This is a genomic window from Bacillus cereus (assembly GCF_002564555.1).
Lineage (GTDB): Bacteria > Bacillota > Bacilli > Bacillales > Bacillaceae_G > Bacillus_A > Bacillus_A cereus_K.
The window spans coordinates 228,707-285,707 of the sequence record NZ_NUVD01000020.1; the positions used below are offsets into that span (position 1 = coordinate 228,707).

Genomic DNA, 57,001 nt, shown 5'->3' on the forward strand with positions numbered 1-57,001 from the left:
GTAGAACAGATTGGAAAATATAAGCGAATTATCGACCAATATGAATTTCGTAAAGAAACGATTTTAGAAGTTCTACATTCTCACGGTATTAACATTTCAAAATTAAATGCTGTTTGTGGACGTGGTGGATTACTTCGTCCAATCGAAGGCGGTACGTATACAGTAAACGCTGCGATGTTAGAAGATTTAAAAAATGGGTTTAGTGGTCATCACGCTTCAAACCTCGGAGGCATTTTAGCCTATGAAATTGCTTCTGGATTAAATATTCCTGCATTCATTGTGGATCCTGTCGTTGTAGATGAGATGGAGCCAATTGCTCGTATAAGTGGCATTGCTGGTATGGAACGAAAAAGTATTTTCCATGCATTAAATCAAAAAGCAGTTGCTCGTAAAGTAGCTGATCAATTAAATCATAAATACGAGGATTTAAATTTATTAGTTACACATATGGGCGGCGGTATTACAGTTGGTGCTCATAAAAAAGGAAAAGTTATTGATGTTAATAATGGCTTAAACGGAGAAGGACCATTTAGTCCAGAACGTGCTGGTACAGTACCAGTAGGACAACTAGTTGAAATGTGTTTCTCTGGTGAGTATTACCGAGACGAAATGGTTAAAAAACTTGTCGGACAAGGTGGACTTGTAAGTCTTATCGGTACAAATGATGCAATTAAAGTAGAACAAATGGTTGAAAAAGGTGATCCGGAAGCAACGCTTATTTATAAAGCAATGGCATATCAAGTTGCAAAAGAGATTGGCGGAGCTAGTGCTGTACTTCACGGGAAAATCGATGCAATCGTATTAACTGGTGGACTTGCGTACAGTAAAATTCTTGTTGATGAAATAAAAGAACGAGTGGACTGGATTGCAGATGTTATCGTACATCCAGGGGAAGATGAGTTAGAAGCGCTAGCAGAAGGAGCACTTCGTGTATTACGTGAAGAAGAAGCGGCGAAAGAGTATGTTGTAAGAGAAAAACAAACAGTAGCTAGGGGTTGAGATAATGGCAAGAGAATATGATTTAGTCATCGTTGGCGGCGGTACTGGTGGATATGTTGCTGCTATTCGAGCATCACAACTAGGTTTAAAAACTGCACTTGTTGAAAAAGAAAATCTTGGTGGTACTTGTTTACACAAAGGATGTATTCCTAGTAAAGCTCTTTTACGTAGTGCGGAAGTATACGCGACTGCTAAAAAAAGTGAAGAGTTCGGAGTTATTGCAAGTAATGTAGAACTAAACTTTGCGAAAGTACAAGAGCGTAAAGAGAAGATTGTAACGCAACTTCATAAAGGCGTTCAACATTTAATGAAACAAGGTAAAATTGATGTGTTTGAAGGTATTGGCCGTATTCTTGGCCCATCTATTTTCTCTCCGATGCCAGGGACAATTTCAGTTGAACTTGCAAGTGGAGAAGAGAATGAAATGTTAATTCCAAAAAATGTACTTGTTGCAACAGGTTCTCGTCCGAATTCATTACCAGGTTTAGAATTAGACGGAGAGTACGTAATGTCTTCAGATCATGCTCTGAAAATGGAAACGCTTCCTAGTTCGATTATCATCGTTGGTGGCGGTGTAATCGGTATTGAGTGGGCATCTATGCTTGCTGACTTCGGTGTAGAAGTTACAGTGTTAGAGTATGCGAAAACTATATTACCACTAGAAGATCAGGACGTTTCAAAAGAAATGCAACGTCTATTCAAGAAAAAAGGTATAAAAGTGGTAACTGGTGCAAAAGTATTACCAGAAACATTGGTAAAAGATAATGGAGTAACAATTCAAGCTGAACATAACGGTGAGAATAAAGAATTTAAAGCAGAAAAAATGCTTGTATCTGTAGGAAGACAAGCCAATACGCAAAATATTGGTTTAGAGAATACGGATATCGTTGTGGAAAAAGGATACATTCAAACAAATGAGTTTTATCAAACGAAAGAATCTCATATTTACGCAATTGGAGATGTAATCGGTGGCTTACAACTTGCTCACGTTGCTTCTCATGAAGGAATTGTTGCAGTAGAACATATTGCAGGGAAAGAAGTTACACCAATTGATTACTCTATGGTATCAAAATGCGTATATAGCAGTCCAGAAGTTGCTTCTGTCGGTTTAACAGAACAAGAAGCGAAAGAAAAAGGCTATAAGTTAAAAGTAGGTAAGTTCTCATTCCGTGCAATCGGAAAAGCACTTGTATACGGAGAATCTGATGGTTTTGTAAAACTTGTAGTTGATGAAGAAACAAATGACATTCTTGGTGTTCATATGATTGGACCACATGTAACAGATATGATTTCTGAAGCAGGTCTTGCGAGAGTACTTGATGCAACACCTTGGGAAGTAGCACATACAATTCATCCGCATCCATCATTATCAGAGGCGATTGGTGAAGCAGCACTAGCTGTAGATGGAAAAGCGTTACACGCATAAAAATGTGGATTTAGGAGGTTATGAAAAATGGCAGAAGTAAAAGAAAAGCGCCATGAAGAGCTTGGCTTAAGTGATGAGCAAGTATTAGAAATGTTCCGTACGATGTTACTTGCACGTAAAATTGACGAACGTATGTGGTTATTAAACCGTGCAGGTAAAATTCCATTCGTAATTTCTTGTCAAGGACAAGAGGCTGCGCAAGTTGGAGCGGCGTTCGCTCTTGATAGAGAGAAAGATTATGCATTACCATATTACCGTGATATGGGTGTTGTACTAGCGTTTGGTATGACAGCTAAAGAGCTTATGTTGTCTGCTTTCGCGAAAGCTGGAGATCCAAACTCTGGTGGTCGTCAAATGCCTGGTCACTTCGGTCAAAAGAAAAATCGTATTGTTACAGGTTCATCTCCAGTAACAACACAAGTACCACATGCAGTTGGTATTGCACTAGCTGGAAAAATGGAGAAGAAAGATTTAGTAACGTTCGTTACATTTGGAGAAGGTTCTTCAAACCAAGGTGACTTCCATGAAGGCGCAAACTTTGCTGGTGTACACAAACTACCTGTTATTTTCATGTGTGAAAATAATAAATACGCAATCTCTATTCCGGTTGAAAAACAATTAGCATGTAAAAACGTATCAGATCGTGCAATTGGTTACGGTATGCCTGGATATACAATAGACGGAAACGATCCGCTTGCAGTATATAAAGCGGTAAAAGAAGCAGCAGACCGCGGCCGTCGTGGTGAAGGCCCGACTTTAATTGAAACAGTATCATATCGTTTAACAGCACATTCTAGTGACGACGATGATCGTGTTTATCGTGATAAAGAAGAAGTAGAAGAAGCGAAGAAAAAAGATTCAATTATAACATTTGCAGCTTATTTAAAAGAAGCTGGCGTGTTAACTGAGGAATTCGAAAAACAAATGTTAGACGAAATTATGCATATCGTAAATGAAGCAACAGAATATGCAGAAAATGCTCCGTATGCAGCACCTGAAGATGCATTGAAGCACGTATACGCAGAATAGGGGGGAACGTTTCATGGCTGTAATGTCTTATATTGATGCTATTACATTAGCAATGCGCGAAGAAATGGAACGCGATGAGAAAGTATTCGTTTTAGGAGAAGATGTTGGTAAAAAAGGTGGCGTATTTAAAGCGACACACGGATTGTATGATCAATTTGGTGAAGATCGTGCGCTTGATGCACCGCTTGCAGAATCTGCAATTGCTGGGGTAGCAATTGGTGCGGCAATGTATGGTATGCGCCCAATCGCTGAAATGCAGTTTGCTGATTTCATTATGCCAGCAGTAAACCAAATTGTTTCTGAGGCAGCAAAAATTCGTTATCGTTCTAACAACGATTGGACTTGTCCAGTTACAATTCGTGCGCCATTTGGCGGGGGTGTTCACGGTGCATTGTATCATTCACAATCTGTAGAAGCGATGTTTGCAAACCAACCAGGTTTAAAAATTGTTATCCCTTCTACACCATATGATGCAAAAGGCTTATTAAAAGCAGCAATTCGTGATGAAGATCCAGTATTATTCTTCGAACATAAACGTGCATATCGCTTAATTAAAGGTGAAGTGCCAGAAGACGACTACGTATTACCAATCGGAAAAGCAGATGTAAAACGTGAAGGTGATGATATTACTGTTATCACGTACGGATTATGTGTTCACTTTGCTCTTCAAGCAGCTGAGAAGTTAGCGCAAGATGGCATCTCTGCACACATTCTTGATTTACGTACTGTATATCCATTAGATAAAGAAGCAATCATTGAAGCTGCTTCAAAAACTGGTAAAGTTCTTCTTGTAACAGAAGACAATAAAGAAGGAAGTATTATGAGTGAAGTGGCAGCTATTATCGCTGAAAATTGCCTGTTTGATTTAGATGCACCAATCGCACGTCTTGCAGGTCCAGACGTTCCAGCAATGCCATATGCACCAACAATGGAAAAATTCTTTATGGTAAATCCAGATAAAGTTGAAAAAGCAATGCGTGAACTTGCGGAATTTTAATCGGGGGGACTATACATGGCTGTAGAAAATATTACAATGCCTCAGCTCGGGGAGAGCGTTACAGAGGGAACAATTAGTAAATGGCTCGTTAATGTTGGCGATCACGTAAATAAATATGATCCGCTTGCAGAAGTAATGACTGATAAAGTAAATGCAGAAGTACCATCTTCTTTCACTGGTATTGTGAAAGAGTTAATCGCTGGTGAAGGTGATACGTTAGCTGTAGGTGAGGTTGTTTGTGTTATTCAAGTAGAAGGCGCAGATGAAGTAGCTGCAACAGCTGTAGAGGAAAAAACGAAAGAAGAACCAAAGGCAGAAGTAACTACTGCTGAGAAAGCTCCAAAAGCAAAACAACCAACTGATGGGAAACCACGTTTCTCACCAGCAGTTTTAAAACTTGCAGGCGAGCATAACGTTGATTTAGATCTAGTAGAAGGTACAGGGTCAAATGGTCGTATTACTCGTAAAGATATTTTAAAACTTGTGGAATCTGGAAATATCCCGCAAGCAGGTGCGAAAAAAGAAGCAGCGGTAGAAGCAGTAGTAGAAGCGCGTCCAGAAGCACCAAAAGCAGCACCAGTAGCACAAAAAGTAGAAGCTGCAAAACCAGTTTCTGTACCAACAATGCCTGGAGATATCGAAATTCCAGTAACAGGTGTGCGTAAAGCAATTGCAGCGAACATGCTACGTAGTAAGCACGAGGCGCCTCACGCTTGGATGATGATTGAAGTAGATGTGACAAACCTTGTGTCATACCGTAATTCAATTAAGGGTGATTTTAAAAAGCGTGAAGGCTTTAACTTAACATTCTTTGCTTTCTTCGTAAAAGCAGTAGCACAAGCGTTAAAAGAGTATCCTCAAATTAACTCAATGTGGGCTGGCGATAAAATCGTTCAGAAGAAAGATATTAATCTTTCTATCGCTGTTGCAACAGAGGATGAACTATTTGTACCAGTAATTAAGCAAGCAGACGAGAAAACGATTAAAGGTATCGCTCGTGAAATTACAGAACTTGCAGGAAAAGTACGCACGAAATCGTTAAAAGCAGACGAAATGCAAGGCGGAACATTTACAATTAATAACACAGGATCATTTGGTTCTGTTCAATCTATGGGCATTATTAATTACCCACAAGCGGCTATTTTACAAGTTGAATCAATTGTAAAACGACCAGTAATTATGGATAATGGTATGTTCGGTGCTCGTGACATGGTTAACTTATGTTTATCACTTGATCACCGTGTACTTGATGGTTTAATTTGTGGTAAGTTCTTAGGACGTGTAAAAGAAATTTTAGAAAATACGTCAGAAAATAATACATCTGTATATTAATAAAAAGCTCGCTTAGGCGAGCTTTTTATTATCTTATTTCTTCTTCTGCTCCTACTATATGTACAACACTTTTCCCAGTAATCTTACAATGGACGATTATGTATTAGGAATTTACGAAAATACATTGCTGATATATGGTATATGCATATAAAATAAAAAAAGAATAATTTTTTGGCAAATCTTACTGACGAAACTGTAGTATAATATATTGTATTGTATGAAAAAGAGAGTTATTCTATATAAGTGTTTTATAGATAATGTGTAATCAGTCGTCAAAACATGAAGAGTATTGACTCCTGGTTTTTTATTTTGCCGTAACAATGTTTCAGGAGGATGTCATGAAAAGAAGTACCGAGTTTTTAAAAAGTTTAGATGTAAAATTAATTTTAATTTTGTGTGCATTTTGTGTTATAAGTATAACTGCTATATATAGCAGTCAGCAAACCGGGCAATATGGAGAAGCGAATTTTGCTATGAAGCAAGGTTTGAACTACATAATTGGAGCTGTATTGCTATTGCTTGTTGCCAGCATCGACTTAGATCAATTACAAAAATTGTCTTGGCCACTTTATATCGTTGGATTTGGCTCACTTATTCTTTTGAAAATATTACCGGTTTCCAGTTTCACACCTGAAAAATTAGGTGCAAAAAGATGGTTCGTTTTCCCGGTATTTGGACAAATCCAGCCGTCGGAGTTTTTCAAAATTTCATTGCTGCTTGTGGTAGCAAGTATAGCAGTGAAACATAATGCACAGTATATGGCAAGGACATTCCAAACAGATTTAAAACTAGTAGGTAAAATTATGCTAGTATCCCTTCCTCCTATGGCGGTTGTATATAGCCAGCCAGATACAGGTATGGTGTTCTTATATGCTGCTGCAATTGCATGTATTTTATTTATGTCAGGTATTCAGAAGAAATTGATAGCATTATGTACAGTTATTCCGGTCACCATATTATCTGCGTTAATATTTATTTACGTAAGGTATGAGGATTTCTTCTTTAATAATTTAGTTACTTTACTAAAGCCTCACCAACAATCGCGTATATTAGGTTGGTTAGATCCGTTTGAACATACAGATCAAGGGTATCAAACACAGCAATCGATTTTAGCTGTAGGTAGTGGAGGCATGGAAGGGAAAGGGTTTGGCGAAGGAAACGTCTATATCCCAGAGAAGCATACTGACTTTATTTTCGCTACAATTGCCGAAGAAGGTGGATTTATAGTAGCAGCGTTAGTGGTGTTCTTGTTCCTATTACTACTATATCGAACAATTATTATCGGTTATTCTGCGGATAATTTATTCGGTACACTATTATGTGCCGGATCTATTGGTATATTAACGGTTCAAATATTCCAAAATATTGGTATGATTGTTGGATTAATGCCTGTAAAAGGTATTGCATTACCATTCTTATCATATGGAGGAAGTTCCTTATTCTCGAATATGATTATGATGGGGCTCATATTGTCCGTCCGGAAAACGTATAAAAAATATATGTTTTCAGTTAAGTAAAAAAGCTAGTTCGTGTAAAAACGAACTAGCTTTTTTACATATATGCTCTTAAACGTTGCAAACTAAAACATAGATGTAGTTTGAGATGGATAAGGAGTGCAAAGCGATGCATATGCATATTTTTGAGGGGGCAAGGCATCTTTCTAATGTTGAATGGATTATTCGAGCTATTATAGCTTATATATTTTTAATCCTAGTTGCGAAAGCGATGGGACAACGATCTATTGCGCAACTAAGATTTTTAGATGTTGTACTAGTATTATTATTAGGGGGGAATATCTCTAACGCATTATCTGATGAAAAAGTTGGATTACTCGGTTCGATGATTACAACGTTTATACTCGTTATACTTCACATTATAAGCTCTGTTTTAATGTTGAAATGGGATAGATGGAGACGTTTTTTAGAGCCAGCACCTATCATTCTTATACATAATGGTTCCATTGATTTTAGTAATTTAAAAAAAGCGAGAATTACGGTGGAATATTTATTTTCGGAACTTCGCATGCGAAATGTGAGCGATATTAAAACGATTAAATTAGCATTATGGGAAGCAAGTGGTGTTGTTTCTATATTTCAGTATCCAGAATATGAAGCAGTTACTCGGCTTGATCTTAAAGTGGAGGGAAAAGAATCTCCAGTTGCTTTTATTTTAGTGAAGGATGGTAGAATTCAAAAAGATGTACTTGCTTTATTAGGAAAAACTGAAGGATGGGCGAAAGAATATTTAGAGAAGGATGCAGAAATTGAGTCCATTATGTTAGCTACAATAGATGAAGCATATAAAATAAACATTTTGTTAAAAAAATGAAAAATATACGCATTTTGTCTTTTCGTACATATGATACAATAGTGTGGACAACAAAAAAAGGAGGCGATACGATGGGATATGTAGAAGAATTACGAAAAATAGTTGGTCATCGCCCTTTAATTTTAGTTGGCGCTGTTGTACTCGTTATAAATGAAAGTGGATATGTATTATTGCAGCAAAGAACAGAGCCGTACGGAAAATGGGGGCTGCCTGGCGGGCTCATGGAGCTAGGTGAATCACCGGAAGAAACAGCTTACCGCGAAGTATATGAAGAGACAGGAATAGAAGTAAAGAATCTAAGATTAATCAATGTATTTTCTGGAGCGAACTACTTTACAAAATTAGCAAATGGTGATGAATTTCAATCTGTAACGACAGCCTATTATACGGATGAATACGATGGGGATTTTGTTATGAATAAAGAAGAAGCGGTTCAGCTTAAATTCTTCCCAGTAACAGAGCTACCTGACTATATTGTAGGATCGCATAAAAAAATGATTGCTGAATATATGAAGATTATGGAAAAAAAGATATAATAATAGTGAAAGAAATACAAAAACACAGCACTGGTTGGTAGTCCAGACGCATGATTTCATGTCAGTAACCTTCCCCTCCGGGATGTCCCGTATTTCTAATTTTTTTAAGGAGGGGCTGTCAATGGAGTTGACAGTATATCACGATGGTCAATTTTTTGTAGGAATTATTACATGTAAAGAAAAAGGGAAATTGTATGGAGCGAGGTATATTTTTGGAACGGAACCGTCTGACGAAGAGGTCCTTATATTTGTGAATGGTTCACTACTAGCCTATTTTCAGGACTTTGCAAGATGCGGTGTGGAAGTTAAAGAAAAGAAGCGTCCAAAAAATATAAAGCGTATCATACGACAAGCAGCAAAAGAAATAAATGTAAAACGTTTTACAAAGGCGCAAGAGGCAATTAGTTTATCTTATGAACTGCATAAACAAGAGAAGAAAGTGCAATCTAAAGAGAAACGAGAAGCTGAAAAACAAAGAAGACGTTTAATCAAAATACAAAAAGCAAAGCAAAAGCATCGTGGTCATTAAGAAAAGGTGTTAGAGCAAGGGCTCTAACACCTTTTCTATACCCAAATACAAGTAAACTTACTTGTATTTCATAAACATTAACTGGTAAGATACAAATAGGTAGTTTTAGAGGAGGGAAAAGATTGATTAATTTTAACTTTTTTATGAATGATGTTGTCCGCCAAGCGCGTGAAGAGATTGTCTCTGCTGGATATACAGAATTGACGACGCCAGAAGCAGTAGATGAAGCGTTTAAAAGAAATGGAACAACACTTGTAATGGTAAACTCTGTATGCGGTTGTGCAGGTGGTATTGCTCGTCCTGCTGCTGCGCATTCCGTACATTATGATAAACGTCCTAACCATCTTGTAACGGTGTTTGCAGGTCAAGATAAAGAAGCAACAGAAAGAGCACGTGAATATTTTGAAGGATATCCACCTTCATCTCCATCATTTGCTTTATTGAAAGATGGAAAAATTGTAACGATGGTAGAACGTCATGAAATTGAAGGTCATGAACCAATGCAAGTCATTGCGAAACTACAATCCTATTTCGAAGATAATTGTGAAGAACTATAAATAAGTGAAAAGGCGGTACATCCACGGTTACGTGGATGTACCGCCTTTTTTTATTTAGTATTTAAAACGATGGGACATGCATATGGATACAGTTTTATGCGTTATTTTATGCATAATGAATAGGGTATTAAAGGTGATTTTATTTATTTTTATTTTATATATTGCATAAAAATTAAACTACTGATACAATACAAACATCGAATAAATATTCTATTTAACTTTTAAATATACATTATTAGGGGGAAGAAAGATGAAGAAATTATTATCACTATCATTTGCACTTATTTTAATTGTAAGCATGTTTAGTGCATGTAGTAATGGGGAAGAAAAAGCGAGTGACAAAAATAAAAAAGTACTTGTTATGGGTACTTCAGCGGACTATAAACCTTATGAATACGTGGAAGCATCAAAGAGCGATGAAATTATCGGCTTTGATATTGATATTGCAAAATATATTGGAAAAGAACTTGGCTATGAAGTGAAAGTGAAAGATATGGATTTTGGCGGTTTATTAGCATCTCTTAGTTCAGGAAAAGTTGATTTCGTTATGGCAGGTATGACGCCAACTGCAGAGCGTAAAAATAATGTTGATTTCACAGATATATATTTTGTTGCTAATAACATGATTGTTTCTAAAAAGGATTCTAACATTAAATCAATAGAAGATTTAAAAGGGAAAAAGGTAGGGGTACAAACAGGATCTATTCAAGAAGAAAAGGCAGCTGAATTTAAAAAACAAGTTGATTTCAAAGTTGAGGGACGTGACCGTATACCAGAAATCGTACAGGAAATTAAAGCAGGTCGTTTTGATGCAGCGATTTTAGAAGATACAGTAGCGAAAAATTATTTAGAGAAAATGAAAGAATTACAAGGAATTGAAATTAAAGAAGCACCAGAAGAAGTAGGAGCAGCAATTGCCCTTCCGAAAAACAGTGATAAAACAGAAGAATTTAATAAGGTAATTAAGAAAATGCAAGAAAATGGAGAAATGGATAAATTAGTGAAGAAGTGGTTTGGCAGCGAAAAATAAGCTGCCTTTCACTTTTCCGTGAGGGGAATGACAAGGATGAATCTAGATTTTTCAGCAATTACGCCTTCTATACCATATATATTAAAGGGCTTAGAGGTTACATTGAAAATTGTAGCTGCATCAGCTTTGGCAGGATTTATTTTAGGGATGTTATTAGCACTTTGTAAAATTGCTAGAATACGAGCATTAAATATAGCGGCAGATATTTATACATCAATATTTCGTGGTACACCACTTGTATTGCAATTAATGATTATTTATTTCGGTGTTCCGCAAATGATTGGGTATGAGATACCGGCCTTTTTAGCAGCTGTACTTGCATTTAGTTTAAATTCAGGTGCATATATGTCAGAAGTAATTCGTGCTGGCATTCAAGCAGTTGATAAAGGACAAACAGAAGCGGCTATGGCTTTAGGGGTTCCTTACGGAAAAATGATGCGGAATATTATTTTTCCTCAAGCTTTAAAAAATATATTACCAGCGCTTGTAAATGAGTTTGCGACACTTACGAAAGAATCGGCTGTAGTAACGGTAATAGGCGCGACTGATTTAATGCGCCGTGCTTACATTGTAGGCGGTGAAACGTTTAAATATCTTGAGCCATTACTTTTTGTTGGACTGATTTATTATATGCTAGTCATTATTCTTACATTAGTCGGGAAGGCAATTGAAGGGAGAATGAAGAAAAGTGATTAAAATTGAAAACCTTCATAAATCATTTGGAAAAAACGAAGTATTAAAAGGCATTACAACAACAATTGAAAAAGGAGAAGTCGTTGCAATTATCGGACCGTCTGGATCGGGGAAATCAACATTTTTACGCTGTATGAATGTGTTAGAAGCACCGACAAATGGTCACATTTGGATTGGAACGGAAGAAGTAACGAATCCGAAAACGAATATAATGCACGTTCGTGAAAATGTCGGAATGGTATTTCAGCATTTTCACCTATTTCCTCATATGACGGTATTAGAAAATATTACGTATGCTCCTATTCATGTAAAAGGAGTAACGAAGCAAGAAGCGGAAAAGAAAGCAGAGAAACTTTTAGAAAAAGTAGGATTATTAGAGAAAAAAGATACGTATCCGAATCGTCTTTCAGGAGGACAAAAGCAACGTGTAGCAATTGCAAGAGCGTTAGCAATGGAACCGGAAGTTATGCTGTTTGATGAACCAACATCAGCACTGGATCCAGAGATGGTGAAAGAAGTGCTAGAAGTTATGAAATCATTAGTAACGACAGGAATGACAATGGCGATCGTTACACATGAAATGGGATTTGCAAAAGAGGTAGCAGATCGTGTTCTTTTCTTAGATGGAGGAAAACTTGTAGAAGACAGTCCACCAGCAGAATTTTTTGCAGCACCAAAAAGTGAACGTGCGCAACAATTTTTACAAAAGATATTGTAATTTGAAAAGGTTATGTGAATAATAAGCGGAAAAGGATGACATTGTGTCATCCTTTTTTTATACTAACTGTAAATACATTTATACATATAGGGGCAATGATATGTTTAAAATTGGATATCGTACAGTAAAAACAGCAATAGGGACAGGCGCGGCAGTTTTTATTGCTCAGTTATTAGGCTTAGAATTTTATAGTTCAGCAGGTATTTTAGTTATATTATGTGTACAAAATACGAAGCGTAAATCGCTTCAAGTATCGTTACATCGTTTTTTAGCTTGTGTATTATCAATGGTATTCGCGTTTTGTATTTTTGAAACAATTGGTTATACACCACTTGCAATTAGTGTATTACTACTTACATTTATCCCGACTGCAGTTATGTTTAAAATTCAAGAAGGGATTGTCACGAGCTCAGTTATTGTTATGCATCTATATTCATTGCAACACATTACATGGCTTATAGTTGGAAATGAAATTGCTATATTAACGATAGGGATTAGCATGGCATTATTAATGAATATGTATATGCCAAGTAGTGAAAATAAGCTAAGGGAGTATCAGGATACAATAGAAGGTAATTTTAAAACAATTTTGTTTGAAATGGTTGTTTATTTGCGAAATAGAGAAAGTAGTTGGAGTGGAGCAGAACTAATCGAAACCGAGAGCATGCTAAATGAAGCGAGAGATTTATCGTTTAAGAAACTTGAGAATGCATTTATGCGAGAAGATGACTATTACTATCGTTATTTTAATATGCGTATGCAACAATTTGAAATTTTGGAGCGGATGATACCATTAGCTGCGTCACTATCTTGGACGTATGAACAAGCTGATATGATTGCAGACGTAATTGAAAATATAGGGAATTCTATTCGTCCTGAAAGTACAGGCGTTATTTCGTTAAGGCAACTTCAAGAAATGCGAGAAGTATTTAGAGAAATGCCGCTACCGGTCACACGTGAAGAATTTGAAATACGTGCAAAACTTGTACAACTTGTGTATGAAATGGAGCAATATTTACTCATTAAAAGCCGCTTTAAGGGAAAGGATAATATAAAAGAACTTATATAGAAGGTAGGAATTATCTATGCCGTATCTTCTCTCTTTCATATTATGTCTTTCTTTATCACCGATTTGGCCTCTTGGTGATAATCCACGTGCCGGTGATCCTTTTATAATTGTAAATAAAGCAACGAATAAATTAGCTTATATTGATGATGGTAAGATTCAAAAGATTTTTCCAGTTGCTACGGGAAAAACGAATGAATTAACACCAGAAGGAACTTTCGATATTGTAATGAAAGCAAAGGATCCCTATTATATTGCAAAGGACATTCCAGGTGGATCGCCAAAAAACCCACTGGGATCAAGGTGGATGGGATTTGATGCAAGAGGAACTGATGGAAGTAAGTATGGAATACATGGAACAAACCAACCTAGTTCAATTGGAAAGTATATTTCACAAGGGTGTATAAGAATGAAGAAAAATGATGTGGAATATTTATTTGATCGTATTCCACTTGGAACGAAAGTATCGATTGTGAAATCGAAAAAATCTTTTCAGCAATTGGCTAAAGAAAAAGGGGCCATTGCATATGAAAAAGCCAACGGAAAAGTTGGCTTTTTCTTTTGAAATAAGTTGTCTTGACATGTGTACATAAGCATGCGTTAATGAAGATATAGAGAGATAAAAAAGAAAAAAGGGGTTGCTCATATGTACTTGAATCCAAAAGTTTCGTATATGCAGTTTTTTGTTGGTTTTCTATTTGTGATTACATTCATATTGGCAACTTTTAATATATGTTCTTACGTTGTAGCAATAGTATTGATGGCATTACTCAACCTTACATTTGTTATTGGGGCATTTCAGCAGAAACAGTACACAAGTTTTGTCATAGCACTTGTAATGGCATTTTCCTTTAGTATTGTAGCAATAGTGATTTATATAAAATAAACCATCTCGATTTCGAGATGGTTTATTTTATCATATGTAAAAAGTAAAAAAAGGACGAATACATCGTCCTTTTTACCAAAACATACTTGCGCCAGCAAGTAATGTTGTTACAAGCATAGAAATTAGCATTAAGTAAACCATAATTTTTTGAGTTTTTTTATGCATCGTTAAACCTCCTTGCAAATCAGTACCATTTCATTGTAACGAGAAATGAAATTATGGACAAGGGAGAGAAAGGACAAAATTCGGGAAGTGGTTGCAAAATATAACAGGAAATTTTGGTATGCGTAGAGAATATGTTAAAAGATAGATTATTAATTTTTGTTATGCAAGCTGAAGAATGGAGATACGATGATGAAAATATACGAAACAGATCGTTTACATTTAAGGGAAATTGATGAGTCGTATGCGGAAAAAGTTCTTCAATATTACGACAGAAATCGTGAATTTTTAAAGGCTTGGGAAGAGTATAGACCGGAGGATTTTTTTACATTAGATTATCAAAAAAGAAGGTTACAAAAGGATAGAAAAGAGTTCGCAGAAGGTAAGATTATTAGGCTATGGATTTTTAAAAAGGATGATGATACGAAAATAATTGGTTGTATTTCATTTAATTTAATCGTTCGTGGTATTTATCAATCTTGTGTACTCAGTTATAAATTAGATATAGAGGAGTTAAATAAAGGTTATACGACAGAAGCGCTTAGAAAAGCAATTCAAGTTGCTTTTGAGGAATTTCATCTACATCGTATAGAAGCGCCGATTATGCCACGTAATTTAGCATCTATACAAGTAGTGACGAAGATAGGTTTCCAATATGAGGGTGTATCTAGGAAGATGTTAATGGTTAATGGAGTGTGGGAAGATCATATGCGCTGGGTATTATTAAATGAGTAATAGAAAGCAGATGGGTATTTAGACATATAAACCATCTGTTTTTTGTCTTGTATTTCGAAACTTTTGCGAAATTCTGTTATAATTAGTAGTGTTACATACATAATGGTAGTGCAGGAGGCGCAGTCTTATGATTAATCAAGAACGTTTAGTAAATGAATTTATGGAATTAGTACAAGTAGATTCTGAAACGAAATTTGAAGCAGAAATTTGCAAAGTATTAACAAAGAAATTTACAGCTTTAGGTGTAGAAGTATTTGAAGATGACACAATGGCTGTAACTGGTCATGGTGCAGGTAACTTAATTTGTACTTTACCAGCAACAAAAGATGGTGTTGATACAATTTACTTTACGTCTCATATGGATACAGTAGTTCCTGGTAATGGAATTAAGCCTTCTATTAAAGATGGATATATCGTATCAGATGGTACTACAATTTTAGGTGCGGATGATAAAGCAGGATTAGCATCAATGTTTGAAGCAATTCGTGTGTTAAAAGAGAAAAACATCCCTCATGGAAAAATTGAATTTATTATTACAGTTGGAGAAGAATCTGGACTTGTTGGTGCAAAAGCATTAGACCGTGAGCGCATTACGGCAAAATATGGTTACGCATTAGATAGCGATGGAAAAGTTGGTGAAATCGTTGTTGCAGCTCCAACACAAGCGAAAGTGAACGCAATTATTCGCGGGAAAACAGCTCATGCTGGTGTAGCGCCAGAAAAAGGTGTATCTGCAATTACTATTGCAGCAAAAGCAATTGCGAAAATGCCACTTGGTCGCATTGATTCTGAAACGACTGCAAATATTGGACGTTTTGAAGGTGGCACACAAACGAATATCGTTTGCGATCATGTACAAATTTTTGCAGAAGCTCGTTCTTTAATCAATGAGAAAATGGAAGCACAAGTTGCAAAAATGAAAGAAGCATTTGAAACAACTGCAAAAGATATGGGTGGTCAAGCAGACGTTGAAGTAAACGTTATGTACCCAGGATTTAAATTTGCTGATGGCGATCACGTTGTAGAAGTTGCAAAACGTGCAGCTGAAAAAATTGGTCGTACACCTTCTCTTCACCAAAGTGGTGGCGGAAGTGATGCAAACGTAATCGCAGGACATGGTATCCCAACAGTTAACTTAGCAGTTGGTTATGAAGAAATTCATACAACAAACGAGAAGATTCCTGTTGAAGAGTTAGCAAAAACAGCAGAATTAGTTGTTGCGATTATTGAAGAAGTAGCGAAATAATAAACAAAAAAAGCGTGTAAATCAATTGTGATTTACACGCTTTTTATTTTGATTCAATTGCTTTTACAAGACGGATAAGCCAGTATAAGAAAATCCATGGCAGTATATAAGTTGTTACGATACCTAGTAAACGAGGAAAGAGTCCGGCTGTATTAATATTAAAAATCGGGAGTAGTAAGTAATTAATTAAGATGATTAATATAATAATGAGAAAAGTATAGTTGAGCTTACTATTTGATTTCATAATAAGTCACTCCTTTTACAATAATATCCATAACTTGTATTAAGTATAGCAAAAATAGGATAAAAAGAATAAGTAATTATTATATTGTACATGAATTTGATATAATAAAGGAACGAATGTTCTTTGGTGGGGGTGAATACTATGCGAGAAATGTATCCGAAAAATGGTCGTGTTATTTTGCATGTAGATATGAATTGTTTTTTCGCATCTGTTGAAATTGCTCATGATCCGTCATTACAGGGAAAGCCATTAGCGGTTGCTGGAAATGAAAAAGAGAGAAAAGGAATTATCATAACATGTAGTTATGAGGCGAGAGAATACGGAATACGTACGACGATGCCTCTTTGGGAAGCGAAACGGTTATGCCCCCAATTAGTTGTAAGGCGTCCTAATTTTACATTATATCGCGAAGCTTCCTTTCAAATGTTTCAAATACTTTCTCGTTTTACAGAAAAAATACAACCAGTCTCTATAGATGAAGGGTATTTAGATATTACAGATTGCTACGCACTTGGTTCGCCTCTTGAAATAGCACAGATGATTCAACAAGCACTATTAACAGAGTTACAGCTTCCATGCAGTATTGGAATCGCTCCAAACCTTTTCCTAGCAAAAACAGCTTCTGATATGAAAAAACCTCTTGGTATTACGGTACTTCGAAAACGTGATATTCCAGAAATGATTTGGCCACTTCCAGTTGGAGCAATGCATGGGATTGGAGAAAAAACAGCTGAAAAATTAAATGAAATTCATATACAGACAATTGAACAGTTGGCAAAGGGAGACGAGCATATCATTCGTGCTAAAATTGGTAAGCACGGTGTTGATTTACAAAGGCGTGCAAAAGGTATGGATGATAGGGAAGTTGACCCAAGTCAAATGGGACAACATAAAAGTGTCGGCAATTCGACGACTTTTTCAAAGGATATGGATGAAGAGAAAGAATTACTTGATATGTTAGAACGTTTATCAAAATCAGTGAGTAAAAGATTACAAAAGCGAACCCTTGTCAGCTATAATATTCAAATTACGATTAAATACCATGATAGACGGACGGTAACACGGAGTAAGCAATTGAAAAATGCGATTTGGGAAGAACGCGATATTTTTCAGGCATCCTCCCGTTTATGGAAGCAACATTGGGATGGTGATTCCGTTCGGTTACTAGGTGTTACAGCTACTGAAATAGAGTGGAAGACAGAATCGGTGAAACAATTAGATTTGTTTTCATTTGAAGAAGATGCGAAAAAAGAACCGCTACTTGCTGTCATTGATCAAATTAATGATAAGTATGGAACGCCACTTTTACAACGTGGTAGCCAGTTATTGCGTAAACAAGAAAAATCGTTTCAGCAAAAATTAGAAAATAAGTTTATGTAGAAGGTGTCATGAAGTGGTATATATCATGACACCTTTCATTTTTAATTCGCCTCTAAATCTAATGAAGTTTTCGAACCGGCAGCAGTAACGCCAGATTCTAATAACATTCTACTTACGATTTTTTCCATTAAGACAGCTGCATTTGTATTGCAATGTAATGTAGCTTATATAGATACTTTTTGGTTAGAATCAACGTCTTCACTGTACAATTCCGTTAAACCGATATCTTCTGAACTAATCATGTGCATGGGAAGAAAACGACTATGCGCTTCATTTTCACTTTTATAACCAGCTATGAAACTTTTTAATATAAATTTTTTTCAGGAATTGTGTTAAGAAAGCATAGCCTAATAGTATTCCTATTAACCAAGGGAAGTAACTAAGTGGTAATGCTTGTAAACCAACGGCCGCACCAAGTGGTGAGAATGGAATATAAATTCCGATTGCCATAATACAAGCGGTTAATAAAAGAACTGGCGTTGATGCAGTACTTTGAATAAAAGGGATTTTCTGTGTTCTTATCATGTGAACAATTAAAGTTTGTGTGAGCAATCCAACGACAAACCAACCAGATTGGAATAATGATTGGTCGCTAGGTGTATTTGCACCGAAGACATTCCACATGACTACATATGTGATAATGTCAAATATGGAGCTAATTGGGCCGATGCAAATAATGAAGTTCCGTAAGTTTGCAGTATCCCATTTTCTTGGTTTTTCTAAAAACTCTTTATCCATTTTGTCCCATGGAATAGACAGTTGTGAAATATCATACAGCAAGTTTTGAATTAAAAGGTGAATTGCAAGCATCGGTAAAAAGGGAATGAAAGCACTTGCTACTAACACACTAAACACATTTCCGAAATTAGAGCTAGCAGTCATTTTAATATATTTCAAAATATTTCCGAACGTAGTACGTCCTTCTAAAATACCTGCTTCTAATATAGTTAAACTTTTTTCAAGTAGAATAATATCGGACGACTCTTTTGCGATATCAGTTGCAGTATCAACAGATATTCCAACATCAGCTTCACGTAATGCTACAGCATCGTTAATGCCATCTCCCATATACCCTACAGTATGACCATTTCCTTGTAATACTCGTATAATGCGGGATTTTTGCATTGGATTTAGTTTAGCAAATACAGTCGTTTCTTCGGCCAGTTTCTCTAATGCTTTATCAGGTAAAGAATCGATTTCGTAACCGAGGACTGGTTTACCGATATTCAATCCAACTTCTTTACAAACTTTTCTTGTAACAATTTCGTTATCGCCAGTTAAAATTTTCACTTGTACACCATGTTTCTCTAATGCTTGAATTGCAGCAGCTGCAGATGGTTTCGGTGGATCTAAAAAGCCAATATATCCAGCAAGAATCATGCCAGTTTCATCTTTTACCGCGTACTCTTTATCACTTGTTTTTCTATCTTTTTTATAAGCTACAGCAATAACACGCATACCTTCGCCATTCAATGTCTCACTTAGTTGTTTAACATTCGAGCGCATGTCATCGGTAAGAGGAATAACTTTTCCATCTACTTCAGTGTAGTTACAAATGGATAAAATTTCTTCTACGGCACCTTTACAAACCATTGTATGTTCCCCTGAAATATCTTTCACGATGACAGACATACGCCGACGAGCAAAATCAAATGGAATTTCATCTAGTTTTTGAAAAACTGATGGATCAAACTTTTGATTTTCTTCTGTATGTTTAATAACAGCTTCATCTATTAAATTTTTCAATCCCGTTTGATAGAAGCTATTTAAATAGGCAAAGTGTAATACACGATCGCATGTATTACCGCTAGGATCTAAATGACGGACAAGAACAACTTTATCCTCTGTCAATGTCCCAGTTTTATCTGTACAAAGAATGTTCATAGCACCTAAGTTTTGAATAGAATTTAGTTGTTTTACAATAACTTTTTGCTTAGACATGTTCACGGCGCCTTTAGCTAAATTAGCAGTTACAATCATTGGTAACATTTCAGGTGTAAGGCCAACTGCAACGGCAATAGCAAAGAAGAAAGCCTCTTGCCAATCTCCTTTTGTGAATCCGTTAATGAGAAGGACAATGGGCGTCATAATAAGCATAAATGTGATTAAGAGCCAACTTACTTTGTTTACGCCTTTATCAAAGCTTGTTTCTGCACGTTTTCCGATCACCTTTTTTGCTAAAGAGCCGAAATACGTATCCGTACTAGTTGAAACAACAACAGCTTTTGCGCTACCACTAACAATATTTGTACCCATAAAGCAAAGGTTTTCCATATCGAGTGGATTGTAATTTTTTTTCATGTTTTTCGGTAATATATGTTTATTTTCCGTATGGTAGCAGTTTTCGTACTTTTCTACAGGAAGTGCTTCCCCAGTTAAAGAAGACTGATTAACAAATAAATCTTTAGCTGATAAAATACGCACATCAGCTGGAACGATATCACCGGCTGAAAGTGAAATAATATCGCCAGGTACAAGTTCTTCAATTGGAATTTCCGTTGTGTAATTTCGATTTAAATTCGTTACGTTTTTTGTCTCGTGCACAAATCCATCTATTCTAAAGACGCTCGTGGTTGTTCGAACCATAGCCTTTAACTTATCTGCCGCTTTCTGAGAGCGAAATTCTTGTAGAAAGCGAATCGTTGCACTTAGTAGCACCATTACAGATACGACAATTGTTCCTTGTATGTCATCTGTGAAAAAAGAGAGTGCCCCAAGAGCTAACAAAACAAAAATAAATGGGTTTTTAAATGCCGACAGAAATTGAATGTACCATGGCAATGTTTTATTATGAGCAATTTCATTCGGACCATATAAAGAAAGTCTATGAGACGCTTCTTGTTTAGAGAGTCCGTCTTGTGTTGTTTCTAGAAGTTTTAGCGCAGAGTTTACATCTTGTCTTGCAACTGCTACTAATAATTCGTTATTTGTTTTCATATTATCTTGATCGTAAGCATGCTTCGTTTCTTGTCTTTGTAAATTTAACATCGGTAGTTCCTCCTTTTCATGAAGGAGGAAACAATCTGTTACTCGACTATTTAAAATTAGGAGGAACAGCTTCTTTCCTACCTACATGATGAAATATTAACGTAAAACATATGGGTATCTGGGCCGAATCATCACTTGCCACTGTTCCTCACCTCCGTACAATTAGTAGTTTCTGAATATGCTATGTTTGTTTCATAGTAAGGTGCATAAAGACATAAAAAGACCTTTACTCAAAACGAGTAAAGGTCTGAATTCGCAGTCAAAAAGAGTCAACAACAAAGACTGTTATTAAACATAGATAAAAACAGTTTTTGTGTATGACAAAACATACGCACCTCTCCCTCGTTGAGTTTTAGCACTGTATAGCATAGGTACTGAAACCAGCTACGTTAAAAAAGGCCTTCATTCCGACCTTTCCTGTTGACCCATTGGCGTCTCTCGACATTTTTGGGCAGCAGCGTTTCTCTATACAGGAGCCTCACCTAACAGAGACCATATTCAATTACAAGTTGAATATTAGCACTGTGATTTTATAGTGTCAATATTTATTTAATCTGTTTTTTTGAAAAATTAAATAGATTTATAATGGCGAGATAGTAGGAAATAAGGGGTGTTTTGTTGTAAATAAGGCGGGAAAATAAATGCTTTAATGGATAAAAATAAAAAGCACTGTTTATACAGTGCTTTTTATTATAGATTATGAGATTGTAACATTTTCAAAAATAACAATCTCTGAACTGTTTTTTGTTGAAACGCGTTGTGCGTAATATGTTAAAGCGGAAGAAATATATGTTGGCAACGTCTCATTTGTATGTGATGTTGTATATTCATGGATTAATTCTTTTAAAGTCGTCCACTCTAATTGTGCTGGGTGATCAGACACGAAAGAACTTACCCAGCGGTCAAATGAAGATGAAAAATTAGTTTGTAAACGAAATACTTCTTTCATAATAAAACGCTCCCTTGAAATGTAGTGAAATTATTTTATCACAAAACACGAACAATCGCTATTTTAAAAATTACAACGTTCGTATTATATAGTTGTCTAGATGATTGGTTATGTAAATTCAATTTGCCATTTGAAATAACATTCCGTAAGATGAAAGGTAGATTATATAAAGAGCTGGAGGAAAGAAAGTGGAATTTGTATTTTTAGGAACTGGTGCAGGTGTTCCTTCAAAAGGAAGGAATGTTTCAGCAATTGCTTTGCAATTGTTAGAAGAACGAGGACAGACTTGGTTATTTGACTGTGGCGAGGCAACGCAACATCAAATATTATATACGTCTGTGCGTCCACGTCGCATTGAAAAAATATTTATAACGCATTTACATGGCGATCATATTTTTGGATTGCCGGGTTTATTGGGTAGCCGTTCGTTTCAAGGTGGAACAACACCGTTAACAGTGTACGGGCCAAAAGGAATTAAACAATTTATTGAAGTGGCATTATCAGTAAGTACGACGCATGTGAAATATCCACTTGAAATCGTTGAGATAACGGAAGAAGGTACTGTGTTTGAAGATAATGAGTTTTATGTAGAAACGAAAAGATTGTCACATGGCATTGAATGTTTCGGATATCGTATTGTAGAGAAAGATATACAAGGTGCTCTTTTAGTCGATAAATTGCTGGCAATGGGTGTGAAACCAGGTCCGGTCTTCAAACGTTTAAAAGATGGAGAAGTAGTTGAATTAGAGAATGGTACAATGCTAAATGGAAAAGATTTTATCGGTCCGCCTCAAAAGGGGAGAATTATTACCATTTTAGGTGATACACGATATTGCGAAGCGAGTAGAGAGCTAGCACAAGACGCAGATGTACTTGTTCATGAAGCGACTTTTGCGGCAGAAGATGAGCAACAAGCCTATGATTATTTTCATTCCACATCTAAGCAAGCAGCGAGTATTGCACTTCAGGCAAATGCGAAACGGTTAATATTGACTCATATTAGTTCTCGTTATCAAGGAGAAACATATAAGGAATTATTGAAAGAAGCAAGAGAACTATTTTCTAATGCAGAAATAGCAACGGATTTGAAATCATTTCCAGTATAAAAATAATAATTTCGTAAAAAAAATGGTGACCTCGGTTTACCATTTTTTTATTTCTAAAAAAAATTTAAAATAAAACTGTTATCATTTTATACTTATGCTTGGATAATACAGAAATTTATAATGGTTTGAGTATATAAGGTAAAAATACATTATAATGATTATGTAGAAAAACTGTTATACAAGAAGATGTACGTACAAGTAATACAAAGGAGAAAAGAAGACTTTTATTCAGAAATTTTAAAATTCAACAAAAGTAAGCGTTCTATAAAAAACGAGCTATAATGAGGGCACATTATAATTTACATCATATATGTTATCCATTTTTTGTAATAAACGAAATTGACTAAACAGTGATAGAGCAACATGGAGATTATTAAAGGAACGATATTATTATTATTTGTACTAAGTCTTTTTTCACTCTTTAGTTTTAAAGCGCCAAACGGTATGAAAGCAATGGGGAGCTTTAGCAAATGCAGCTGTTGCAAGTTTTTTAGTTGAAGCTTTTCAATTATACGTTGGCGGAGATTTAATTGGTATACCATTCTTAAAAGAGGTTGGACAATCAGCAGGTAGTCTAGGCGGAGTAACTGGTGCAACTTTAGTTACATTAGCAATGGGTATCACCTGTTTATGCTATGCTTGCAATGGCTTCTGTGTTAAACTTTGGATTGCTACCAGGATTTATTGCTGGTATTTTATATCATTTTAAATGAAAGTAATGCTATATTTCTTATGTACTATGGTATCTGGTATTATTTCAGGATATATTGGTTCACTTTTATTCAAAAACTATCCAATTCGTACAGCGGAGCAAATTCGTGGTACGGCTGGAAAAGCAACAGATGCGGTAGCTTAATAGAATAGTAGAAAATAATTTTCATAGAGGTTTAGGGGGAGTTATAATGAAGTATCGCTCGGTATTTGATATTATTGGTCCAGTTATGATTGGTCCATCAAGTTCACATACAGCAGGGGCAGCAAGAATGGGGCAAGTTGCTCGCCAGCTGTTTCGTCATGAACCAGAGAGAGTTAGCATTTCATTATACGGATCATTTGCAAAAACGTATCGTGGGCACGGTACGGATGTAGCGTTAATTGGTGGAATACTTGGATTTGAAACGGATGATTTACGTATTCCAAGCGCGTTAGACATTGCAAAAGAGCGCGGAATTGAAGTGGAATTCATTGAAGAAGATGCAAACGCTCCGCATCCGAATACAGCGAAAATTCGTCTGTATAAAGGTGAAGAGGAAATCGAAGTTGTTGCATGTTCTATTGGTGGTGGTAAGATCGAGGTTGTAGAGTTAAACGGCTTTGATCTGCAATTATCAGGAACGAGTCCAGCACTTCTTATTGTAAATAACGATCGCTTTGGTGCTATTGCAGCAGTAGCTTCAATCCTTGCGAAACATGAGATTAACATTAGTACAATGAGTGTTTCTCGTAAAGAAAAAGGAAGAAGAGCACTTATGGTCATCGAAACAGATGAATTGTTAGCGGATGAAGTGATTGAAGAGATAAATGAGCAACAAAATATTTGTCAAGTAACCATTATGGATTAATTGCAGGGGGGACACACCATGTTTCGGAACGCAGCGGAACTAGTGGCGCAAGCTAAAGAACAAAATGTAAAAATTGCAGAAATTATGATTCAATGTGAAATGGCAACAAGAAGTATTTCACGTGAAGAAGTAATTGCTGGTATGGAAAAGAACTTAGTTGTGATGGAACAAGCAGTAGAACGCGGTATTCGCGGCGTGAAATCACCGACTGGTTTAACTGGCGGTGATGCTGTAAAAGTTCAAACGTATATGAATAGCGGAAAAGGGTTATCTGGAGATACGATTTTGGATGCTGTGAGTAAAGCGGTCGCAACAAATGAAGTAAACGCGGCGATGGGAATCATTTGTGCAACACCAACAGCAGGTTCTGCTGGAACAGTGCCAGGCGTACTGTTTGCACTGAAAGGAAAATTACAGCCTACACGTGAAGAGATGATTGAATTTTTATTTACAGCAGGAGCTTTCGGAATGGTTGTTGCGAATAATGCTTGTATTTCTGGTGCTGCAGGAGGATGTCAAGCTGAAGTTGGTTCAGCAAGTGGGATGGCAGCAGCAGCAGCAGTTGAGATGGCTGGTGGAACACCAGATCAAGCAGCTACAGCGATGGCAATTTCATTAAAGAACATGCTTGGTTTAGTGTGCGATCCGGTTGCAGGACTTGTAGAAGTACCTTGTGTGAAACGTAATGCAGCAGGCGCTGCAAATGCGATGATTTCAGCTGATTTATCATTAGCTGGTGTAACTAGTACAATTCCATGTGATGAAGTGATTGAGGCAATGTTTAGAATTGGACAAACGATGCCAGTAGCACTTCGTGAAACAGCTGAAGGTGGACTTGCAGCAACACCGACAGGTCGCCGTCTGCAAGAAGAGATTTTTGGGAAGAGTAATAACTAAAAGCATAAGATTAAAATAAAAACGGAGCTCAAATAAAGTTGAGCTCCGTTTTTATTTTTCTTTTGCTATTGTTTCTAATGTTTTTCCAAGATCATGTGATCGTTTCGTTGCTTGTGTAATACATGAAATTAATGCTTGTTGAAAATTATGCTCCTGTAACACTTCGATACCTGCTTCAGTTGTTCCCCCAGGAGAAGTAATTTCTTTTCGCAAAATAGAAGGGTGTTTTTCGCTAGCTTTTAGCATTTCAGCAGCACCAATCATCGTCTGGAGAATAAGTGATTTTGCAACATCTTCTTTTAAACCAATTTTTTTTGCGGCTTCTTCCATCGCTTCTACTACGTAATAAATATAAGCTGGGCCACTTCCGGATAATGCTGTAACAGCATGCATATCTTCTTCCTCTACAACAGAGACGAGGCCGATCGTCTCAAATAAAGAGGTTGCAGTGCGAATATGTTCCGCTGTTGCATGTTCTGAAGGGGAAATAGCGGTCGCGGATTTTAAAATAGCCGCAGATGTATTTGGCATTGCACGAATAATTGGAACGTCTTTTTGAAGTAGATTTCTAATTGAATGAGTAGAAACACCGGCTAATAACGAGATAATAAGTAGGTTATCATTTATATATTCTTTCAGGGGGATAATCGCTTCTGCGATATCTTTGGGCTTCATAGCTAGAAAAAGAATATTTGCATCAGTAAGTAATTCTTTTTTGTTATGTGTACCTTTGACACCATAATTTTTATGTAACTCCTGTAATCTTGTCTCGTTAGAACGATTACTTACAGTAATATGTTCTCCTTTAACAACATTTGCGTTTAATAACCCACCAATAATTGCTTCGGCAATAGACCCTGCACCGAGAAAGGAAATGTTTTGAATTGACATGATGCGCCTCCTTGAAATTTGGTTAGAAATTCTTATAAATGTACATACATTCGTTTTTTTATGGAAAACACCTCCTTTTTATCTGAAAATAATGACAAATTAATAGGGAAGTTGTAAACTGAAGAGGTATTCATTTTTGAACCGGAAAGAAACAGGGGGGGCTAAGCATGACGGCGATTCACCGAATGGAGATTCCTGTGCCATTTGCAGTTGAGACAGTGAATGTGTTTTTAGTTGAGGGGGAGACATTAACTTTAATTGATACAGGGACGAATACAGAAGAGGCAAAAAAGGCGTTAGAAAGTCAATTAGGTGCATTAGGATATACGATAGAAGATATTAAAACGGTAGTGATTACACATCATCATGCGGATCATTGTGGGCTGTTAAATATATTCTCTGAGAAAACAAATATTATTGGACACCCTTGGAATGAGCCTTGGATCACACAAAATCCACAATTTTTAAAGTGGTATCATGAGTTTTTTAAAGAGACAGCCTTGCAGTTCGGTGTTCCAGCAGCATTTTTGAAAGATGAGGAATTATTGACGACAAAGACACTAAAATACTCTTGTAAGAGATCGTTAACGCATACTGTGAGAGAAGGAGATCGTGTTGATTCTTTGCCTGGATTTACAGTGATTGAAACGCCAGGTCATGCTTCTACTCATGTTTCATTATATAGAGAATCAGATGGAATATTAATTGGTGGGGATGCTCTCATTAGTCATATTTCTTCGAATCCAATATTAGAACCACCATATGAGGGGCAAACAGAAAGAGCGCGTCCGTTACTACAATACAATCAAACGTTAAAGCGTTTAAGTGAAATGAATATCTCGCGCATTTTATCAGGACATGGGGAAGATGTTCTAAATGTGAAACAACTTATTGAAACAAGGTTACAAAAGCAAGAAACACGTGCGTTTAAAGTACTTGAGTTATTGAAAGAAAAGCCAATGACAGCATTTGAAGTATGCGTAAAGCTTTTCCCAGTATTATATAAAGAGCAATTGCCACTTACTATCTCAGAAACTGTTGGACAATTAGATTTTTTAGCATATAATCAACAAGTGATGATTGATGAATCTTCGCAACAATTGATTTATTATGCAAAGTAGGTGACAGCAATGACAGGACGTTTACAGGATAAAGTAATCGTCATTACAGGTGCTTCTAGTGGAATTGGAGAGCAGGTTGCAATGCAAGTTGCAGAGCAAGGGGCAACTCCAGTAATAATAGCTCGAACGGAAGAAAAACTACGAGCATTAGCAAAAAAGATTAAAGAAACTTATAATACGCCTTGCTATTACTATGTATTGGATGTAAGTAATGAGACGGAAGTACAATCTGTGTTCGCAAAGGTATTACAAGAAGTGGGACGTATTGATATATTAGTAAACAATGCGGGGTTTGGTATTTTTAAAACGTTTGAAGATGCTTCAATGGATGAAGTAAAGGATATGTTCCAAGTAAATGTATTCGGATTAGTAGCTTGTACGAAAGCAGTTTTACCTTATATGGTAAAAAGGAATGAAGGACAAATTATTAATATTGCTTCACTTGCTGGAAAAATTGCAACACCGAAATCGAGCGCTTACGCAGCAACAAAACATGCTGTATTAGGGTTTACGAATAGTTTACGTATGGAATTGTCTAGTACAAATATATTTGTAACAGCAATTAATCCAGGCCCGATAGATACGAACTTTTTTGAAATAGCTGATCAATCCGGTACATATGTAAAAAATATGGGGCGCTACATGTTAAAACCAACATATGTAGCAGAACAAATTGTAAAATCGATGCAAACGAAAAAACGTGAAGTAAACTTGCCGAAGTGGATGGGGATTGGGCCAAAGCTCTACGCATTATTCCCAGGTTTATTTGAACGTGTTGCAGGCAAATCATTAAGTAAAAAATAGGAGATTTCCATATGGAAATCTCCTATTTTTTTATTTTCCAGTCACATAATCGTAAACGATATCCTCAATTGCCTCGTATACATCAATTTCAGTATTTGAATGAATTATCGTTTGAATATGTTTAATTAGCATTTCCTGATCCTCTTTTGAAACAGGATTACATTGATATTGCTGAAAACTTTTTGTAATCATTTTCTCGATTAATTTTTCATTCATGTTTTTCCCCGCCTGTATGTATACATGTATTGTTTTATTGTACTTGAAGTGAAATGGAAATGCTAATATACATTATTTTTGCATAAAAATTCGATTGTGTATATTATTTTTCCAGTAAAATTAAGATTTTTGAGTTTTAAAAATTTTATAAATATTTAATTGACTCTATAAATATACAGTATTATAATCATACTTAACTTAAAGAATCGATATGAGGAGGAGCTTATGAAAGTCGCAATTATTGGAGCAACTGGATATGGAGGAATTGAGTTAATTCGGTTAGTAGAGCAACATCCATATTTCTCGATAGCATCCCTCCATTCTTTTTCACAAGTTGGCGAGTGTATAGCAAATGTATATCCGCATCTTCGAAATGTTCTTGTACATACGTTACAAGAAATTGATGTAGAGGCAATAGAGAGGGAAGCAGAAATCGTATTTTTAGCAACCCCAGCAGGAGTGTCGGCAGAGTTAACTCCCAAATTATTAGCAGTAGGTTTAAAAGTAATTGATCTATCTGGAGACTTTCGTATGATGGATCCTTCGTCATACGAGATGTGGTATAAAAGGCCAGCTGCAAAAGAAGAAATTCTAAAAAAAGCAGTATATGGATTAAGTGAATGGAAAAAGTCAGAGGCTCAAAGTGCAGATTTAATTGCAAACCCAGGGTGTTTTGCTACAGCTGCATTATTGGCGGTAGCGCCGTTAGTACGTAACAGAATGATTGAAGAAGATTCGATTATTATTGATGCGAAATCAGGGGTATCCGGAGCGGGGAAAAGTCCAACAACAATGACTCACTTTCCAGAGCTATATGATAACCTGCATATCTATAAAGTAAATCAGCATCAGCACGTTCCTGAGATTGAGCAAATGCTTGCAGAGTGGAATAGTGAAGTAAAGCCAATTACATTTAGTACACATTTAATACCGATATCTCGGGGGATTATGATTACACTTTATGCGAAAGTGAAACAGGAAGTGGAAATGCAGCAACTTCAAAAATTATATGAAGAAACGTATGAACATTCAGCTTTCGTTCGAATTCGCGCTCAAGGGAAATTTCCCAGTCCGAAAGAAGTAAGGGGCTCAAATTATTGTGATATTGGCGTAGCTTATGACGAAAGAACAGGAAGAATCACGGTCGTATCTGTTATAGACAATATGATGAAAGGTGCAGCTGGGCAAGCGATTCAAAATGCAAATATATTAGCGGGATTGGAAGAGACAACTGGTTTACAGCATATGCCGCTTTATCCATAAGGGGGATACTATGATTAAAGTAGCGTCTATTACAAAATTAGAAAATGGTTCAATTGTAACGCCGAAAGGTTTTTCGGCAATTGGTACTGCAAATGGTTTGAAAAAGGAGAAAAAGGATTTAGGTGCAATCGTTTGTGACGTACCCGCATCATGTGCTGCCGTTTATACAACGAATCAAATACAAGCAGCTCCCCTGCAAGTAACGAAAGATAGTATAGCGGCTGAGGGGAAATTACAAGCAATTATCGTCAATAGTGGAAATGCAAATGCTTGTACAGGAATGCAAGGAATACAAGATGCCTATGAGATACGAACATTAGGAGCAGAACACTTTGATGTAAAAGAAAATTATGTTGCGGTCGCTTCAACAGGTGTAATTGGTGTTCCCTTACCGATGGATATCATACGCAAGGGAGTTGCATCTCTTATACCAACAAAGGAAATAGGTGAAGCACATTCTTTTTCTGAAGCGATTTTAACGACGGATCTTACAACGAAAGAAACTTGCTATGAGATGATCATTGATGGAAAAGAAGTGACTATAGCTGGGGTTGCTAAAGGTTCTGGGATGATTCATCCGAATATGGCAACGATGCTTAGTTTTATTACAACAGATGTCAATATAGAGCATGAAGTATTGCAAACCGCATTATCACAAATTACGAACCATACATTTAATCAAATTACGGTAGATGGGGATACTTCTACGAATGATATGGTCATCGTTATGGCAAGTGGATTATCAGAAACGAAAACGATGAGTATGGAACATAAAGAATGGGAAACTTTTGCATTTGCTTTACAGAAGGTATGTGAAGATTTGGCGAAAAAAATTGCGCAAGATGGTGAAGGGGCTACGAAATTAATTGAAGTAAATGTGCTAGGTGCCCGAACGAATGAAGAAGCAAAGAGAGTCGCGAAGCAAATAGTTGGTTCGAGTCTTGTGAAAACAGCAATATACGGTGAGGATCCAAATTGGGGGCGAATTATTAGTAGTATTGGACAAAGCGAAGTAGATATTAATCCAAATACAATTGATATTACTCTTCAATCTATCGCCGTGTTAAAAAATAGTGAACCACAAATGTTTCCTGAAGAGGAAATGAAAAAGAAATTAAAAGAACATGAAATCGTCATTGATGTGTATTTACATTTAGGTGAAGAGAAGGGATCAGCTTGGGGCTGTGATTTAAGTTATGACTATGTGAAAATAAACGCTTGTTATCGTACATAAGGAGAGAGCAGATGAGCGAATATATTGTAGTTAAATGCGGCGGTAGTATGTTGGATCAGTTAAATCATGTATTTTTTGATTGTATAAAGAAATTGCAACAGAAGTATAAGGTAGTGATTGTCCATGGTGGTGGTCCAGAAATTGATGCCAAATTAAAAGACTATAATATCAAAGTAGAAAAAAGAAATGGATTACGAGTAACACCAAAAGAAGTTATGGATGTTGTTCAAATGGTGCTATGCGGAAGTATAAATAAAAAGTTTGTAATGAATTTACAAAATCATAATGTATTTGCGGTAGGACTTTCAGGGTGTGACGGTAATTTACTGCAAGTTCAACCTACCAGCGAAGGGATAGGATATGTAGGAGAAGTAAGTTATGTAGAAACAGCTTTATTAAAAGGGTTAATCGATATGAATTATATTCCTGTTATTGCTCCAATCGGGATAAATGGTAATGAGGTTTATAACATTAATGCGGATACTGCAGCAGCGGGGATTGCGGCCGCGCTATCCGCAAAAGAACTCATTTTTATTACAGATGTAGATGGGATATTACATGAAGGGAAATTGATAGAGAAAACGGATGAATCTGAGATTGTTACCTTTATAGAAAAAGGTGTCATTACAGGTGGGATGATTCCGAAAGTACAGGCGGCGCTTACATCATTAAAAATGGGAGTGCAAAAGGTGAACATCGTAAATGGTACAAAAGATTTTACTAAGGTTACAGGAGAGTGTATCGGAACGATGGTAACGAAAGGAGTAAGTATCGTATGACGAGCCATCTTTTTCAAACGTATGGAAGAAGAAATATTGAATTTGTAAAAGGGAGTAGAACGAAAGTCATTGATAAAAATGGTAAGCAATATTTAGATTTTACTTCTGGTATTGGAGTATGTAACTTAGGACATTGTCATCCTACTGTTATGAAGGCGGTGCAGGAGCAACTTGGTGATATATGGCATATATCTAACCTATTTACAAACACCTTACAAGAAGAAGTCGCTTCGTTATTAACAGAAGATATAGCATTAGATTATGTGTTTTTTTGTAATAGCGGGGCAGAGGCAAATGAGGCTGCTTTAAAGTTAGCACGTAAGCATACTGGAAAATCTCTCGTAGTAACTTGTGAGCAATCTTTCCACGGCAGAACATTTGGAACGATGAGCGCAACGGGGCAAGATAAAGTGAAAGAAGGATTCGGTCCATTACTTCCATCTTTTTTACATATCCCTTTTAACGATATACAAGCATTAGAGGAAGTAATGAATGAAGAAGTTGCGGCGGTAATGGTAGAAGTTATTCAAGGAGAAGGAGGCGTACTATTAGCTGATTCATCTTTTTTGAAGGAAATTGAAAAGCTATGTAATCAGTACAATGCTCTTTTTATTATAGATGAAGTACAAACTGGAATAGGTAGGACAGGAACATTATTCGCTTATGAGCAAATGGGAATAAGACCTGATATCGTTACCATCGCAAAGGCGCTTGGGAATGGTATTCCAGTTGGAGCGATGATTGGCCGGAAAGAACTTGGCTCTTCTTTTACTGCGGGATCACACGGTTCGACTTTCGGCGGGAATTATATTGCTATGAATGCAGCGAAAGAAGTATTGCAATTCATTAAGGAACCATCGTTTTTTAAAGAGGTACAGGAAAAGGGTGAGTATGCATTAAAGAAATTGCAAGAAGAACTGATTCATATTGAATGTATTCAAGACATTCGTGGTAAAGGGCTTATGATTGGAATCGAATGTAAGCATGAGGTTGCAAACTTCATAGAACAACTAGAAAAAGCAGGGCTTCTTGTATTACAAGCGGGGCCGAATGTTATAAGACTATTACCACCACTTATTGTAACGAATGAAGAGATAGAAAAGGCAGTATATATGATAAAAAAAGTAGTTTGTACAAAAAACGCAACAATCATATAAGGGGGAAATTTCATGTCAACTGTACAAGTACCGAAATTAAATACGAAAGATCTTTTAACGTTAGAAGAATTGACGCAAGAAGAAATCATTTCTTTAATTGAGTTCGCTATATATTTAAAAAAGAATAAGCAAGAACCTTTATTACAAGGGAAAATATTAGGGCTCATTTTTGATAAGCATTCAACTCGTACTCGCGTTTCTTTTGAAGCAGGAATGGTACAGCTTGGAGGACATGGAATGTTTTTAAGTGGGAAAGAGATGCAAATTGGAAGAGGAGAGACGGTTTCAGATACTGCAAAAGTACTATCACACTATATTGATGGAATTATGATACGCACATTTTCACATGCGGATGTAGAAGAGCTTGCAAAAGAATCGAGCATCCCAGTTATTAACGGTTTAACTGATGATCATCACCCTTGTCAGGCATTGGCAGATTTAATGACAATATATGAAGAAAAGAATGCATTTAAAGGAATTAAATTGGCGTACGTAGGTGATGGGAATAATGTATGTCATTCGCTATTGTTAGCGAGTGCAAAAGTCGGAATGAATATGACTGTAGCAACGCCTGTCGGGTATGAACCAAATGAGGACATTGTAAAAAAAGCGTTAGCGATTGCAGATGAAACAGGGGCTGAAATTGAAATTTTGCATAATCCTGAATTAGCGGTACGCGAAGCAGATTTCATTTATACGGACGTTTGGATGAGTATGGGGCAAGAGGGAGAAGAAGAGAAATATACTTTATTTCAACCTTACCAAGTGAATAAAGAACTTCTGATCCATGCGAAGCAAACACATCGTTTCTTGCACTGCTTACCTGCCCATCGTGAAGAAGAAGTAACAGGTGAAATTATTGATGGGCCACAGTCTATTGTTTTTGAGCAAGCTGGTAATCGATTACATGCTCAAAAAGCATTATTAGTGAGTTTATTTAAAAATGTAGAAGAGCCTTCCTAATAGGGAGGCTTTTTTATGTCGAAATGTCGGATGTATATTTGGTTACTGTCTTTATATCCTTTATAATAAAAGGAGAAACCTAAATTTGTTTTTCATATGATGTAAGGACATACTAGATATAAAAAATATAGTTAAAGAGATGATAATTATGAAAACAACTAAGAAAACATATTCGTTTTTTCAGCGTATGTGGAGAATATTAAAGTTTCAATACTATAAGTTGCTTCGATCACCAGAAGGGGCAAAGAAAGTATCATTAGGCTTTGCCATTGGCTTTGGTTTAGAGATGTTAGTCATTTATACGGCATCGCTCGTATATTTAATATTTTATCCGATCGTCAGGTTAGCAAAAGGCTCTTTTCCTGCTGCAGTTATTGGCAATATTATTGGGAAGATATCGTTTCTTCCAGTATTTTTATTTCCATTTGCTTACGCGTTAGGGAAAACGATTTATCCATTTCATGTAAAGCAAATACATCATGAACCATTTACGATATCAGATTTGTTTTCAAGCCATATTTTCACAATGTTAAAGAGCTTATTGCAGAGTGAAGTGTATGTATTGATTGGTATGACAATAATAGGAGTTGTGTTTGGGGTAATTTCATATTTCGTTGTGCATTATTTATATGAAAAGAATCGTAAGTTACGTTTGAAGAAAAGAAAGAAACGAGTGAGAGAACCACTTGTGCAAATATAAAGAATGTCACATTCATTTTCTCCTTTGAATATGTTTAAGAAAAAGGAGGGGAGAATGGATGTATTATTATTACGTACCTCAAGTATATCCATATGTAAATTATTATCCTGTATATGATATGAATAGACAATACGAATGGTATCGACAGCAATATTTGCAGCAATTATCACAAATACCACCGCAACAGCCTACGCAAGAACAAAAACCATATTTAACGACATGGCCATATTCAAATGTATACTATGGTAATTATTACGAATCATAAAGCTGCTTCTATTTAGAAGCAGCTTTATGCGTTTGTTTTCAAAATTAAGTTTTGAATGGTTTGAAGAGAATGGATAAGCTTTTCGCGCTCTTCCTCAGATAATGTTTGGAAATTTTCCTTTAGTCTGTCTAAAATGAATTGCTGATACTGATTTACTAACAATTTCCCTTCAGTTGTTAGGGAAATTAAAATGACCCGTCTATCTTTTTCGCTATAATGACGCTCTATTAATTCTTCCTGAATGAGTTTATTTAATAGAGGTGTCATGTTAGGCCGTGAAATCGCTAGCCGCTTGCCGATTTCGGAAACCGCTAATGTACCATTTTCATGCAAAAGCAGTAGCACTTGTGTATGTGATGGCGGCATATGTCTTTGAGAAGTAAATTCTCCAGGAAGCATAAATTTGCGATAAAAAAGAGGCACTAGCGAAAGAAGATGATCAACAATACGTTCCCACTCGCGTGATTCCATATAAAGGCCCCCTTCCACTATCATTGTAACAAAAAAGACATTGCTTAAAAATAAAATTGTTTCATGTTGGCTTTAATATTTATAAGAGAGTACTTGTTTTGTAAAAGTATTGGCAATAATTGCGTAGCCGTTATCATTTGGATGTACCTGATCAAATAGTAAATCTTTTTTATCCTTCGATATTAATTTTCGAATTGGTAAAACGATAGATGGTTGATTTGCTTTTGAAATAGAATAAACAGATTCATTCCAGCCATCTAAAAACATATCTGCATAATTTGCGATGGAGTCATCGAGCTGTAATGGGTTATAGAGTTCAGAGAGAATGAGTAAAGCGTCCGGATTTTGATCTCGAACTGTCTTTACAATACTTTTTAGATCTGCTTCAAAATGAGCTTTTTCTTTATTTAACATTTTAATACCATCTATAACACCGACATCACGATTTAAACGAAATAAATTATTTCCTCCAATATTAATTGTAATGATATTTGCTGCTCTAATTTTTTGCTTTACATCTTCTGATTGAACTTTTTTAGCGAGACGATCTGTTGTAAGACCGTTTATTCCAAGGTTTTCTACTGTAATCGGTTTATGAATTTGTGCTTCTATTTGTTTAGAAGCTAATTCAGCAAATCCACCTTGTGTCGATCCGTATCCTTTAGCGAGTGAATCACCTAATACGAGGTGATAAAAGGAGTCGTTTGTTTGCTTATCAATCCAACTTGGAGCGGATGTTTTCTCTGTTTTTTCTTCGGGTTCGTTTTGTTTTGTCTCATCGTTCTTTTCAAAATAAGAATAAGAAATGATCAGAAGGAGGAGACAAACAATTGTTAAGATGACTTTTTTCATAAATTCATCCTCCTTGTAATTGGTAATTGTATCATATTCAGCAGTATTAACAACGTAAGGGCATATTATATATCTATGAAAAGTTTACAATAACTTTACAGAAAATTTGTAGAAGTATGTCAAAAAATATTGACGATATGAAAGTACATTATATATGATAATGTCAGATAAGGTGAAATTCTACTTAGTGGGAGCGTTTTCTCTCGTTAATTGTTAGTCTTCATCAATCGGGCGTTTATGGGTACTGCTCGTTAGCGCGGAATGAAATGAAAATCGTGTCACTAATAGAAGAAAAAAGGTATGTGGTTAGAGACAGATAGAGATTCATTTCATTATTTTTAGGGAATTGTATAAGGGGGATTTTTTGTGAAAAAGTCAAAAAAAATGCTAGCTGGAGCAACACTTGCAATTGGTGTTATAGCACCGCAAGTATTGCCAACAACAGCTCATGCAGAGGAAACAACTGGGGAGAGCACAGTTAACTTACGAATTTTAGAAACATCGGATATTCATGTTAACTTAATGAATTACGATTATTATCAAACGAAAACAGATAATAAAGTAGGTCTCGTGCAAACAGCAACACTTGTTAATAAAGCACGTGAAGAAGCGAAGAACTCTGTCCTATTTGATGATGGGGATGCATTACAAGGGACGCCGCTTGGGGATTATGTGGCGAATAAAATCAATGATCCGAAGAATCCTGTTGATCCTAGTTATGTACATCCATTATATCGTTTAATGAATTTAATGAAGTATGACGTCATCTCTCTTGGAAATCATGAATTTAACTATGGTTTAGACTATTTAAACAAAGTGATTAGTAAAACAGCATTCCCGGTTATTAACTCGAATGTTTATAAAGATGATCATGATAATAATGAAGAGAACGACCAAAATTACTTTAAACCATATCATATTATTGAAAAAGAAGTAGAAGATGAAGCGGGTCAAAAGCAAAAGGTGAAGATTGGTGTAATGGGATTTGTTCCACCTCAAGTTATGAACTGGGATAAAGCGAATTTAGAAGGAAAAGTAAAAGCGAAAGATATTGTTGAAACAGCGAAGAAAATGGTACCGAAAATGAAAAAAGAAGGTGCAGACGTTATCGTTGCATTAGCTCATTCAGGTGTTGATAAGAGTGGATACAATGTTGGGATGGAAAACGCATCGTTTTATTTAACAGAAGTTCCAGGTGTAGATGCAGTATTAATGGGACATTCACATACTGAAGTGAAGGACATATTTAATGGTGTTCCGGTTGTAATGCCTGGCGTTTTTGGCAGTAACTTAGGTATTATCGATATGCAATTGAAAAAGGTAGACGGAAAATGGGAAGTACAAAAAGATCAATCTAAGCCACAACTTCGTCCGATTGCTGATAGTAAAGGTAATCCATTAGTAGAATCTGATCAAAAACTAGTTAATGAAATTAAAGATGATCATAAAGCGACAATCGATTATGTAAATACTGCTGTAGGTAAAACGACAGCGCCAATTAATAGTTATTTCTCATTAGTACAAGATGATCCTTCCGTACAACTTGTGACAAATGCGCAAAAATGGTACGTAGAAGAGGAATTTAAAAAACCAGAGTACGAAAAATATAAAGACATTCCAGTTTTATCTGCAGGGGCGCCATTTAAAGCAGGTGGCCGAAACGGTGCTACATATTATACCGATATTCCAGCTGGAACGTTAGCGATTAAAAACGTTGCAGACTTATACGTATATCCAAATACATTATATGCTGTGAAAGTAAATGGAGCGCAAGTGAAAGAATGGCTTGAAATGTCTGCAGGTCAGTTTAATCAAATTGATGCAGCGAAAACAGAAGAACAGCCATTAGTAAATATAGGATATCCTACATATAACTTTGATATTTTAGATGGTTTAAAATATGAAATTGATGTAACGCAACCAGCGAAATACGATAAAGATGGAAAAGTTGTAAATGCAAATGCGAATCGTATTGTAAATATGACGTATGAAGGGAAGCCTGTTGATGACAAGCAGAATTTCATTGTTGCGACAAATAACTATCGTGGAAGTAGTCAAACGTTCCCTGGTGTAAGTAAAGGGGAAGTTGTATACCAATCACAAGATGAAACACGTCAAATCATTGTAAAGTATATGCAAGAAACACCAGTTATTAATCCAGCAGCCGATCAAAATTGGGCGTTTAAACCGATTGTTGCAGATAAGTTAAATACAACATTTGATTCGTCACCAAATGCACAAAAGTATATAAAGGAAGATGGGAAAATATCCTATGTTGGACCATCTGAAAATGAATTTGCTAAATATGCAATTGATATAACGAAGAAGAACGACGGTGAAGGAAATAACGGAGGAAACCCAACGACACCACCAACAGGTGAAGGCAATAATGGTGATGAACCAAAACAAGATGGAAACAACGCTGGATCTGGACAAACTACAACAGATAATCAAAATGAAAAAGAAACAACGAAAGTAAGTGAAAATAAAGAGGAACGTGATTTACCGAAAACAGGTGCAAGTATTGCTTCTACAATTGGAGCAGGTCTTGCGTTTATTGGTGCGGGATTACTTCTGTTATTTAGAAGAAAGAAAGCGAATAGATAGTATTGTACAAAAAAGGATTACCAGTTACGGTAATCCTTTTTTTACTTCTATATTATGAAACTGGCACTGTTTTTTCTTTTTTCCATGAAAGGCCAAATCCAGTAAAGCCAACGATAATAGTTACGACTGGACAAGCTAAACAGAAGATTGCGTATGGAATATAATCGAGTGTTGGAACGCTAAGGACGTTTGTTAAGAATACGCCACTTACGCCCCATGGTACGAGCGGATTAATTACTGTACCAGCATCTTCTAATACTCGTGATAAATTACGACGTTCTAAACCGACTTCATCGTACTTGTTAGCGAATGCTTGTCCTGTTAAAACGATTGATAAGTACTGTTCACCAAGTAAGAAGTTTACACCAATTGCCGTTGTAGCAGTAGAAATAATTAAGCGTGTACTATTTTTTACGAAGCTAGAGATGATATTCATTAGCTGCGCTATAATACCCATTCCTTGTAATAAACCTCCCATACAAAGAGCTAGGAAAATAAGAGCAATTGACATCATCATGCTTTGTAAACCACCGCGAGATAATAAGCTATCAATGTCTTTAATACCAGTTTTAGAAACGTAACCATCTTGCATAATTTTCATTAAATCAGCTAAAGAAGTACTAGGTTTAAAAATGAAGAGAATAATAATCCCGACTACGATTCCAGCAAGTAATGTTGGAACGGCTGGAACTTTTTTAAATGCGAATAGGAACAGTAATAAAATTGGAATCAGTGTAACGATAGAAATCGTTGCGTTTTTTTCTAACGTGCTAATAAAGTTTGTGAAATCAACATTGCCTCCTGATCCACTTCCTAAAATGAAATATGCAATAAAAGCAATAATGAAAGCTGGAACTGTTGTCCAAAGCATGTTACGAATATGTTCAAATAAATCTACACCCGTTACCGCAGGAGCTAAGTTTGTTGTGTCAGATAAGGGAGACATTTTATCTCCAAAGAATGCACCAGAAATAATTGCGCCAGCGATAAGAGCTGGGTCGTATCCAAGGGCAGTGCCCATTCCCATAAAGGCAAGTCCTACAGTTGCAGCAGTTGTAAAGGCACTACCAATACTCGTTCCAACAATTGCACAAACTACAAAAACAGTAGGAACGAAAATTTTTGGAGATACAAGTTGGAATCCGTATACCATTAGAGTTGGAATTGTTCCAGCTGCGATCCAAACACTAATTAATACGCCTACAAGTAAGAAAATAAAAATAGATGGAATACCAGCTGAAATACTGCTTATCATTCCTTTTTCCATAGTAGACCAAGAGATTTTTTTTATAAATCCAAATGCTAATAAAAGAACGATGCCAAATAAAATTGGGATATGCGGTGAAACTTGTAATTGAATAACACTAAAGCCAATACAGAAAAAGATAAAAAGTGTTAAAAGAACAGATTCAATTTTTGAAACCATTGTTTTTCCCTCCTAATTAATCGAAAATAGACTTTTTTATATAAAATTCGCCAATACTGTTTATTCCCTTTTAAAATTTAGAATTTTGCGACAAATTACCGGTAATTGTCAATATCTCAATATGATACGGAAATGATTGGATAAAAAAACGTCCCTGCATATAATTATGCAGGGACGAAGAAATCGCGGTACCACCCTAGCTTGTGAAATGAATGTATCACAAAATAAAGGGTCGTATGATATGCGTTAATAAAATAAAAACGCCCCTGCAATATATGCAGGGACGAAAAATTCGCGGTACCACCCTAAATTGTGAAACAGTGTCGTTTCACCACTCTTTAGACATAACGGTCTATAACCGTCTTTCACTACTCCTTACGTTTCGTAAAAGAAGCTCCAGGGGGTAATTCATAATTCGCTCTGTACTGGTTTGCACCGACCACCAGCTCTCTGAAATCAGAAATCGAATTACTACTAAATCCTATCAACGCCGATTCATATGATGTTAGTTAAATTTTTATCATATTTTCATCTTACATGTCAATAAAAACATTCAAAATTTTTTTTAGGAAGATAAAGGAGAAATATTTTTAATGTTCTAAAAATGTGCGTTATAATGAATTTGAAAGGGGAGGAAAGAGTGAAGAAAAAAATAATTCTTTTTACCACCTTACTAGTTATTGGCGGAAGTGCTGGAATTTACACAGCTTTTGCAGCTGAATCAGAGCAGGCGAAACAAAAACAAATACAGCAGTCAGAAGTGAAGAAAATGAAAGAAACTGAAGAGAAGAAGTCGATGGAAAAAGCAGCTACGAAACTAGGAGTTTCTACTGAAGGAAAAACAAAAGAAGAGATTACGAAAGAAGTAAATACTGCAAGATTTGAGCAGCGTCATGATCTATTAATTGAGCATGCGAAGCAACTTGGAATTGATACAGAAGGAAAAAAAGATGAAGAGATTATTTTAGAAATTGGAAAGATACAACATGGAAAGTAGAACAACTTATCGTATGATAAGTTGTTCTTTTTTAAGAACTATTTGATTTAAAAATAATTGACAGTCTTTCGAATTTAATGTTAACTATATTTATAAATAAGTTAACATTAGGGGTGACAATTGTGACTGTAAATAGTAAAACGACTGGAAAATCGTCTTATACATATGAAGAATTATCGGAGAAAAATAAAGCTTACGTATGGCACCCATTTACACAAATGAAAGATTATTTAGAAGAAGATCCTGTCATTATTGAACGTGGAGAGGGAAGAAAGCTATACGATGTAAATGGAAATGAATATTGGGACGGTGTCTCATCTATTTGGCTAAATGTTCACGGGCATCAAGTACCAGAACTAGATGAGGCAATTCGTGAGCAATTAAATAAAATTGCACATTCTACTATGTTAGGACTTGCTAACGTTCCATCTATTTTATTAGCAGAAAAAATAATTGATGTTGTACCAGAAGGTTTGAAGAAAGTATTCTATTCCGATTCTGGTTCAACAGCTGTTGAAATTGCAATTAAGATGGCTTTTCAATATTGGCAGCACAAAGGGAAACCGAAAAAACAAAGATTTGTTACATTAAAAGAAGCGTATCACGGCGATACAATTGGAGCAGTTTCAGTAGGAGCGATAGACTTATTTCACCAAGTGTATAGTTCACTGTTATTTGAGGCAATTAAAATGCCGTATCCATATACATATCGTTCTCCTTACGGAAATGACAAGGAAGAAATTGTGAATAGATATTTAGAAGAAATGGAAGAATTGCTGAAAGAAAAACATGAAGAAATCGCGGCTATTATTGTAGAACCTTTAATGCAAGGTGCCGGCGGTATGATTACAATGCCGAAAGGATATTTAAAAGGGCTACGTGATTTATGTACAAAATATAATGTTTTATTTATTACTGATGAAGTAGCGACTGGATTTGGGCGAACTGGGAAAATGTTTGCATGTGAACATGAAAATGTGACGCCAGACATTTTAACGGCTGGGAAAGGTTTAACAGGTGGATATTTGCCAATTGCAGTTACAGTAACGACAGATGAAATATATAATGCCTTCTTAGGAGACTATGAAGAACAAAAAACATTTTTCCATGGGCATAGTTACACAGGTAATCCGTTAGGGTGTGCCGTAGCAATTGCGAATCTAGAACTATACGAAAAAACAAATTTAATAGAAGAAGTGGCGCGAAAAACAGAATATGTAGCGACGCAATTAGAAGCGCTCTTTGAATATAAACACGTAGGGGATATTCGCCAGTGCGGGTTAATGGTGGGTATCGAACTTGTGAAGAATAAGGAAACGAAAGAAGCGTTTGAATGGACAGAAAGAGTCGGTGTTCAAGTATGTAAACGCTCAAGAGAACTGGGTATGATTTTACGACCACTCGGGAATACGATTGTATTTATGCCGCCTCTTGCTTCTACAATTGATGAGATTGATGATATGTTACGTATTTTATATAAAGCAATCTCGGATATTACGGAGGGAGAATAATGAGTGGTTTTTTCATAACAGCAACAGATACTGAAGTTGGAAAAACTGTGGTTGCAGGTGCGTTAGCAGGTGTATTTAGAGAATTGGGATATAGCGTAGGGGTATATAAACCGTTGCAAAGTGGACATGTTGCATCAAACCCTGAGGGAGATGCAGCAAGATTAAAAGCGTTATCAGGTGTATCGACAAGAGAAGAAGAAATTTGTCCGTATTCTATTGAAGAACCACTTGCTCCGAGACTTGCTATGAAAAGAGCTGGAATGACAGTAATGTTAAAAGAAATTACTGATCACTATAATGAACTACTAAAAGAGTTTAACAGCCTATTTGTAGAAGGGGCTGGTGGGCTTGCAGTCCCATATACAGAAGATGCTTTAGTGATTGATTTTGCAAAAGAATTACAGCTTCCTCTTATTATAGTAGCGCGTCCTACACTAGGAACAGTTAATCATACTGTCTTAACAATTTCTTATGCAAAGGCACACGGTTTAACAGTAGCAGGTGTAATTTTATCTGGTTGTAAAGAGTCTGAAATGGAAAGAGTGCAAGAGAATAAAGAGATGATTGAAGAGTTAAGCGGAGTACCGGTTTTAGGCTTATTACCATTCTTTACAGATGAATTTACTCGGGAAGAAGTAGTAGAGTCTGCAAAAGAATATATTATGATCTCGAAATTAGAGGAGTTCATTCAAAATGAATCAAATGTGGCGTACACATCTTCAATCTAAAGTACAACAATTACATGAGCAAGAGCAGTATCGCTATTTGTATGTAACAGAGCGATCAGAAGAGACATGGCTTATTCGAAATCAGAAAAGGATGCTAAATTTAGCGTCAAATAATTATTTAGGGTTAGCTGGAGATGAAAGGTTGAAAGAAGCTGCTATTGCCTGCACGAGAAAATATGGAACTGGAGCGACAGCATCTCGTCTTGTTGTAGGGAATTCCCCGCTGTATAAAGAGGTTGAGAGAAGTATATGCGATTGGAAAGGCACTGAAAAAGCTTTAATTGTAAATAGTGGATATACCGCGAATGTTGGGGCAATTTCTTCGTTAGTTGGTCGCCACGATATTGTTTTTAGTGATAAATTAAATCATGCAAGTATTGTTGATGGAATCATATTAAGCGGGGCAGAACATAAAAGGTATCGTCATAATGATTTAGATCATTTAGAAAAGTTATTGAAGATAGCATCACCTGAAAAGAGAAAATTAATCGTAACAGATACTGTTTTTAGTATGGATGGTGATACTGCATACTTAAGAGGTTTAGTGCAGCTTAAAGAGAAATACGGGGCGATCATTATAGTTGATGAAGCGCATGCAAGTGGAATATATGGAATCGGCGGAGCTGGATTATCTCATATAGAAAAAGATATTGCTCAAAAAATTGATATACATATGGGGACGTTTAGTAAGGCTTTAGGGTGTTATGGTGCGTATTTAACAGGTGATACAATTTATATAGAGTACTTACAAAATATGATGAGAAGCTTTATTTTTACTACAGCTTTACCACCAGGAACATTAGGCGCAGTGCAAAAAGCAATTGAGATTGTAAAAGAAGATAACGAAAGAAGAGAGAAGCTTATAGCGAATGGTGCATATTTCAGGACGCATTTACAAGAAGCTGGTTTTGACATTGGGAATAGCTCAACTCATATTGTACCAATTGTAGTCGGTTCAAATGAAAATGCTTTACGGTTTAGTGAAAGATTACAAGAGGTAGGTATCGCAGCCATTGCAATACGTCCGCCAACTGTTCCGATGGGGAGTTCCCGAATTCGCTTTGCAGTTACGTCACAACATACAATAGCTGATTTGAAATGGGCTATTCAGCATATTATACGCATTGGTAAAGAAGAGGGGTTTTTCGTATGAAAGAGCTAAAGATTATTTTTATTCCTGGGTGGGGAATGGAAGAAGGTGTTTGGACTTTAGTTCTGCCGTATTTTAAAGGATATTCTGTTCAATGCATAGATTGGCGTAACGTGAAAGAGAAAAGTGAATTTGCGAGACGAATAATAGAGGTATCGCATGATGAAAATGTAATTTTAGTTGGATGGTCACTAGGAGCGTTAGCAGCAGTACAAGCTTATAAAAAGATTAAGGCAAAAGGTATCGTACTAATTGGTGGTACTGCTAAATTTACAAATACGAGCGACTATGCGAGTGGATGGAATTCTTTGCATGTAGAACGGATGAAAAAGAATTTAGCGAGAAAGAAAGAAGATACTTTGAAGCGTTTTTATGAAAATATGTTTACAAAAAATGAGCTGAAGGAGAATACGATTTTTGAAGAGATTGCGCTGAATTTTAAAGGAGACTCGATTCAGTCATTACAAGTAGGCTTAGATTATTTAATAGAAACAGATATGAGAAACGAATTAACAGATGTCAAAGTCCCGTTGTTACTTCTTCATGGAGAACAGGATGTGATATGTCCATTATCCGCAGCTCATAGTATGACAGAGAATACGAATGCTATGCTAAAAGTAGTAAGCGAGGCTGGGCATGCATTATGTATAACGAATTTTGAATATTGCGCAAATGAAATTATTCAATTTGTAGAGGGGATACGACATGATCAATAAAACGTTACTGCAAAAACGGTTTAACGGGGCGGCTGTATCTTACGATCAATATGCAAATGTACAAAAAAAGATGGCACATTCGTTACTTTCTACATTGAATCGGCGATATAGTGAAACATCATCGATACGTATTTTAGAACTTGGATGTGGGACAGGGTATGTCACAGAGCAATTATCGAATTTATTTCCGCAAGCGCATATTACAGCCGTGGATTTTGCTGATGAGATGATTGCAGTCGCGAAAGCTAGAAATAATGTGGGGAATGTGATGTTTCGATGTGAAGATATTGAACAATTAAAATTAGAAGAATCATATGATGTCATAATTTCAAATGCTACATTTCAATGGCTAAATGATTTAAAACAAGTGATAAGAAATTTATTTCATCATTTGTCTATAGATGGGATATTACTCTTTTCAACATTTGGGCAAGAAACTTTTCAAGAGCTGCACGCTTCGTTCCAGCGGGCGAAAGAAGAAAAAAATATACGAAATGAAACAGCGATTGGTCAACGCTTTTACTCAAAAGATCAGTTGCTCCATATATGCAAGATAGAAACAGGGGATGTGCATGTTTCTGAAACATGTTACATAGAGAGATTTACAGCAGTTAGAGAGTTTCTACACTCTATTCGAAAAGTAGGAGCGACTAATAGTAATGAAGGATCCTATTGTCAAAGTCCCTCACTCTTTCGTGCAATGCTTCGTATATACGAAAGAGACTTCACGGGAAATGAAGGGATAATGGCAACGTATCATGCTTTATTTGTGCATATAACAAAAGAGGGGAAGAGATGAAATGAAACAAGTACAAACAAAAAGGGATTGGAAAAAACTTGCATACGACGTAGTAGAAGAAAAAATGATTACGAAAGAAGATGCAATAGCAATATTAGAAGCTGACGATACAGAAGTTTTAGAAATTATGAATGCAGCTTATATTATTCGTCATCATCACTTTGGTAAGAAAGTAAAATTGAATATGATTATTAATACGAAATCTGGTTTATGTCCTGAAGATTGCGGGTATTGTTCACAGTCTATTATTTCTGAAGCGCCAATTGACAAATATGCATGGTTAACGCAGGAGAAGATTGTAGAAGGAGCACATGAAGCAATTCGCCGTAAAGCTGGTACATATTGTATTGTAGCATCTGGCCGTCGTCCGACGGATAAAGAAGTAAATCACGTAATTGGAGCAGTGAAGGAAATCCGTGAAACGACAGATTTGAAGATTTGTTGTTGTTTAGGTTTCTTAAATGAAGATCAAGCAGGACGTTTAGCAGAAGCTGGTGTACATCGTTACAATCACAACTTAAATACACATGAAAACAATTACGAGAGCATTTGCTCAACTCATACGTATGACGATCGTGTTGATACAGTTCAAAAGGCGAAGCAAGCTGGTATTTCACCATGCTCTGGAGCGATTTTTGGAATGGGAGAAATAATTGAAGAGCGTGCTGAAATTGCATTTGAACTACAACGTATAGATGCAGATTCTATTCCGTGTAATTTCCTTGTTGCTGTAAAGGGTACGCCGCTTGAAGGACAAAAAGAGTTAACACCTGTAGAATGTTTAAAAGTTTTGGCGATGATGCGTTTTGTAAATCCAACAAAAGAAATTCGTATTTCAGGAGGACGCGAAATTAATTTACGTTCTGTACAGCCGCTTGGTTTATTCGCAGCAAATTCTATTTTTGTCGGCGATTACTTAACGACAGCTGGGCAAGAGCCGACTGCGGACTGGGGTATGATTGAAGATTTAGGGTTCGAGATTGAGGAATGTGCATTATAAGATAGATGGAAAAGCAAACCTTTAAAAAGGTTTGTTTTTTTTGTAAATAAAATGTAATAAAAAGCCATTACAACTTGGTATGAATGGTTTTTCAGCGAGAAAATGAATTTTTGTGGACGAATTTTCCAAGCCCTAGTTGTACATAGTAAATATGTAATTTATATTGGGTTGGAGGATTTTACATGCATAAATACATATTCGCGATTATGATTTGTCTAATTTTAATAAAAGCAATAAGTGCTGATCCAGCTAAGGCCGCCAAAAATCCTGAACAAAAAGAAATGCAACAAAGAATTGAACAACATTTCCGAACGAAAGCTGAACATTTTGGCTTGAAAACGGAAGGGAAAGATTTAAAAGAAGTACAAAAAGAAATTACTATTATAGAAGAAGCAAAAAAAAGAGAGAATGTATGGAGAACAGCGCAAACTCTTCGTATACAAACAGAAGGAAAAACGATGGATGAATTAATACAAGATGTACGGAAAAAGGTAAAGAAATAAAAAAAGAGGCCGTAGCCTCTTTTTTTGTTACGCCCATTGTTTTGATAAGTGGGCCATTTCAATGGCAGCAACTGCTGATTCATAGCCTTTATTACCAGCTTTCGTACCTGCGCGTTCAATTGCTTGCTCGATTGTTTCTGTTGTTAATACACCGAAAATAACAGGGATGTCTGTTTGTAGTGATAAAGACGCAACACCTTTTGCTACTTCATTACAAACGTAATCGTAATGCGTTGTAGCACCTCGAATTACTGTACCTAATGTAATAACAGCATCATACTTTCCGCTAGCAGCCATCTTTTTAGCGATTAGAGGAATTTCAAATGCACCAGGAACCCACGCAACATCAATATCATTTTCTTCTACACCGTGTCGTTTTAGTCCGTCTAAAGCCCCACCGAGTAACTTACTTGTAATAAATTCATTAAAACGTCCAACAACTACCCCAACTTTTAATCCTGTACCAACTAAATGACCTTCGAATACCATAATATATCTCTCCTTTAATTATAAGTTTAATAAATGTCCTAATTTGTTTACTTTCGTTTGTAAATACGCTTTATTCTCTTCTTTTGTTGGCATTTGCAACGGTACACGCTCAGTGACTTCTAAATCGTAACCTTGTAAGCCAGCAATTTTTCGCGGGTTATTTGTTAATAATCGTAAGTTTTGTAAGCCTAAATCTTTTAATATTTGAGCACCGATACCGTAATCACGAAGATCAGCAGGGAACCCGAGTTTTTCATTTGCTTCTACCGTATCGAATCCTTCTTCTTGTAATTTATAGGCACGAAGCTTATTAAGAAGTCCAATGCCTCGTCCTTCTTGTCTCATATAGAGAAGAACACCTTTTCCTTCACGTTCAATTTGAGCAAGAGCAGCATGTAGCTGTGGTCCGCAATCACAGCGGCACGAACCAAATACGTCTCCTGTTAAGCATTCGGAGTGGACACGTACAAGTACAGGTTCACCTGTTGAAATATCACCTTTTACGAGTGCGATATGTTCTTTCGTATCTAATGAGTTAGAGTAGCCAACTGCTTGGAAAATACCGAAATCTGTAGGTAATGTAATTTCTACTTCTCTCGTCACAAGTGTTTCATGATGGCGGCGATAAGCAATTAAATCTTCTATTGTAATCATTTTTATATCAAATTGTTTTGCGCATTCTTTTAAATCAGGTACACGTGCCATCGTACCGTCTTCATTTATAATCTCGCAAATGACTCCAGCTGGCTCAGCCCCGCAAAGCTTTGCTAAATCGACAGCGGCTTCAGTATGACCCGCGCGGCGCAGGACACCGCCTTCTTTCGCAATTAATGGAAAGATATGTCCAGGGCGGTTGAAATCAGAACCTTTTGATGCAGGATTTAACAATTCTTGTATCGTAATTGCACGTTCGTGAGCGCTAATTCCTGTTGTTGTAGAAACATGATCAATGCTCACTGTAAACGCTGTGTGATGCAAATCTGTATTATGAGATACCATCGGTTCTAATTGTAGACGTTCTGCGTACCCTTCTGTAATCGGCACGCAAACAAGACCACGACCATGTGTAATCATAAAATTAATCGTTTCGGGTGTAATATACTCTGCTAAAGCGATAAAATCGCCTTCATTTTCTCGGTTTTCATCATCACATACGATAACGACTTTTCCTTGTTTTAAATCTTCTAGAGCTTCTTCAATCCGATGAAACATTATGCTTCCCCCTTATAGAAATCCGTTTTCTTGTAAAAAGCTTTCGGTCATTGAGCCTGTTCTTTTTACAGGTTTAGTAATAAAGCGTTCGATATATTTACCAATCATGTCACACTCAATGTTTACGATGTCTCCGGCATTTTTTTCTCCGATGACAGATTCGCTTACTGTGTGCGGGATGAGTGAAATTGTTATGGAAGATTCGTCAATATCAAATATCGTTAAACTCGTTCCATCAACAGCAACGGATCCTTTATGCAAACAATAGCGTAGTAATTCATCAGAAATTGCTATTTTATAATAGATGGCATTGTAGTGTTGTTTTTTAGTTAAAATCGTTCCGATGCCATCAATATGTCCTGAAACGAAATGTCCACCGAATCGTCCGTTTGCAGCCATTGCACGCTCCAAATTTACTTGAGAGTGTGATTTAAGCAGGCGAAGTGATGTTGATTTCATTGTTTCAGGCATTGCATCAACTGTAAATGAAGTAGTTGTAAAACTTGTTACAGTTAAGCAAATACCGTTAACCGCGATACTATCACCTAAATGAACATCGGATAAAATTTTCTCTGCATGGATTGTTAATTTCATCGCTTCTCCGCTTCGTTGCATGTTTGCTATCGTTCCTAATTCTTCTACAATTCCTGTAAACATTCCGTCACCTCACTTTGAGCATTCGCAACGATTTTTATATCATCGCCAATTTGTTTCATCTCTTGAATTTTCAAGGAAAGTGCATCTTGTAATTTTGAAAAACCATGTCCTCCAAATAAAGTAGGAGCATCTTTCCCACCAATTAACTTTGGACTTATATACGTTACAATTTCATTGAAATTGTTTGATTGTAAGAAACTTGCATGCACTGTTTGACCACCTTCGACGAAAAGAGAAAGGATTTGTTTTTCGCCGAGTAGGTATAAGACATCTTGGATTTCAATTTGCTTCGTTTTCATTTGGAATATAGCTATATTTTCAGATTCATAAGAAGCTATTTTCTCTTTATTTACATCCTTACCGACAATAATCCATGTCGGTGCTAAGCCATCTGTCATGACATGGGAAGATGGTGGCGTTCGTAAATGGGTATCCAAAATAACGCGTATAGGATGTTTCCCCCCGTTAGGAATTCTTGTTGTTAAATGTGGGTTATCAGCTATAACTGTATTCACCCCAACAAGAATCGCATCATGCGTATGGCGATATTGGTGAACATCAGCTCGTGCTTCTTCACCTGTGATCCATTTACTTTCACCAGTTGTAGTTGCTGTTTTTCCGTCTAAGCTCATCGCTGTTTTAATTGTTACAAACGGCCGTTTCGTTTTCATATAGTGAAAAAAGTATCGGTTTAGTAAAGTGGCTTCGTCCTCAAGAACACCAGTAGTTACTTCGATGCCAGCTTCTTCTAATCTCCTTTTCCCATTACCAGAAACGAGTGGGTTACAATCAAGGGTAGCAATGACAACGCGCTTGACTTCTTTTTTGATGAGTAATTCACAGCAAGGAGGTGTTTTCCCAAAGTGGCTACACGGTTCAAGTGTTACATAAACGGTAGCGTTTTTTGCGTTCTCACCAGCCATGTGAAGGGCGTGAACTTCTGCGTGTTCTTCACCAGCATGTAAGTGAGCGCCCATACCGACGATGTTTCCATCGTTTACAACAACAGCACCAACCATAGGATTTGGACTCGTTTGTCCTGATGTAGCTTTTGCTAACTGCAAGGCAATCCTCATATATTCTTGATCTGTCATTCTCTTCACCTCTCCTAAAAAAATCAAAAAACCCCAAGGAATTAATATCCTTGGGGTTTGGGAGACGTGATTTCTAGAAATATAGTTCGAATACAAAAGTATAGGAAAGAAACCTAACGATGATTGATATTTTTGCATAAGGAAAAAACCTAGCAAAGATATCAAATTTTTTAAACGCTAGTTGTCTCTTTTTTATTTCAGTATAAAAAATGAGTATAGAAAACTAAGCATATATAAAACTTCAAAATGAAACTTTAAAAATATGCATACTGAAATAAAAGTGTATTCACTATATAAAAAACTAGAAACATATCCTTCTCCCATCCAGACTATACTGTCGGCCCTAGAGTTTCACTAGATCCACCGTTTTCGATTTGAAAACGGGTCACGGACTTAGAAGTTTTCACTTCATCACCGCCGGTTGGGAATTTCACCCGACCCCGAAGGATGCTGTTTGGTCAAATTATAGCACAAAAAAGAAAAAAGGCTAGTAAAAAATATTTGAATGTGAAGAATTGTGTGAAAATACGTGGAGGTTGGAATGGAGACAAAAGTATTAGAAATGTTGTTAGGGAAAGGGCTATACAGGTTTTGATTAAAAGAAAAAACATGCACAAAGAAATGTGCATGTTACTTGCCTTATTACTCTGCCTCTGGTGCTCTAACAACAGATTCGAATTTACCTTTATGCGAAGCATCGCAATAAGGCATGTTTTTTGATAAGCCACAACGGCATAAAGAAAATGCCGGTTTTGCTGGGAATGTATTCCCTTGTGAGTCAACTAATTCCACGTCCCCTGTAACGCGAAAAGAGCCATTATCATTTACTTTAATTTGTACTTTTGTCAATGTTATCCCTCCTTCCCAAACGCTTAATTTCATCATATAATCAAGGGAAGTACTTGACAATATAAAGTTCAACTAATAATCAGTGGGGGTGCGGGCAGGTAATCTCCCGCATAACTTCTTTGCCTCAGCCGAATTTTGAGGGGGGAGTCTTACTGCCCGCAAATAGCGGGATAAAAAGAGCACTTTGTTTGAGAGAGAATAGAGTGTTATAATGTTTTTTATAACTGACTAGAGTAAGGTGACGAAAGATGGATAAACAATTACTTACATTACGAAATATTGCAAATGAGCGCACGTGGGCATCATTTTTGAATGATAATCATCCTTATAGCTTGTTACACTGGTCTATTGCAGGTGTAGGACAAGAACCGAAAGATGTTTGGTTACTTCAAGATGAGGTAACATTTCAAACGACAGAATTTCCAACGCTAGATGAAGCAGTGCAATGGATCTCTGAAAATATGGAACAAGTTACAGATGTTTTAGCGCAGTAAAAAACAGGCTTATGCAAGCCTGTTTTTTGTTTCTTTTACATATGTGTTTAAAAATTGATCAACAGCTGCTTCATACTCTTCTTTATTTTCGTTATAAGAGCAAGCGTGTGCACCGTGTTCTGCAATATAAAGTTGTTTATTATTTTCCTTTGCTTCATATAGCGCTTTAGTCATATCAGCTAAAATATAATCGTCGTCTTTACTATGAATAAAGAGAACGGGATTGTTAATGTTTTTTATACAGTCGATTGGTGAAACTTCACGAATTGTATAGCCGTCACGAACTTTTAAAAAGGCGTTTGCTAAAGGTAATAAAGGCCACTTTGGTAAATGGAATTCAACTTTTAAACGGTGCTGTAATTGTCCGTGAAAATCAGAAAAAGGACAATCGGCAATATAAAAATCAGCACCATCTTCTACAAGTCCTGCGTATTGAAGAAGTGTTGCAGCTCCCATCGATTCACCATGAATACCAAGTGTTATATTTGTGCCGAAACGACTTTTTAGCCAGTCAACTACGGATTTTAAATCATGTTTTTCATAGTACCCATAGCTTGTTGTTTTTCCGCCAGTTTTACCATGACGACGATGATCGTAAATAAGGACGTTATATCCTCTGCTTAAAAATAAGTTTGCATATTTTACAGAGTTCATTTTATTTACAGTTACGCCGTGACAAAAAATCATAAACTTATTGGAATGATCAGCAGGAATATAATATCCATGAAGATCATATCCGAATTGCGAAGGGATATGAATTTCTTCTTTATGAAGGGCATCAAAATCTTCTATACGAAAATGCTTTTTCGTTTCTCTTTCAAGTACTTCTTCCTCTGTTTTTTTCTTCAAATACATCACTTTATTTGTAAAGAAAATCCCAAGGGCAGTTATTGCACCTAGTATAGTAAACAATGCTGCAAAAAAACGTTTCATACTTTACCTCATCCTCCAAATACCGTTACATGTGATACACTTACATTGTATCACAATGATAGAAAAGGGGAGAAATAGGAAATGGTGCACATACAAAAAATTACACCAGCAATGAAAGAGACAATTCGAATATTTATGTGTGAGAATTGGGGAAGCTCATTGATGGTTTCGCGTGGTAAGAGGCATCAGTTAGAAGAGTTATCGGGCTTTGTTGCAATATTAAATGACAGAATAATCGGAATTATAACGTATGAAATAATCGGAAATAAGTGTGAAATTGTATCATTAGATAGCTTTGAAGAAAGAAAAGGGATAGGGACAGAGCTTATGAATTGTGTATTGCAAGCTGCAAAAGAAGAGCAGTGCCTGGGGGTTTGGCTCATTACAACAAATGATAATTTGAACGCGTTACGCTTTTACCAAAAACGTAATTTTATGATGACAAATTTATATGTGAATGCAGTGGAAGAGGCACGAAAAATAAAGAAAGAAATTCCACGTATTGGGTATGATAATATCCCAATCTTACATGAAATTCAGTTGGAATATAGCTTAGTGTGATAGTGTAACAATTTTCAGAAATATAAGTTATTAACCTTGACGAATATTGTAATTTAGGTTACCGTAAAATTGTAATCTATTACCATATTAAGGGGTGACGATGTGGCAACTATACGTGATGTTGCAAAATTGGCCGGTGTTTCAGTCGCAACTGTTTCGCGAGTTATTAACGAAAAAGGATATGTCCATGAAGATACGGTAAAACAAGTAAAGGAAGCAATTGAAGCGTTACAATATAGGCCGAATACTGTAGCGAAGCCTTTATTTAAACAACCTTCAACGATCATTGCATTCCTTGTAGATAATTTACGTAATCCATCAAATATCACTTTGCTACATTGTATTGAGGAAGAGGCATATAAAGAAGGATATCAAATAATTGTTTGTAATATAGAGAATAAAGATAGATACATAGATATGTTGAAGCAAAATAACGTTGCAGGCGTTATTTTGACAAAAGCAGTTTTTAAAAGTATAGGAGAAATTCCATTTCCATTTGTTGTGATTGATGAAAAGCAATCCCTTATAAATTATTATGAAAGTGGACAGAGAGCGGTTTCTCTATTAAAAGAGAAAGGCTGTCACTTTCTTGCTTATTTCGGTGAAGGAGAAGAAAGTGAAGGAATGGAAGAGCGTATATCAGGATTTTTAGACGCTGTTTGGGAGGAAGGAATCTCTTATCGAGAAGAAAGTGTACAAGGGTATACGAATAAGCAGTTCATTACATTATTACAAAATCATCCGTATATAGATGGAATTGTAGTCTCAAGTGATAAGATTGCTATTGAGTTAATCCGAGCAGCGAAATTTCTAAAAATACATATACCAGATAAATTAAAAATTATTGGGCCTAATGGGAGTATAGAGTGTGAATGGATAGGTCCATCACTACCAGCAATTGAAAATTACGTCGAAGAAGAAGCGAAAATAGCTTTTCAAAAATTAAAAGGAAAAATAAAAAAGTAAAAGGTGCGTTTTATACGCACCTTTTACAATGTAATTGCGGCAATAAAGCCAAATATAAGTAACGGTATATTATAATGCAGAAAAGTTGGTACACATGTATCCCATATATGATGGTGTTGACCGTCAGCGTTTAAACCTGATGTTGGTCCAAGTGTACTATCAGATGCTGGAGATCCTGCATCGCCTAGTGCTCCTGCTGTACCAATAATTGCAATTGTGGCCATTGGACTAAATCCGAGCTGGATGCAAAGAGGTACAAAAATTGTTGTTAAGATAGGGATTGTTGAAAAGGACGAGCCAATTCCCATCGTAATGAGAAGCCCAATAACGAGCATAAGAAACGCAGCAAGTGGTTTGTTATTTCCAATTATATGTGCACTCGTTTGCACAAGCGATTCAACATGTCCTGTTTTTCGAAGAACAGCGCTAAATCCAGCGGCAGAAATCATAACAAATCCGATAAAGGACATCATACGCATCCCGCTTGTTAATATTGCATCTGCTTCTTTAAGAGGGAGACTACCACTAATTGATAAGACAATAATCCCTGCTAAAGCACCGAAAATCATTGATTCTGTTGCTAATTGAACTGTTAATGTAGCTATGATAGATAATAATCCGAAAGTAATACTTCGCTTTGTATAGGGAACGATTTCATTTTCGGCAGTATGAATTTGTTCTGTTTCATATGTACGAGGTTTTCGGTACGTAATGAATACCGCTACACATAATCCGATAATCATACCGATTGCTGGAATAGTCATCGCTTTTGGGATAAGCGCGACATCAAATGTAAGGCCGCTTTGGGCAGCATTTGTTTGCAATACGTCATGATAAATTTTTCCGAATCCGGCAGGGACCCACATATAAGGGGTAATTAATCCGAATGTAATAATACATGTAACAAGTCTACGATCTACTTTTAGCTCATTTAATACTTTTAAAAGTGCTGGAATTAAGATCGGGATGAAAGCGATATGAACAGGGATAATATTTTGTGAGAAACAAGCCATTGTTAAAATGATGAATAAAATAAGTATTTTAGAATAAACTTGTTTTTTTGTGTCTTGTTCATTGCCAATCCAGTTTAATGCGGTTTGAATCATGGCGTCTGGAAGTCCTGTTTTGGAAAGGGAAATAGCAAAACCACCAAGCATTGCATAGCTTAAAGCGATTGGAGCACTGTTTCCAAGACCAGTTGTAAAGGTGTTAATTGTTTCTGAAATACCGAGTCCGCCGATAAGTCCGCCTGTTAGAGCTCCAATAATGATGGCGACAATGACCTGGACACGTAACAAACTAAGCAATAGCATGACTGCTACTGCGACGAGTACAGCGTTCATAATAGATATAATCTCCCTAATTTTTATTCTGTTAAGGCAAGTAAATATGAAGCAGTTTGCTATATTTATACATACTTGCGACATATTATTATAAAATGTTTTCTATGAAATGTAAAAGAGCCTTTTGTTTTTAATGTTGAAAAGCTAGCTCTTGTTTAATGGATTGTAAAGAATTCGCAAATAGTTCGGGTTCTTCTAAATCAGGAGAATGTGCTGAATTTGGAAACCAAATCATTTTTTTTATGGGCGCTTCAATAACATCACAATATTCCTGAACGAGTGCATAAGGAGTTTGATAATCATAGCGACCAGAACAAAAGTAAATAGGAATAGATAAACTTGAAATGGACGAAAAGAAATCGATTGTTAGCATTTCTTCCCATAAAACGCCAGATTTCAAGTTTCCTGCGAGAAACTTGAGCCAATCTAATAGCGTGTATTCAGGAGAAAAGAAACCTTTTCGTATGAAAGAAAAGGAAGATCCATTTTGGATTGCCCCTCCAAATGTACCAAGCCACTTTCTTTGAATAATGAGACGTCTCGTATCTAAAAATGGTGGTTTACCTAATTTTAAAAGGGAAGCTAATGCTTTTTTATGATTATGCTTTTTTGCAGAATGAATTAAATGTTGATATAGCAATTCTTCGTTTTGTTTCATATGTACAATCTGCCCAATACCAATGTAAGCCTCGATATACTTTGGGTAGCGATGTGCGATTTTAAGCCCGATAATACTTCCCCAAGAATGACCAGCGAGAAATAGTTTTTGTTTGTTGAACCTTTTAAGTACATACTGAATAACTTCTTGTGCATCGGAAACGAATTGTTCGATTGTAAAATTTGCTCCGAAATCTT

General features: G+C 36.3%; 61 protein-coding genes, 2 pseudogenes, 2 riboswitches and 1 other annotated feature (2 of these 66 cut by a window edge). Of the genes and pseudogenes, 45 read left to right on the forward strand and 18 right to left on the reverse strand.

Going from position 1 to position 57,001, the window contains the following annotated elements; genetic code table 11:
• From buk to COI75_RS11700, 16 genes are all read left to right on the forward strand, one after another.
• On the forward strand, positions 1-999 hold the 3' portion of the coding sequence (buk, locus tag COI75_RS11620; protein ID WP_000115777.1) for a butyrate kinase. The gene continues 105 nt to the left of window position 1, outside the view; 999 of the gene's 1,104 nt are visible here — the last part of the coding sequence; its start codon lies off the left edge, out of view; its stop codon occupies positions 997-999.
• 4 nt (positions 1,000-1,003) lie between these two features.
• The gene (gene lpdA, locus COI75_RS11625) at positions 1,004-2,425 is read left to right on the forward strand and encodes a dihydrolipoyl dehydrogenase (protein WP_000090438.1); all 1,422 of its coding nucleotides are present in this window, start codon (positions 1,004-1,006) and stop codon (positions 2,423-2,425) included.
• Positions 2,426-2,452: 27 nt separating this feature from the next.
• Positions 2,453-3,454, forward strand: a complete 1,002-nt coding sequence (gene bfmBAA / locus COI75_RS11630) for a 3-methyl-2-oxobutanoate dehydrogenase subunit alpha (RefSeq protein WP_000852549.1) — start codon at positions 2,453-2,455, stop codon at positions 3,452-3,454.
• A 13-nt stretch (positions 3,455-3,467) separates the two neighbouring features.
• Entirely contained in the window at positions 3,468-4,451 is a 984-nt protein-coding gene (gene bfmBAB / locus COI75_RS11635) for a 3-methyl-2-oxobutanoate dehydrogenase subunit beta (RefSeq protein WP_000290071.1), read from the forward strand.
• A gap of 15 nt (positions 4,452-4,466) precedes the next feature.
• A complete protein-coding gene (locus COI75_RS11640) occupies positions 4,467-5,783 on the forward strand; it encodes a dihydrolipoamide acetyltransferase family protein (protein WP_000257665.1) in 1,317 nt (438 codons plus the stop codon).
• A 338-nt stretch (positions 5,784-6,121) separates the two neighbouring features.
• Complete coding sequence (locus COI75_RS11650; RefSeq protein ID WP_000831175.1) at positions 6,122-7,300, forward strand: FtsW/RodA/SpoVE family cell cycle protein; 1,179 nt, start codon at positions 6,122-6,124, stop codon at positions 7,298-7,300.
• Between the two features lie 106 nt (positions 7,301-7,406).
• Entirely contained in the window at positions 7,407-8,111 is a 705-nt protein-coding gene (locus tag COI75_RS11655) for a DUF421 domain-containing protein (protein ID WP_000550973.1), read from the forward strand.
• Positions 8,112-8,182: 71 nt separating this feature from the next.
• Entirely contained in the window at positions 8,183-8,647 is a 465-nt protein-coding gene (locus COI75_RS11660) for an NUDIX hydrolase (protein ID WP_000542557.1), read from the forward strand.
• Positions 8,648-8,768: 121 nt separating this feature from the next.
• Positions 8,769-9,176, forward strand: a complete 408-nt coding sequence (locus tag COI75_RS11665; protein ID WP_000424199.1) for a YjdF family protein — start codon at positions 8,769-8,771, stop codon at positions 9,174-9,176.
• A 143-nt stretch (positions 9,177-9,319) separates the two neighbouring features.
• Positions 9,320-9,733, forward strand: coding sequence for a BrxA/BrxB family bacilliredoxin (locus tag COI75_RS11670; RefSeq protein ID WP_170958501.1), 414 nt, complete (start codon positions 9,320-9,322; stop codon positions 9,731-9,733).
• A gap of 250 nt (positions 9,734-9,983) precedes the next feature.
• Complete coding sequence (locus COI75_RS11675) at positions 9,984-10,763, forward strand: transporter substrate-binding domain-containing protein (RefSeq protein WP_000735502.1); 780 nt, start codon at positions 9,984-9,986, stop codon at positions 10,761-10,763.
• 36 nt (positions 10,764-10,799) lie between these two features.
• Positions 10,800-11,459 (forward strand): amino acid ABC transporter permease, encoded by a 660-nt coding sequence (locus COI75_RS11680; RefSeq protein WP_001046911.1) that lies wholly within the window; start codon positions 10,800-10,802, stop codon positions 11,457-11,459.
• Positions 11,452-12,174 carry an amino acid ABC transporter ATP-binding protein gene (locus COI75_RS11685; RefSeq protein WP_000590212.1) on the forward strand — a complete coding sequence of 241 codons (723 nt, stop codon included), beginning with the start codon at positions 11,452-11,454 and terminating at the stop codon, positions 12,172-12,174. The genes COI75_RS11680 and COI75_RS11685 overlap by 8 nt, the downstream gene beginning before the upstream one ends.
• A 100-nt stretch (positions 12,175-12,274) precedes the next feature.
• Positions 12,275-13,243, forward strand: a complete 969-nt coding sequence (locus tag COI75_RS11690; protein ID WP_000472681.1) for an aromatic acid exporter family protein — start codon at positions 12,275-12,277, stop codon at positions 13,241-13,243.
• Between the two features lie 16 nt (positions 13,244-13,259).
• A complete protein-coding gene (locus COI75_RS11695; RefSeq protein ID WP_001146539.1) occupies positions 13,260-13,805 on the forward strand; it encodes a L,D-transpeptidase in 546 nt (181 codons plus the stop codon).
• Positions 13,806-13,886: 81 nt separating this feature from the next.
• On the forward strand, positions 13,887-14,126 hold the full coding sequence (locus tag COI75_RS11700) for a DUF3894 domain-containing protein (protein WP_000281170.1): 240 nt from the start codon (positions 13,887-13,889) through the stop codon (positions 14,124-14,126).
• A gap of 72 nt (positions 14,127-14,198) precedes the next feature.
• On the opposite strand, the gene prli42 is transcribed toward COI75_RS11700, so the two are convergent.
• Positions 14,199-14,291 (reverse strand): stressosome-associated protein Prli42, encoded by a 93-nt coding sequence (gene prli42 / locus COI75_RS26895; RefSeq protein WP_000549143.1) that lies wholly within the window; start codon positions 14,289-14,291, stop codon positions 14,199-14,201.
• Positions 14,292-14,477: 186 nt separating this feature from the next.
• Here prli42 and COI75_RS11710 point away from each other — a divergent pair, with 186 nt between their 5' ends.
• Both COI75_RS11710 and COI75_RS11715 read left to right on the forward strand, forming a co-directional pair.
• Positions 14,478-15,023 carry a GNAT family N-acetyltransferase gene (locus COI75_RS11710; protein WP_002095320.1) on the forward strand — a complete coding sequence of 182 codons (546 nt, stop codon included), beginning with the start codon at positions 14,478-14,480 and terminating at the stop codon, positions 15,021-15,023.
• Between the two features lie 127 nt (positions 15,024-15,150).
• Positions 15,151-16,269 (forward strand): tripeptidase T, encoded by a 1,119-nt coding sequence (locus tag COI75_RS11715; RefSeq protein WP_000609799.1) that lies wholly within the window; start codon positions 15,151-15,153, stop codon positions 16,267-16,269.
• Between the two features lie 43 nt (positions 16,270-16,312).
• Here COI75_RS11715 and COI75_RS11720 read toward each other — a convergent pair whose 3' ends face one another.
• A complete protein-coding gene (locus tag COI75_RS11720; RefSeq protein WP_000841600.1) occupies positions 16,313-16,513 on the reverse strand; it encodes a hypothetical protein in 201 nt (66 codons plus the stop codon).
• Between the two features lie 141 nt (positions 16,514-16,654).
• On the opposite strand from COI75_RS11720, the gene COI75_RS11725 reads away from it, so the two are divergent.
• Positions 16,655-17,893 (forward strand): DNA polymerase IV, encoded by a 1,239-nt coding sequence (locus COI75_RS11725; RefSeq protein WP_001208852.1) that lies wholly within the window; start codon positions 16,655-16,657, stop codon positions 17,891-17,893.
• A gap of 41 nt (positions 17,894-17,934) precedes the next feature.
• On the opposite strand, the pseudogene COI75_RS11730 reads toward COI75_RS11725, so the two are convergent.
• From COI75_RS11730 to COI75_RS11740, 3 genes and pseudogenes are all read right to left on the reverse strand, one after another.
• Positions 17,935-18,171: pseudogene (locus tag COI75_RS11730) on the reverse strand (MgtC/SapB family protein); the annotation flags it as partial.
• Between the two features lie 4 nt (positions 18,172-18,175).
• Complete coding sequence (mgtA, locus tag COI75_RS11735) at positions 18,176-20,881, reverse strand: magnesium-translocating P-type ATPase (RefSeq protein ID WP_000933504.1); 2,706 nt, start codon at positions 20,879-20,881, stop codon at positions 18,176-18,178.
• A 329-nt stretch (positions 20,882-21,210) separates the two neighbouring features.
• Positions 21,211-21,378: riboswitch (M-box (ykoK) riboswitch) on the reverse strand.
• 200 nt (positions 21,379-21,578) lie between these two features.
• Complete coding sequence (locus tag COI75_RS11740; protein WP_000665714.1) at positions 21,579-21,830, reverse strand: DUF3932 family protein; 252 nt, start codon at positions 21,828-21,830, stop codon at positions 21,579-21,581.
• Between the two features lie 188 nt (positions 21,831-22,018).
• Here COI75_RS11740 and rnz point away from each other — a divergent pair, with 188 nt between their 5' ends.
• The 5 genes and pseudogenes from rnz (at position 22,019) to sdaAA (ending at position 25,395) form a co-directional block, all read left to right on the forward strand.
• On the forward strand, positions 22,019-22,936 hold the full coding sequence (rnz, locus tag COI75_RS11745) for a ribonuclease Z (protein ID WP_000397462.1): 918 nt from the start codon (positions 22,019-22,021) through the stop codon (positions 22,934-22,936).
• Between the two features lie 363 nt (positions 22,937-23,299).
• A pseudogene (locus COI75_RS27285) lies at positions 23,300-23,643 on the forward strand (PTS sugar transporter subunit IIC); the annotation flags it as partial.
• Between the two features lie 2 nt (positions 23,644-23,645).
• Positions 23,646-23,792: a hypothetical protein gene (locus COI75_RS26900; protein WP_033657065.1), complete on the forward strand. Its 147-nt coding sequence runs from the start codon at positions 23,646-23,648 to the stop codon at positions 23,790-23,792.
• 46 nt (positions 23,793-23,838) lie between these two features.
• On the forward strand, positions 23,839-24,498 hold the full coding sequence (gene sdaAB, locus COI75_RS11755) for an L-serine ammonia-lyase, iron-sulfur-dependent subunit beta (RefSeq protein WP_000877454.1): 660 nt from the start codon (positions 23,839-23,841) through the stop codon (positions 24,496-24,498).
• A gap of 18 nt (positions 24,499-24,516) precedes the next feature.
• On the forward strand, positions 24,517-25,395 hold the full coding sequence (gene sdaAA / locus COI75_RS11760) for an L-serine ammonia-lyase, iron-sulfur-dependent, subunit alpha (protein ID WP_000489450.1): 879 nt from the start codon (positions 24,517-24,519) through the stop codon (positions 25,393-25,395).
• A 51-nt stretch (positions 25,396-25,446) separates the two neighbouring features.
• Here the strand turns inward: sdaAA and proI are convergent, their stop codons facing one another.
• Positions 25,447-26,286: a pyrroline-5-carboxylate reductase ProI gene (proI, locus tag COI75_RS11765; protein ID WP_000027280.1), complete on the reverse strand. Its 840-nt coding sequence runs from the start codon at positions 26,284-26,286 to the stop codon at positions 25,447-25,449.
• 167 nt (positions 26,287-26,453) lie between these two features.
• Here proI and COI75_RS11770 point away from each other — a divergent pair, with 167 nt between their 5' ends.
• Positions 26,454-27,407 (forward strand): MBL fold metallo-hydrolase, encoded by a 954-nt coding sequence (locus COI75_RS11770; protein ID WP_000125107.1) that lies wholly within the window; start codon positions 26,454-26,456, stop codon positions 27,405-27,407.
• A 9-nt stretch (positions 27,408-27,416) separates the two neighbouring features.
• Complete coding sequence (locus COI75_RS11775; protein WP_000147781.1) at positions 27,417-28,211, forward strand: SDR family oxidoreductase; 795 nt, start codon at positions 27,417-27,419, stop codon at positions 28,209-28,211.
• Positions 28,212-28,241: 30 nt separating this feature from the next.
• On the opposite strand, the gene COI75_RS11780 is transcribed toward COI75_RS11775, so the two are convergent.
• A complete protein-coding gene (locus tag COI75_RS11780; RefSeq protein WP_001003234.1) occupies positions 28,242-28,427 on the reverse strand; it encodes a YqzH family protein in 186 nt (61 codons plus the stop codon).
• Positions 28,428-28,652: 225 nt separating this feature from the next.
• Between COI75_RS11780 and argC the strand changes: the two genes are divergently transcribed.
• From argC to COI75_RS11815, 7 genes are all read left to right on the forward strand, one after another.
• Complete coding sequence (gene argC / locus COI75_RS11785) at positions 28,653-29,690, forward strand: N-acetyl-gamma-glutamyl-phosphate reductase (RefSeq protein WP_000861270.1); 1,038 nt, start codon at positions 28,653-28,655, stop codon at positions 29,688-29,690.
• Between the two features lie 10 nt (positions 29,691-29,700).
• Positions 29,701-30,924 carry a bifunctional glutamate N-acetyltransferase/amino-acid acetyltransferase ArgJ gene (gene argJ, locus COI75_RS11790; RefSeq protein ID WP_000598376.1) on the forward strand — a complete coding sequence of 408 codons (1,224 nt, stop codon included), beginning with the start codon at positions 29,701-29,703 and terminating at the stop codon, positions 30,922-30,924.
• Between the two features lie 11 nt (positions 30,925-30,935).
• Positions 30,936-31,703: an acetylglutamate kinase gene (gene argB, locus COI75_RS11795; RefSeq protein ID WP_000006077.1), complete on the forward strand. Its 768-nt coding sequence runs from the start codon at positions 30,936-30,938 to the stop codon at positions 31,701-31,703.
• Entirely contained in the window at positions 31,700-32,860 is a 1,161-nt protein-coding gene (locus COI75_RS11800) for an acetylornithine transaminase (protein ID WP_000200522.1), read from the forward strand. Before argB ends, COI75_RS11800 begins: the two co-directional genes overlap by 4 nt.
• Before the next feature lie 12 nt (positions 32,861-32,872).
• Positions 32,873-33,823, forward strand: coding sequence for an ornithine carbamoyltransferase (gene argF, locus COI75_RS11805; RefSeq protein ID WP_000108888.1), 951 nt, complete (start codon positions 32,873-32,875; stop codon positions 33,821-33,823).
• A 148-nt stretch (positions 33,824-33,971) separates the two neighbouring features.
• Positions 33,972-34,523 (forward strand): DUF2062 domain-containing protein, encoded by a 552-nt coding sequence (locus tag COI75_RS11810; RefSeq protein WP_000858891.1) that lies wholly within the window; start codon positions 33,972-33,974, stop codon positions 34,521-34,523.
• Between the two features lie 58 nt (positions 34,524-34,581).
• The gene (locus COI75_RS11815) at positions 34,582-34,788 is read left to right on the forward strand and encodes a hypothetical protein (RefSeq protein ID WP_000291949.1); all 207 of its coding nucleotides are present in this window, start codon (positions 34,582-34,584) and stop codon (positions 34,786-34,788) included.
• A gap of 24 nt (positions 34,789-34,812) precedes the next feature.
• Here COI75_RS11815 and COI75_RS11820 read toward each other — a convergent pair whose 3' ends face one another.
• Positions 34,813-35,259: a MarR family winged helix-turn-helix transcriptional regulator gene (locus tag COI75_RS11820; protein WP_000445827.1), complete on the reverse strand. Its 447-nt coding sequence runs from the start codon at positions 35,257-35,259 to the stop codon at positions 34,813-34,815.
• Between the two features lie 72 nt (positions 35,260-35,331).
• Positions 35,332-36,111, reverse strand: a complete 780-nt coding sequence (locus tag COI75_RS11825; protein ID WP_000755834.1) for a GDSL-type esterase/lipase family protein — start codon at positions 36,109-36,111, stop codon at positions 35,332-35,334.
• A 366-nt stretch (positions 36,112-36,477) separates the two neighbouring features.
• On the opposite strand from COI75_RS11825, the gene cpdB reads away from it, so the two are divergent.
• Positions 36,478-38,718: a bifunctional 2',3'-cyclic-nucleotide 2'-phosphodiesterase/3'-nucleotidase gene (gene cpdB / locus COI75_RS11830; RefSeq protein ID WP_097807569.1), complete on the forward strand. Its 2,241-nt coding sequence runs from the start codon at positions 36,478-36,480 to the stop codon at positions 38,716-38,718.
• A gap of 52 nt (positions 38,719-38,770) precedes the next feature.
• Here the strand turns inward: cpdB and nhaC are convergent, their stop codons facing one another.
• Positions 38,771-40,144 carry a Na+/H+ antiporter NhaC gene (gene nhaC / locus COI75_RS11835; RefSeq protein ID WP_000253745.1) on the reverse strand — a complete coding sequence of 458 codons (1,374 nt, stop codon included), beginning with the start codon at positions 40,142-40,144 and terminating at the stop codon, positions 38,771-38,773.
• 276 nt (positions 40,145-40,420) lie between these two features.
• Positions 40,421-40,641: a binding site (T-box leader), on the reverse strand.
• Positions 40,642-40,784: 143 nt separating this feature from the next.
• Here nhaC and COI75_RS11845 point away from each other — a divergent pair.
• The 8 genes from COI75_RS11845 (at position 40,785) to COI75_RS11880 (ending at position 47,548) form a co-directional block, all read left to right on the forward strand.
• Positions 40,785-41,141 carry a hypothetical protein gene (locus COI75_RS11845; protein WP_002095328.1) on the forward strand — a complete coding sequence of 119 codons (357 nt, stop codon included), beginning with the start codon at positions 40,785-40,787 and terminating at the stop codon, positions 41,139-41,141.
• Positions 41,142-41,218: 77 nt separating this feature from the next.
• Positions 41,219-42,652, forward strand: a complete 1,434-nt coding sequence (gene bioA / locus COI75_RS11850; RefSeq protein WP_002095329.1) for an adenosylmethionine--8-amino-7-oxononanoate transaminase — start codon at positions 41,219-41,221, stop codon at positions 42,650-42,652.
• Positions 42,652-43,380 carry a dethiobiotin synthase gene (gene bioD / locus COI75_RS11855; protein WP_000012505.1) on the forward strand — a complete coding sequence of 243 codons (729 nt, stop codon included), beginning with the start codon at positions 42,652-42,654 and terminating at the stop codon, positions 43,378-43,380. The genes bioA and bioD overlap by 1 nt, the downstream gene beginning before the upstream one ends.
• Positions 43,346-44,533 carry an 8-amino-7-oxononanoate synthase gene (gene bioF / locus COI75_RS11860; RefSeq protein WP_001072917.1) on the forward strand — a complete coding sequence of 396 codons (1,188 nt, stop codon included), beginning with the start codon at positions 43,346-43,348 and terminating at the stop codon, positions 44,531-44,533. The genes bioD and bioF overlap by 35 nt, the downstream gene beginning before the upstream one ends.
• Positions 44,530-45,246, forward strand: a complete 717-nt coding sequence (locus COI75_RS11865) for an alpha/beta fold hydrolase (protein WP_000661269.1) — start codon at positions 44,530-44,532, stop codon at positions 45,244-45,246. The genes bioF and COI75_RS11865 overlap by 4 nt, the downstream gene beginning before the upstream one ends.
• A complete protein-coding gene (gene bioC, locus COI75_RS11870) occupies positions 45,236-46,045 on the forward strand; it encodes a malonyl-ACP O-methyltransferase BioC (protein WP_000608898.1) in 810 nt (269 codons plus the stop codon). Before COI75_RS11865 ends, bioC begins: the two co-directional genes overlap by 11 nt.
• A gap of 1 nt (position 46,046) precedes the next feature.
• The gene (gene bioB, locus COI75_RS11875) at positions 46,047-47,045 is read left to right on the forward strand and encodes a biotin synthase (RefSeq protein ID WP_000815859.1); all 999 of its coding nucleotides are present in this window, start codon (positions 46,047-46,049) and stop codon (positions 47,043-47,045) included.
• Between the two features lie 182 nt (positions 47,046-47,227).
• Positions 47,228-47,548 carry a hypothetical protein gene (locus COI75_RS11880; protein WP_000549768.1) on the forward strand — a complete coding sequence of 107 codons (321 nt, stop codon included), beginning with the start codon at positions 47,228-47,230 and terminating at the stop codon, positions 47,546-47,548.
• Positions 47,549-47,575: 27 nt separating this feature from the next.
• Here the strand turns inward: COI75_RS11880 and ribH are convergent, their stop codons facing one another.
• The 5 genes from ribH to COI75_RS11905 all read right to left on the reverse strand — a co-directional run bounded on the left by ribH (position 47,576) and on the right by COI75_RS11905 (position 51,885).
• Positions 47,576-48,037: a 6,7-dimethyl-8-ribityllumazine synthase gene (ribH, locus tag COI75_RS11885; protein ID WP_000230890.1), complete on the reverse strand. Its 462-nt coding sequence runs from the start codon at positions 48,035-48,037 to the stop codon at positions 47,576-47,578.
• Between the two features lie 18 nt (positions 48,038-48,055).
• On the reverse strand, positions 48,056-49,249 hold the full coding sequence (gene ribBA / locus COI75_RS11890) for a bifunctional 3,4-dihydroxy-2-butanone 4-phosphate synthase/GTP cyclohydrolase II (RefSeq protein WP_000468999.1): 1,194 nt from the start codon (positions 49,247-49,249) through the stop codon (positions 48,056-48,058).
• Between the two features lie 12 nt (positions 49,250-49,261).
• Positions 49,262-49,906 (reverse strand): riboflavin synthase subunit alpha, encoded by a 645-nt coding sequence (ribE, locus tag COI75_RS11895; RefSeq protein WP_000493921.1) that lies wholly within the window; start codon positions 49,904-49,906, stop codon positions 49,262-49,264.
• Complete coding sequence (gene ribD, locus COI75_RS11900; protein ID WP_000131999.1) at positions 49,888-51,000, reverse strand: bifunctional diaminohydroxyphosphoribosylaminopyrimidine deaminase/5-amino-6-(5-phosphoribosylamino)uracil reductase RibD; 1,113 nt, start codon at positions 50,998-51,000, stop codon at positions 49,888-49,890. The genes ribE and ribD overlap by 19 nt, the downstream gene beginning before the upstream one ends.
• A 308-nt stretch (positions 51,001-51,308) precedes the next feature.
• Positions 51,309-51,452, reverse strand: a riboswitch (FMN riboswitch).
• Between the two features lie 190 nt (positions 51,453-51,642).
• Entirely contained in the window at positions 51,643-51,885 is a 243-nt protein-coding gene (locus COI75_RS11905) for a CDGSH iron-sulfur domain-containing protein (protein ID WP_080013328.1), read from the reverse strand.
• 212 nt (positions 51,886-52,097) lie between these two features.
• On the opposite strand from COI75_RS11905, the gene COI75_RS11915 reads away from it, so the two are divergent.
• On the forward strand, positions 52,098-52,343 hold the full coding sequence (locus COI75_RS11915; protein ID WP_000360800.1) for a DUF2552 family protein: 246 nt from the start codon (positions 52,098-52,100) through the stop codon (positions 52,341-52,343).
• Positions 52,344-52,352: 9 nt separating this feature from the next.
• Here COI75_RS11915 and COI75_RS11920 read toward each other — a convergent pair whose 3' ends face one another.
• On the reverse strand, positions 52,353-53,276 hold the full coding sequence (locus COI75_RS11920; RefSeq protein ID WP_000819223.1) for an alpha/beta hydrolase: 924 nt from the start codon (positions 53,274-53,276) through the stop codon (positions 52,353-52,355).
• An 81-nt stretch (positions 53,277-53,357) separates the two neighbouring features.
• Here COI75_RS11920 and COI75_RS11925 point away from each other — a divergent pair, with 81 nt between their 5' ends.
• Together COI75_RS11925 and COI75_RS11930 are read left to right on the forward strand one after the other, a co-directional pair.
• Positions 53,358-53,837: a GNAT family N-acetyltransferase gene (locus COI75_RS11925; protein ID WP_000233407.1), complete on the forward strand. Its 480-nt coding sequence runs from the start codon at positions 53,358-53,360 to the stop codon at positions 53,835-53,837.
• Between the two features lie 102 nt (positions 53,838-53,939).
• Positions 53,940-54,803, forward strand: a complete 864-nt coding sequence (locus COI75_RS11930; protein WP_000201335.1) for a LacI family DNA-binding transcriptional regulator — start codon at positions 53,940-53,942, stop codon at positions 54,801-54,803.
• 23 nt (positions 54,804-54,826) lie between these two features.
• Here the strand turns inward: COI75_RS11930 and COI75_RS11935 are convergent, their stop codons facing one another.
• Both COI75_RS11935 and COI75_RS11940 read right to left on the reverse strand, forming a co-directional pair.
• Entirely contained in the window at positions 54,827-56,146 is a 1,320-nt protein-coding gene (locus tag COI75_RS11935) for a Na+/H+ antiporter family protein (RefSeq protein ID WP_000994822.1), read from the reverse strand.
• A gap of 130 nt (positions 56,147-56,276) precedes the next feature.
• Positions 56,277-57,001: the 3' portion of an alpha/beta hydrolase gene (locus COI75_RS11940; RefSeq protein WP_000898980.1), read on the reverse strand. The gene runs 274 nt beyond the window's last position; the window shows 725 of its 999 coding nt (coding positions 275-999); its start codon lies beyond the right edge, outside the window; the stop codon is at positions 56,277-56,279.

What these genes read in the sequence shown, in the direction of transcription:
- COI75_RS11660 (WP_000542557.1), top strand. Translation starts at nt 8,183, where the DNA reads ATGGGATATGTAGAAGAATTACGAAAAATAGTTGGTCATCGCCCTTTA.
- COI75_RS11815 (WP_000291949.1), top strand. Translation starts at nt 34,582, where the DNA reads ATGTATTATTATTACGTACCTCAAGTATATCCATATGTAAATTATTAT.
- sdaAA (WP_000489450.1), top strand. Translation starts at nt 24,517, where the DNA reads ATGTTTCGGAACGCAGCGGAACTAGTGGCGCAAGCTAAAGAACAAAAT.
- ribD (WP_000131999.1), bottom strand. Translation starts at nt 51,000, where the DNA reads ATGACAGATCAAGAATATATGAGGATTGCCTTGCAGTTAGCAAAAGCT.
- COI75_RS11800 (WP_000200522.1), top strand. Translation starts at nt 31,700, where the DNA reads ATGACGAGCCATCTTTTTCAAACGTATGGAAGAAGAAATATTGAATTT.
- COI75_RS11825 (WP_000755834.1), bottom strand. Translation starts at nt 36,111, where the DNA reads ATGAAAAAAGTCATCTTAACAATTGTTTGTCTCCTCCTTCTGATCATT.
- COI75_RS26900 (WP_033657065.1), top strand. Translation starts at nt 23,646, where the DNA reads ATGAAAGTAATGCTATATTTCTTATGTACTATGGTATCTGGTATTATT.
- COI75_RS11725 (WP_001208852.1), top strand. Translation starts at nt 16,655, where the DNA reads ATGCGAGAAATGTATCCGAAAAATGGTCGTGTTATTTTGCATGTAGAT.
- nhaC (WP_000253745.1), bottom strand. Translation starts at nt 40,144, where the DNA reads ATGGTTTCAAAAATTGAATCTGTTCTTTTAACACTTTTTATCTTTTTC.
- COI75_RS11720 (WP_000841600.1), bottom strand. Translation starts at nt 16,513, where the DNA reads ATGAAATCAAATAGTAAGCTCAACTATACTTTTCTCATTATTATATTA.
- COI75_RS11820 (WP_000445827.1), bottom strand. Translation starts at nt 35,259, where the DNA reads ATGGAATCACGCGAGTGGGAACGTATTGTTGATCATCTTCTTTCGCTA.
- COI75_RS11770 (WP_000125107.1), top strand. Translation starts at nt 26,454, where the DNA reads ATGACGGCGATTCACCGAATGGAGATTCCTGTGCCATTTGCAGTTGAG.
- bioC (WP_000608898.1), top strand. Translation starts at nt 45,236, where the DNA reads ATGATCAATAAAACGTTACTGCAAAAACGGTTTAACGGGGCGGCTGTA.
- COI75_RS11665 (WP_000424199.1), top strand. Translation starts at nt 8,769, where the DNA reads ATGGAGTTGACAGTATATCACGATGGTCAATTTTTTGTAGGAATTATT.
- argF (WP_000108888.1), top strand. Translation starts at nt 32,873, where the DNA reads ATGTCAACTGTACAAGTACCGAAATTAAATACGAAAGATCTTTTAACG.
- COI75_RS11680 (WP_001046911.1), top strand. Translation starts at nt 10,800, where the DNA reads ATGAATCTAGATTTTTCAGCAATTACGCCTTCTATACCATATATATTA.
- bioD (WP_000012505.1), top strand. Translation starts at nt 42,652, where the DNA reads ATGAGTGGTTTTTTCATAACAGCAACAGATACTGAAGTTGGAAAAACT.
- ribE (WP_000493921.1), bottom strand. Translation starts at nt 49,906, where the DNA reads ATGTTTACAGGAATTGTAGAAGAATTAGGAACGATAGCAAACATGCAA.
- COI75_RS11925 (WP_000233407.1), top strand. Translation starts at nt 53,358, where the DNA reads ATGGTGCACATACAAAAAATTACACCAGCAATGAAAGAGACAATTCGA.
- COI75_RS11905 (WP_080013328.1), bottom strand. Translation starts at nt 51,885, where the DNA reads ATGATGAAATTAAGCGTTTGGGAAGGAGGGATAACATTGACAAAAGTA.
- COI75_RS11810 (WP_000858891.1), top strand. Translation starts at nt 33,972, where the DNA reads ATGAAAACAACTAAGAAAACATATTCGTTTTTTCAGCGTATGTGGAGA.
- COI75_RS11690 (WP_000472681.1), top strand. Translation starts at nt 12,275, where the DNA reads ATGTTTAAAATTGGATATCGTACAGTAAAAACAGCAATAGGGACAGGC.
- argB (WP_000006077.1), top strand. Translation starts at nt 30,936, where the DNA reads ATGAGCGAATATATTGTAGTTAAATGCGGCGGTAGTATGTTGGATCAG.
- COI75_RS11780 (WP_001003234.1), bottom strand. Translation starts at nt 28,427, where the DNA reads ATGAATGAAAAATTAATCGAGAAAATGATTACAAAAAGTTTTCAGCAA.
- proI (WP_000027280.1), bottom strand. Translation starts at nt 26,286, where the DNA reads ATGTCAATTCAAAACATTTCCTTTCTCGGTGCAGGGTCTATTGCCGAA.
- lpdA (WP_000090438.1), top strand. Translation starts at nt 1,004, where the DNA reads ATGGCAAGAGAATATGATTTAGTCATCGTTGGCGGCGGTACTGGTGGA.
- COI75_RS11700 (WP_000281170.1), top strand. Translation starts at nt 13,887, where the DNA reads ATGTACTTGAATCCAAAAGTTTCGTATATGCAGTTTTTTGTTGGTTTT.
- argC (WP_000861270.1), top strand. Translation starts at nt 28,653, where the DNA reads ATGAAAGTCGCAATTATTGGAGCAACTGGATATGGAGGAATTGAGTTA.
- COI75_RS11740 (WP_000665714.1), bottom strand. Translation starts at nt 21,830, where the DNA reads ATGAAAGAAGTATTTCGTTTACAAACTAATTTTTCATCTTCATTTGAC.
- COI75_RS11915 (WP_000360800.1), top strand. Translation starts at nt 52,098, where the DNA reads ATGGATAAACAATTACTTACATTACGAAATATTGCAAATGAGCGCACG.
- COI75_RS11775 (WP_000147781.1), top strand. Translation starts at nt 27,417, where the DNA reads ATGACAGGACGTTTACAGGATAAAGTAATCGTCATTACAGGTGCTTCT.
- COI75_RS11865 (WP_000661269.1), top strand. Translation starts at nt 44,530, where the DNA reads ATGAAAGAGCTAAAGATTATTTTTATTCCTGGGTGGGGAATGGAAGAA.
- bfmBAB (WP_000290071.1), top strand. Translation starts at nt 3,468, where the DNA reads ATGGCTGTAATGTCTTATATTGATGCTATTACATTAGCAATGCGCGAA.
- bioF (WP_001072917.1), top strand. Translation starts at nt 43,346, where the DNA reads ATGAATCAAATGTGGCGTACACATCTTCAATCTAAAGTACAACAATTA.
- ribBA (WP_000468999.1), bottom strand. Translation starts at nt 49,249, where the DNA reads ATGTTTCATCGGATTGAAGAAGCTCTAGAAGATTTAAAACAAGGAAAA.
- sdaAB (WP_000877454.1), top strand. Translation starts at nt 23,839, where the DNA reads ATGAAGTATCGCTCGGTATTTGATATTATTGGTCCAGTTATGATTGGT.
- COI75_RS11715 (WP_000609799.1), top strand. Translation starts at nt 15,151, where the DNA reads ATGATTAATCAAGAACGTTTAGTAAATGAATTTATGGAATTAGTACAA.
- COI75_RS11650 (WP_000831175.1), top strand. Translation starts at nt 6,122, where the DNA reads ATGAAAAGAAGTACCGAGTTTTTAAAAAGTTTAGATGTAAAATTAATT.
- prli42 (WP_000549143.1), bottom strand. Translation starts at nt 14,291, where the DNA reads ATGCATAAAAAAACTCAAAAAATTATGGTTTACTTAATGCTAATTTCT.
- COI75_RS11880 (WP_000549768.1), top strand. Translation starts at nt 47,228, where the DNA reads ATGCATAAATACATATTCGCGATTATGATTTGTCTAATTTTAATAAAA.
- argJ (WP_000598376.1), top strand. Translation starts at nt 29,701, where the DNA reads ATGATTAAAGTAGCGTCTATTACAAAATTAGAAAATGGTTCAATTGTA.
- COI75_RS11695 (WP_001146539.1), top strand. Translation starts at nt 13,260, where the DNA reads ATGCCGTATCTTCTCTCTTTCATATTATGTCTTTCTTTATCACCGATT.
- COI75_RS11935 (WP_000994822.1), bottom strand. Translation starts at nt 56,146, where the DNA reads ATGAACGCTGTACTCGTCGCAGTAGCAGTCATGCTATTGCTTAGTTTG.
- bioA (WP_002095329.1), top strand. Translation starts at nt 41,219, where the DNA reads ATGTTAACTATATTTATAAATAAGTTAACATTAGGGGTGACAATTGTG.
- COI75_RS11640 (WP_000257665.1), top strand. Translation starts at nt 4,467, where the DNA reads ATGGCTGTAGAAAATATTACAATGCCTCAGCTCGGGGAGAGCGTTACA.
- COI75_RS11920 (WP_000819223.1), bottom strand. Translation starts at nt 53,276, where the DNA reads ATGAAACGTTTTTTTGCAGCATTGTTTACTATACTAGGTGCAATAACT.
- bfmBAA (WP_000852549.1), top strand. Translation starts at nt 2,453, where the DNA reads ATGGCAGAAGTAAAAGAAAAGCGCCATGAAGAGCTTGGCTTAAGTGAT.
- COI75_RS11710 (WP_002095320.1), top strand. Translation starts at nt 14,478, where the DNA reads ATGATGAAAATATACGAAACAGATCGTTTACATTTAAGGGAAATTGAT.
- ribH (WP_000230890.1), bottom strand. Translation starts at nt 48,037, where the DNA reads ATGGTATTCGAAGGTCATTTAGTTGGTACAGGATTAAAAGTTGGGGTA.
- COI75_RS11675 (WP_000735502.1), top strand. Translation starts at nt 9,984, where the DNA reads ATGAAGAAATTATTATCACTATCATTTGCACTTATTTTAATTGTAAGC.
- bioB (WP_000815859.1), top strand. Translation starts at nt 46,047, where the DNA reads ATGAAACAAGTACAAACAAAAAGGGATTGGAAAAAACTTGCATACGAC.
- mgtA (WP_000933504.1), bottom strand. Translation starts at nt 20,881, where the DNA reads ATGTTAAATTTACAAAGACAAGAAACGAAGCATGCTTACGATCAAGAT.
- COI75_RS11655 (WP_000550973.1), top strand. Translation starts at nt 7,407, where the DNA reads ATGCATATGCATATTTTTGAGGGGGCAAGGCATCTTTCTAATGTTGAA.
- COI75_RS11670 (WP_170958501.1), top strand. Translation starts at nt 9,320, where the DNA reads ATGAATGATGTTGTCCGCCAAGCGCGTGAAGAGATTGTCTCTGCTGGA.